At 41.6% G+C, this 44,650-nt stretch carries 44 protein-coding genes, 3 tRNA genes and 3 pseudogenes; 17 read left to right on the top strand and 33 right to left on the bottom strand.

What is annotated here, in order from left to right; all coding sequences use genetic code 11:
- Window positions 1-165: 165 nt before the first annotated feature.
- From V7K98_RS04335 to V7K98_RS04310, 7 genes and pseudogenes are all read right to left on the bottom strand, one after another.
- Window positions 166-402: a hypothetical protein gene (locus V7K98_RS04335; RefSeq protein WP_335019594.1), complete on the bottom strand. Its 237-nt coding sequence runs from the start codon at window positions 400-402 to the stop codon at window positions 166-168.
- 176 nt (window positions 403-578) lie between these two features.
- Window positions 579-1,067 carry a DUF2243 domain-containing protein gene (locus tag V7K98_RS04330; RefSeq protein WP_335019598.1) on the bottom strand — a complete coding sequence of 163 codons (489 nt, stop codon included), beginning with the start codon at window positions 1,065-1,067 and terminating at the stop codon, window positions 579-581.
- Between the two features lie 113 nt (window positions 1,068-1,180).
- Window positions 1,181-1,414: pseudogene (locus tag V7K98_RS04325) on the bottom strand (pentapeptide repeat-containing protein); the annotation flags it as partial.
- A 38-nt stretch (window positions 1,415-1,452) separates the two neighbouring features.
- Window positions 1,453-1,587: pseudogene (locus tag V7K98_RS28860) on the bottom strand (ISAzo13-like element transposase-related protein); the annotation flags it as partial.
- A gap of 45 nt (window positions 1,588-1,632) precedes the next feature.
- Window positions 1,633-1,917 (bottom strand): annotated as a pseudogene (locus V7K98_RS04320) (ISAzo13 family transposase); the annotation flags it as partial.
- 48 nt (window positions 1,918-1,965) lie between these two features.
- Window positions 1,966-2,403, bottom strand: a complete 438-nt coding sequence (locus V7K98_RS04315; protein ID WP_322644070.1) for an RrF2 family transcriptional regulator — start codon at window positions 2,401-2,403, stop codon at window positions 1,966-1,968.
- A 515-nt stretch (window positions 2,404-2,918) separates the two neighbouring features.
- A complete protein-coding gene (locus V7K98_RS04310; RefSeq protein ID WP_335019597.1) occupies window positions 2,919-3,140 on the bottom strand; it encodes a hypothetical protein in 222 nt (73 codons plus the stop codon).
- A gap of 326 nt (window positions 3,141-3,466) precedes the next feature.
- On the opposite strand from V7K98_RS04310, the gene gatB reads away from it, so the two are divergent.
- The 3 genes from gatB (at window position 3,467) to argJ (ending at window position 6,866) form a co-directional block, all read left to right on the top strand.
- A complete protein-coding gene (gene gatB / locus V7K98_RS04305; RefSeq protein WP_335019593.1) occupies window positions 3,467-4,945 on the top strand; it encodes an Asp-tRNA(Asn)/Glu-tRNA(Gln) amidotransferase subunit GatB in 1,479 nt (492 codons plus the stop codon).
- 85 nt (window positions 4,946-5,030) lie between these two features.
- Window positions 5,031-5,159, top strand: a complete 129-nt coding sequence (locus V7K98_RS04300) for a hypothetical protein (RefSeq protein WP_335019592.1) — start codon at window positions 5,031-5,033, stop codon at window positions 5,157-5,159.
- 465 nt (window positions 5,160-5,624) lie between these two features.
- Window positions 5,625-6,866, top strand: a complete 1,242-nt coding sequence (gene argJ / locus V7K98_RS04295) for a bifunctional ornithine acetyltransferase/N-acetylglutamate synthase (RefSeq protein ID WP_335019591.1) — start codon at window positions 5,625-5,627, stop codon at window positions 6,864-6,866.
- 329 nt (window positions 6,867-7,195) lie between these two features.
- On the opposite strand, the gene V7K98_RS04290 is transcribed toward argJ, so the two are convergent.
- Window positions 7,196-7,504 (bottom strand): hypothetical protein, encoded by a 309-nt coding sequence (locus V7K98_RS04290; protein ID WP_335019590.1) that lies wholly within the window; start codon window positions 7,502-7,504, stop codon window positions 7,196-7,198.
- Between the two features lie 406 nt (window positions 7,505-7,910).
- On the opposite strand from V7K98_RS04290, the gene aroA reads away from it, so the two are divergent.
- The 3 genes from aroA (at window position 7,911) to V7K98_RS04275 (ending at window position 12,090) form a co-directional block, all read left to right on the top strand.
- Entirely contained in the window at window positions 7,911-9,191 is a 1,281-nt protein-coding gene (gene aroA / locus V7K98_RS04285) for a 3-phosphoshikimate 1-carboxyvinyltransferase (protein ID WP_335019589.1), read from the top strand.
- Between the two features lie 531 nt (window positions 9,192-9,722).
- Complete coding sequence (locus tag V7K98_RS04280; RefSeq protein ID WP_335019588.1) at window positions 9,723-10,271, top strand: PEP-CTERM sorting domain-containing protein; 549 nt, start codon at window positions 9,723-9,725, stop codon at window positions 10,269-10,271.
- A gap of 226 nt (window positions 10,272-10,497) precedes the next feature.
- Window positions 10,498-12,090, top strand: a complete 1,593-nt coding sequence (locus tag V7K98_RS04275; RefSeq protein WP_335019587.1) for an alkaline phosphatase D family protein — start codon at window positions 10,498-10,500, stop codon at window positions 12,088-12,090.
- Between the two features lie 434 nt (window positions 12,091-12,524).
- Here the strand turns inward: V7K98_RS04275 and V7K98_RS04270 are convergent, their stop codons facing one another.
- The 5 genes from V7K98_RS04270 to V7K98_RS04250 form a co-directional block, all read right to left on the bottom strand.
- A complete protein-coding gene (locus tag V7K98_RS04270; protein WP_335019586.1) occupies window positions 12,525-12,914 on the bottom strand; it encodes a type II toxin-antitoxin system VapC family toxin in 390 nt (129 codons plus the stop codon).
- A complete protein-coding gene (locus tag V7K98_RS04265) occupies window positions 12,911-13,153 on the bottom strand; it encodes a hypothetical protein (RefSeq protein WP_335019585.1) in 243 nt (80 codons plus the stop codon). The genes V7K98_RS04270 and V7K98_RS04265 overlap by 4 nt, the downstream gene beginning before the upstream one ends.
- Before the next feature lie 126 nt (window positions 13,154-13,279).
- Complete coding sequence (locus tag V7K98_RS04260) at window positions 13,280-13,753, bottom strand: HNH endonuclease (RefSeq protein ID WP_335019584.1); 474 nt, start codon at window positions 13,751-13,753, stop codon at window positions 13,280-13,282.
- Between the two features lie 11 nt (window positions 13,754-13,764).
- Window positions 13,765-14,205, bottom strand: coding sequence for a hypothetical protein (locus V7K98_RS04255; protein WP_335019583.1), 441 nt, complete (start codon window positions 14,203-14,205; stop codon window positions 13,765-13,767).
- Between the two features lie 12 nt (window positions 14,206-14,217).
- Window positions 14,218-14,751 carry a hypothetical protein gene (locus V7K98_RS04250; protein WP_335019582.1) on the bottom strand — a complete coding sequence of 178 codons (534 nt, stop codon included), beginning with the start codon at window positions 14,749-14,751 and terminating at the stop codon, window positions 14,218-14,220.
- Between the two features lie 319 nt (window positions 14,752-15,070).
- On the opposite strand from V7K98_RS04250, the gene V7K98_RS04245 reads away from it, so the two are divergent.
- Both V7K98_RS04245 and V7K98_RS04240 read left to right on the top strand, forming a co-directional pair.
- Window positions 15,071-15,250 (top strand): high light inducible protein, encoded by a 180-nt coding sequence (locus tag V7K98_RS04245; protein ID WP_335019581.1) that lies wholly within the window; start codon window positions 15,071-15,073, stop codon window positions 15,248-15,250.
- A gap of 195 nt (window positions 15,251-15,445) precedes the next feature.
- Window positions 15,446-17,722, top strand: a complete 2,277-nt coding sequence (locus V7K98_RS04240; RefSeq protein ID WP_335019580.1) for an FUSC family protein — start codon at window positions 15,446-15,448, stop codon at window positions 17,720-17,722.
- Between the two features lie 301 nt (window positions 17,723-18,023).
- Here the strand turns inward: V7K98_RS04240 and V7K98_RS04235 are convergent, their stop codons facing one another.
- The gene (locus V7K98_RS04235; RefSeq protein WP_335019579.1) at window positions 18,024-18,428 is read right to left on the bottom strand and encodes a peptidoglycan-binding domain-containing protein; all 405 of its coding nucleotides are present in this window, start codon (window positions 18,426-18,428) and stop codon (window positions 18,024-18,026) included.
- A gap of 257 nt (window positions 18,429-18,685) precedes the next feature.
- Complete coding sequence (locus tag V7K98_RS04230; RefSeq protein WP_335019578.1) at window positions 18,686-20,203, bottom strand: DUF3131 domain-containing protein; 1,518 nt, start codon at window positions 20,201-20,203, stop codon at window positions 18,686-18,688.
- Window positions 20,204-20,352: 149 nt separating this feature from the next.
- Here V7K98_RS04230 and V7K98_RS04225 point away from each other — a divergent pair, with 149 nt between their 5' ends.
- Window positions 20,353-20,928 carry a TIGR04376 family protein gene (locus V7K98_RS04225; RefSeq protein ID WP_335019577.1) on the top strand — a complete coding sequence of 192 codons (576 nt, stop codon included), beginning with the start codon at window positions 20,353-20,355 and terminating at the stop codon, window positions 20,926-20,928.
- Between the two features lie 220 nt (window positions 20,929-21,148).
- On the opposite strand, the gene V7K98_RS04220 is transcribed toward V7K98_RS04225, so the two are convergent.
- The 5 genes from V7K98_RS04220 to V7K98_RS04200 all read right to left on the bottom strand — a co-directional run bounded on the left by V7K98_RS04220 (window position 21,149) and on the right by V7K98_RS04200 (window position 29,509).
- On the bottom strand, window positions 21,149-22,888 hold the full coding sequence (locus V7K98_RS04220; RefSeq protein WP_335019576.1) for an ABC transporter permease: 1,740 nt from the start codon (window positions 22,886-22,888) through the stop codon (window positions 21,149-21,151).
- 58 nt (window positions 22,889-22,946) lie between these two features.
- Window positions 22,947-24,272 carry an ABC transporter ATP-binding protein gene (locus tag V7K98_RS04215; protein ID WP_335019575.1) on the bottom strand — a complete coding sequence of 442 codons (1,326 nt, stop codon included), beginning with the start codon at window positions 24,270-24,272 and terminating at the stop codon, window positions 22,947-22,949.
- A gap of 690 nt (window positions 24,273-24,962) precedes the next feature.
- The gene (locus V7K98_RS04210; RefSeq protein ID WP_335019574.1) at window positions 24,963-25,658 is read right to left on the bottom strand and encodes an SAM-dependent methyltransferase; all 696 of its coding nucleotides are present in this window, start codon (window positions 25,656-25,658) and stop codon (window positions 24,963-24,965) included.
- 52 nt (window positions 25,659-25,710) lie between these two features.
- On the bottom strand, window positions 25,711-27,972 hold the full coding sequence (locus V7K98_RS04205; protein ID WP_335019596.1) for an FdhF/YdeP family oxidoreductase: 2,262 nt from the start codon (window positions 27,970-27,972) through the stop codon (window positions 25,711-25,713).
- Window positions 27,973-28,447: 475 nt separating this feature from the next.
- Entirely contained in the window at window positions 28,448-29,509 is a 1,062-nt protein-coding gene (locus V7K98_RS04200) for a sulfonate ABC transporter substrate-binding protein (protein ID WP_335019573.1), read from the bottom strand.
- Window positions 29,510-29,710: 201 nt separating this feature from the next.
- On the opposite strand from V7K98_RS04200, the gene V7K98_RS04195 reads away from it, so the two are divergent.
- Both V7K98_RS04195 and V7K98_RS04190 read left to right on the top strand, forming a co-directional pair.
- On the top strand, window positions 29,711-29,923 hold the full coding sequence (locus tag V7K98_RS04195; protein WP_335019572.1) for a hypothetical protein: 213 nt from the start codon (window positions 29,711-29,713) through the stop codon (window positions 29,921-29,923).
- Between the two features lie 350 nt (window positions 29,924-30,273).
- Window positions 30,274-30,633 carry a VOC family protein gene (locus V7K98_RS04190; RefSeq protein ID WP_335019571.1) on the top strand — a complete coding sequence of 120 codons (360 nt, stop codon included), beginning with the start codon at window positions 30,274-30,276 and terminating at the stop codon, window positions 30,631-30,633.
- A 194-nt stretch (window positions 30,634-30,827) separates the two neighbouring features.
- On the opposite strand, the gene V7K98_RS04185 is transcribed toward V7K98_RS04190, so the two are convergent.
- On the bottom strand, window positions 30,828-32,117 hold the full coding sequence (locus tag V7K98_RS04185) for a hypothetical protein (protein WP_335019570.1): 1,290 nt from the start codon (window positions 32,115-32,117) through the stop codon (window positions 30,828-30,830).
- 80 nt (window positions 32,118-32,197) lie between these two features.
- On the opposite strand from V7K98_RS04185, the gene V7K98_RS04180 reads away from it, so the two are divergent.
- Both V7K98_RS04180 and V7K98_RS04175 read left to right on the top strand, forming a co-directional pair.
- Entirely contained in the window at window positions 32,198-32,383 is a 186-nt protein-coding gene (locus V7K98_RS04180) for a hypothetical protein (RefSeq protein ID WP_335019569.1), read from the top strand.
- Between the two features lie 79 nt (window positions 32,384-32,462).
- Entirely contained in the window at window positions 32,463-32,942 is a 480-nt protein-coding gene (locus V7K98_RS04175; protein ID WP_335019568.1) for a hypothetical protein, read from the top strand.
- A 90-nt stretch (window positions 32,943-33,032) separates the two neighbouring features.
- Here V7K98_RS04175 and V7K98_RS04170 read toward each other — a convergent pair.
- From V7K98_RS04170 to murA, 9 genes are all read right to left on the bottom strand, one after another.
- Window positions 33,033-33,104, bottom strand: a tRNA-Gln gene (locus V7K98_RS04170).
- 167 nt (window positions 33,105-33,271) lie between these two features.
- Window positions 33,272-34,069 carry a WecB/TagA/CpsF family glycosyltransferase gene (locus V7K98_RS04165; protein WP_335019567.1) on the bottom strand — a complete coding sequence of 266 codons (798 nt, stop codon included), beginning with the start codon at window positions 34,067-34,069 and terminating at the stop codon, window positions 33,272-33,274.
- Complete coding sequence (locus V7K98_RS04160; protein ID WP_335019566.1) at window positions 34,041-34,181, bottom strand: hypothetical protein; 141 nt, start codon at window positions 34,179-34,181, stop codon at window positions 34,041-34,043. The genes V7K98_RS04165 and V7K98_RS04160 overlap by 29 nt, the downstream gene beginning before the upstream one ends.
- Window positions 34,182-34,422: 241 nt before the next feature.
- Window positions 34,423-34,692 carry a hypothetical protein gene (locus V7K98_RS04155; protein WP_335019565.1) on the bottom strand — a complete coding sequence of 90 codons (270 nt, stop codon included), beginning with the start codon at window positions 34,690-34,692 and terminating at the stop codon, window positions 34,423-34,425.
- 34 nt (window positions 34,693-34,726) lie between these two features.
- Window positions 34,727-34,810 (bottom strand) — tRNA-Leu (locus V7K98_RS04150).
- A gap of 99 nt (window positions 34,811-34,909) precedes the next feature.
- Complete coding sequence (locus V7K98_RS04145) at window positions 34,910-36,031, bottom strand: alpha-hydroxy acid oxidase (RefSeq protein WP_335019564.1); 1,122 nt, start codon at window positions 36,029-36,031, stop codon at window positions 34,910-34,912.
- 72 nt (window positions 36,032-36,103) lie between these two features.
- Window positions 36,104-37,036, bottom strand: a complete 933-nt coding sequence (locus tag V7K98_RS04140) for a hypothetical protein (RefSeq protein WP_335019563.1) — start codon at window positions 37,034-37,036, stop codon at window positions 36,104-36,106.
- Window positions 37,037-37,252: 216 nt separating this feature from the next.
- Complete coding sequence (locus V7K98_RS04135; RefSeq protein WP_335019562.1) at window positions 37,253-38,131, bottom strand: M48 family metallopeptidase; 879 nt, start codon at window positions 38,129-38,131, stop codon at window positions 37,253-37,255.
- 180 nt (window positions 38,132-38,311) lie between these two features.
- Window positions 38,312-39,679 carry a UDP-N-acetylglucosamine 1-carboxyvinyltransferase gene (murA, locus tag V7K98_RS04130; protein ID WP_335019595.1) on the bottom strand — a complete coding sequence of 456 codons (1,368 nt, stop codon included), beginning with the start codon at window positions 39,677-39,679 and terminating at the stop codon, window positions 38,312-38,314.
- A gap of 410 nt (window positions 39,680-40,089) precedes the next feature.
- On the opposite strand from murA, the gene V7K98_RS04125 reads away from it, so the two are divergent.
- Window positions 40,090-40,170, top strand: a tRNA-Leu gene (locus V7K98_RS04125).
- An 86-nt stretch (window positions 40,171-40,256) separates the two neighbouring features.
- Window positions 40,257-41,039 (top strand): TrmH family RNA methyltransferase, encoded by a 783-nt coding sequence (locus V7K98_RS04120; protein ID WP_335019561.1) that lies wholly within the window; start codon window positions 40,257-40,259, stop codon window positions 41,037-41,039.
- A gap of 24 nt (window positions 41,040-41,063) precedes the next feature.
- Here V7K98_RS04120 and V7K98_RS04115 read toward each other — a convergent pair whose 3' ends face one another.
- A complete protein-coding gene (locus V7K98_RS04115; RefSeq protein WP_335019560.1) occupies window positions 41,064-41,324 on the bottom strand; it encodes a hypothetical protein in 261 nt (86 codons plus the stop codon).
- Window positions 41,325-41,506: 182 nt separating this feature from the next.
- A complete protein-coding gene (locus tag V7K98_RS04110; protein ID WP_335019559.1) occupies window positions 41,507-41,932 on the bottom strand; it encodes an acyl-CoA thioesterase in 426 nt (141 codons plus the stop codon).
- A gap of 15 nt (window positions 41,933-41,947) precedes the next feature.
- Between V7K98_RS04110 and V7K98_RS04105 the strand changes: the two genes are divergently transcribed.
- A complete protein-coding gene (locus tag V7K98_RS04105; protein ID WP_335019558.1) occupies window positions 41,948-42,109 on the top strand; it encodes a hypothetical protein in 162 nt (53 codons plus the stop codon).
- Here the strand turns inward: V7K98_RS04105 and V7K98_RS04100 are convergent.
- Complete coding sequence (locus V7K98_RS04100; RefSeq protein ID WP_335019557.1) at window positions 42,106-42,840, bottom strand: DUF1995 family protein; 735 nt, start codon at window positions 42,838-42,840, stop codon at window positions 42,106-42,108. The two genes, V7K98_RS04105 and V7K98_RS04100, sit on opposite strands and share 4 nt — an antisense overlap.
- A gap of 290 nt (window positions 42,841-43,130) precedes the next feature.
- Between V7K98_RS04100 and V7K98_RS04095 the strand changes: the two genes are divergently transcribed.
- Window positions 43,131-44,453: a D-alanyl-D-alanine carboxypeptidase gene (locus V7K98_RS04095; RefSeq protein ID WP_335019556.1), complete on the top strand. Its 1,323-nt coding sequence runs from the start codon at window positions 43,131-43,133 to the stop codon at window positions 44,451-44,453.
- Window positions 44,454-44,650: the final 197 nt, after the last annotated feature.

Below are 44,650 nucleotides of genomic sequence, written 5' to 3'. Positions count from 1 at the left end.
TCGGCTTATCCGATAATCCGATAATCCGATCGCAATAGATAGTCCTGTTTCAGATGAATCTGGAGTGGCTACTCTAATCATATTTAGAATGCTGAATGTACCAAGCGGTTGTTTCTCGTTCTAAGGTTTCATGATCTGGAGTTCGCCTATCCAAACATTGTCGAGTCAATGCCGATAGTTCGTTCTCAGTGTCCATCCCTGCCCATTGATATCTATGTTGAGCAGAATTTCAGCGTCCTTGATTTTATACGCTGCGGCTCTGCCCGTTGATACGAGGTCTTGGAGGTTTTGCCGTTCCTTCTGATGACTCAACTGGACAATATAGCGGTTGGGCATGGGAAGTTCCTCAAACCAATGGAGCGGTTGATAGCGAATAGCCTCTCCATTTTTCCATAAACTCACAAATTTAGTTTTGACAGACCACTAGCTTAGTTATTTAATCTTGTATTATACAGTTAAGCTGCTACGGAGCTTAACTGCCAACTCCAGCTAGTTTTTCAAAAGTATCTGTAGGCACAGAGGGAAATGGGGGAGTAGAGGAGTGAAAGACAAGGGGGACAACGGAGAATAACTTATGTTTAATGGCTAATGACTCTTGACTCTTTTTTTGTCGTTATCCAGCCAATAACAATAAGTAATGCACCAAATGCAAGAAATCCTAAATCCCAAGTTAACTGATTTGGGCCTGGTTTGACATGATGAATACCGAGAATTTGGTGGTCAATTAAACCTTCAACTAAATCGAACAATCCAATCCCAATCAATATTGACCCAATAAAAGTCTGTGATGACCAAGGAACATCATCACGCCCTCCAGCACGCCATAGCAACACAAGTCCTATCACGGTGAATACCCAATTCAAGCTATGAAATAACCCATCCCATAGCATGTTCAAATCTATATTCGCCATGCTTGTCAAAGGTCGAATGTTACTGAGCATGTGATGCCACTGGAGGATCTGATGCAGTAAAATTCCATCAATAAACCCTCCAAGACCTACACCAAGAAAAACTCCAGCAGTAATTAGTGGTGCGCGTCGGTTGAGGTTTCCACTTTTTGCCTCCATTGTCAACCTCATAGATAGGCTTTTCCACTAAAGTAAACTCTTTTGGCAGAAATATCTTCTATCTTGAGGCGAGTAAGAGAATTGAAGGAGGCAGGAGGCAGTATTCCTCTCTCTTAAACTGGCTCTATTGTTAATAAATCCTCAAATTTGATCTGCATACCCGCTTTCACTGGGTCGAAATCTTGGGGAAAAAGCAGATTACGATCGTAGTCTGCTTTTTCCAGATTAGGTTGATTGAGATCGGCTTGGCGGAGATTCGCTAACATCAATAATGCTCCGCTAAGATCGGCATCCCTCAGATTAGGTTGATTGAGATCCACGAAACTCAGGTCAGTTCCCCTAAGATTCGCGCCACTTAGGAGTCATGTAAAAATAACTTAAACAATTAAGCAGGAATTCTGGGTTTAATTACATAGTTCCATTCACCACGAAAAGAGTTGCGTTCAATAGCAATAGCATTAAATTCTTGGTGTGTAACTTTGATTCCTATTTTGTAGCGATTTTCATCTAATCTAGCTTCTACTTGTAATCCTTATTGGGTGGTAGTATTGCGAATTAAATTAGTCAGCATTGGATCTTGTTCTTCAAATAGTTTCCGCCCACCACCTACTTCACGGATTCTGAGATTATCATCTGTAGTTTTTGACTTATCCGTTTCTGACAACAAACCTATCCCGGCATGAATTGTAGTACGGGAAAGTCCCGTTGCTATTAAGACCTGACTGATACCTCCCCAACCCAGGCTTTGGGCTTCAATCGCTGCCCAAATACGTCGTGTTTTCTCATTCAAGTAAGGACTCAACCGCTCATACTTTTCTTGAATGCTTTTCACTACCTCGTTACCAGCCATATCACCCTGCAATGCCAATTATCTTATCATTATCTAGCCTATGGGTAATTAAATGTAATACATGAGTTCCTTCTGCTTTCTGAGCGATCTTCGTTCACAAAGGTCTTGGAGTGTATATTTTTCCAAAACGGAATTAGCAGCCTGACGTGCTTCCTGCCAAACTTCCTGAATTAGCTCACCTTCTACTGTGTTGGGAGTCGGCTCAGAATCAGATACAACAATATCTGACCCTTCCATGCAGGTAAAAGCATCTAACACTGTAATCTTTCCAGGATCTCGTGCCAGAACATAGCCACCTTTAGCTCCGCGTATACTCTTAATTAAACCTCCACGTCTTAATGTTGCTAAAAGTTGTTCTAAATAGCGGTTTGGTATGTCTTGTAAGACCGCTATTTCTCGAATTTGCAGCGCTTCACCGTTAGGGTAGCAGGTTGCTAACTCTAACAGAGCTAGAAGTGCGTATTCTGATTTGTTAGAGATGACCACAGGCGTAATATTTTAAACTCACACTTAAATATACAGAGTCCTTAAGTTTGTTTCCCTAAGCTATTGTTAAGAAAAACTTTACAATCAACTAATTGCTGACCGGCTAACTCTACTTTAAAGACCTTTCAGCATAGAAGCAATTACTTTTTTTTTGGAATTCAATAAATAAAAGTGATTCTTTATTGTACAGTCTTTTTCAGTGGGAAGTGACTTAAAAGCTTATTATATCTGGCTTTCAACCTAATTTTATTAGGAATTGTAGCTTGTTAGCCTGAAATTAGGGGGTTTAGACATGCATTGGAAGGCAGCAACGTTGAAAAGCAAGCCCATAATAGATAAAAGCAGCATTAGTGCAAGTCACTCACTATATCCCTCTTCTATCACTTTCCGGGACGGCGATCGCTAGAAGCCTGATGAGACAATCAATACAAGCTATACTATTAGAAAAAAATGGGTCTTGTATTTGTTATTAGAAAAGAATCGCGCAATCTCTTGCTATACAAAGACTCTAAAATTCAGAAATGGCAAATGTTTTCGGAGAGTGACAGAAGAGGGATATATACAAATTTATCAAAAATGGCAGAATGACTGTAAAGATAGTTCCTGTACCGATCGCACTTTCGACAATAATCTTGCCGCCATATAAATAAATCTACAGCCTGATTGACGATGGAGATTCCTAATCCCATTCCTGGGATATTACCTGTATTACTGGCGTGATGGAAGGGTTCAAAGATGAGTTCAGTGTCAGAATGGGGAATGCCAATACCAGACTCAAGACTCTGGTATTTCGGCGCGATCGCCTAGATGAGTCAGTTTTAACCCACATTCCGCACTTCAAATAATGGTATTAAAAAACTACATTTAAATAAAATCCAAAATTGTAATAGCGAAGCGATCGTCATCTTCTTCAGTACAAAAGTTTTTATATGAGGGGTTTAAGTATTTTAAATTTTGTGACAATGTTTTGTGAAGTTAACAGCTAATTAGTTAATTTACAGCGCAAGTCAATACGCCGCTACAATAGTACCCTAAGAAGGATTATGCCGAAATTAGTGATATTATGACGACTGCTACAACTGTAAAAACTGAGTATGAAGCGATTATTGGTCTAGAAACTCATTGTCAGTTGAGTACCAAGACCAAGATTTTCTCTAATAGCTCTACTGCATTTGGTGCTGACCCAAATACTAACATTGACCCGGTTTGTATGGGTTTACCTGGGGTGTTGCCTGTACTGAATGAAAAAGTATTAGAATACGCTGTCAAAGCTGGTTTGGCACTGAATTGTCAAATTGCTAGATATAGCAAGTTTGACCGAAAACAATATTTTTATCCTGACTTACCTAAAAATTACCAAATTTCTCAATACGATTTACCGATCGCAGAACATGGTTGGTTAGAAATAGAATTAGTAGATGCTGAGGGAAATCCGACTCGCAAACGCATTGGTGTCACACGTCTGCACATGGAAGAAGATGCAGGAAAATTGGTACATGCAGGTAGTGATCGCCTTTCTGGTTCTTCCTATTCTCTGGTAGACTACAATCGCGCAGGTATACCATTAGTCGAAATTGTCTCGGAACCTGATTTACGTTCTGGATTGGAAGCTGCTGAATATGCTGAAGAGATACGCCGGATTGTCCGGTATCTCGGTGTGAGTGATGGCAATATGCAAGAAGGATCTCTGCGCTGCGATGTCAACATTTCTGTGCGTCCGGTGGGACGAAAGGAATTTGGCACCAAGGTAGAAATTAAAAACATGAACTCCTTCAGCGCCATCCAACGGGCGATTGACTACGAAATTGAGCGCCAAATTGCCGCAATCGAAGCGGGCGATCGCATCATTCAAGAAACTCGGCTGTGGGAAGAAGGCGCTCAACGCACAAGTAGTATGCGGATTAAAGAAGGTTCTAGCGATTACCGTTACTTCCCCGAACCAGATTTAGCACCAATTGAGGTGACAGACGCTCAATTAGAGCAATGGCGTAGCGAATTACCAGAATTACCAGCCCAAAAACGTCATCATTATGAAAATGAGTTGGGGCTTTCAGTTTATGATGCACGAGTGTTGACAGAAGATCGTCCAGTTACAGAATATTTTGAAACTGCGATCGCATCTGGAGCAAATCCCAAAGCTGCTGCAAACTGGATTACTCAAGATATCGCCGCCTACCTTAATAAGCAAAAACTCAGTATTACTCAAATCGGGCTGACTCCCACCAATTTAGCTGAGATCATTACCCGCATTGAAACGGGCAAAATTAGCAATGCTCAAGCTAAAGAAAAGTTGCCAGATTTACTCAATGGGATTTCTCCTGAAAAAGCCTTTACAGGTCTTGAGTTAATCACCGATCTCAGTGTACTAGAACCCATCGTTGATGAAGTCATAGCTGCTAATCCGAAAGAACTAGAAAAGTATCGCAACGGTAACATCAACCTTAAAGGCTTCTTTGTCGGACAAGTTCTGAAAAAGACAGCCAAACGTGCCGATCCTAAGCTGACTAACGAATTGGTGGAGAAAAAACTGAACGCCTCGTAATTCGTAATTACTGTTCAGTAAGGGTTTTAGACATTATTGGGTGAAGGGCAGAGGAAAGTTACAGTAAATCTTTCCCCAATGCCCAATGCCCAATTCCCAATTTCCAATTCCCAATTTCCAATGCCCAATTTCCAATGCCCAATTTCCAATGCCCAATTCCCAAGTAAGTATTTTCCCGTATTCCTTCACCAAATCTTTATATAAAACCTGGTGACAACCCCCATACCTAAAATGCTATGCTGTGCTAAGTAGATGCACCCTGATGATCTGGAGAGCTGCCTAAGTAGCTCTCTTTTTTATCTTGTTTTGTGGTATCTACGGAAAAACTTCGTCGAAATTTTATAAACAATCTTAATAAATAAGTATTAACCCTTAGATTATAAAATAGATACTGTAAGTAAAAGATGCACCGTAATAATCTGGAGAGCGACTCAAGTTGCTCTCTTTTTTCATATTTGTCTTTCGTCATAAGAAAGGTAAAAACAATTATGCTAATCGCCAACTGGTGCATTATTATTGCCATCAGCAAATAAACTCACAATGATGGGAATTGGGAATTGGCGGAAACTCCCACCTTTTGTACAGACGCGATTAATCGCGTCTGTATGCCTAACTCAACACTTCACACTTTTTTAAAGCACAAATTGATTTATCTAACCTGATAGTTGTAAGGAAGAAAATGGCAGATTGGCAAAAAATCACAGGTGGCATCACAGCACCAAGGGGGTATCAGGCGGCGGGAATTACCGCAGGGTTGAAACCTTCGGGGTTGCCGGATTTAGCTTTGATATTCTCGGAGGTGGAAGCGATCGCAGCTGGTGTATTTACCACCAGTCAAGTTAAAGCTGCTTGTGTAGAATATTGTCGCCAACGCTTGCAAGGCAAACATAGCGCTCGTGCCATCCTCTGCAATGCTGGACAAGCAAATGCCGCTACAGGTAATCAAGGCTACCTTGATACCCTAGAATCTGCTTTGGCAATAGCCCAAGCGCTGAACATCTCCTCTGAATCTGTCTTATTAGCTTCTACTGGGGTGATTGGTCAAAGAATTAAGATGGATGCTTTGCGAACTGGGATTCCCAAGGTAGTAGCAGCGCTATCAGCAACAGGTTCAGATGCCGCAGCCGGAGCAATTATCACTACAGACTTGGTAACAAAATCCATTGCCCTAGAGACAACTATAAACGAGCGTCCAGTCAGAATTGGCGGCATCGCCAAAGGTTCGGGTATGATCCATCCCAACATGGCAACCATGTTGGCATTTGTAACTTGTGATGCTGTGGTTTCGCCAGCCCTTTGGCAACAAATGTTAGCAAGGGCGGCTGATAGAAGCTTTAATTCCATCACTGTGGATGGCGATACCAGTACTAACGACAGCTTAATCGCCTTGGCAAACGGTCAATCTCGCACCCCAGCAATTATAGAATGGGGCGCAGAAGCAGAGAAATTAGAGGCGATGTTAACAGCAGTTTGTCAGCATTTAGCAAAAGCGATCGCTCGTGATGGTGAAGGCGCAACTTGTCTAATAGAAGTGGAAGTAACAGGGGCCCATGATGAAATCTCAGCCCGACAAATAGCCAAAACCATTGCTGGCTCATCTCTCGTTAAATCTGCAATCTTTGGACGAGATCCCAACTGGGGACGCATCGCCGCCGCCGCCGGACGTGCAGGTATACCTTTTGAACAAGAAAACCTGCAAATTAAGCTGGGGAATTTTTTAATGTTAGAAAATGGGCAACCCTTAACTTTTGATCGTGCAGCAGCGAGTGCTTATTTAAAAAAAGCAGCGACAAGTGCTTATCTCCAAGAAGATACGGTGTTAATCTCCGTTAACGTTGGCAATGGTTATGGTGTGGGTAAAGCTTGGGGTTGTGATTTAAGTTACGACTATGTGAGGATTAACGCCGAATATACTACTTGACACTTTTATATCAAGTCTGGGTAATTAGTTATGACTTTCATAGTCATTGCACGCATATTCCAACACTGTACTGGTTCCCCTTAATTCCCTCCTCGATCGAGTAGCATATTCCCTTATCTCCAATAGACATCTCCAGAAATCAATTAAGACCCCTCTCCAAACCTCTCCCCGTTGGTGTCAGCCTGCCGTTAGGAAAGCGGAGAGAGGCTTAATTTCCGTGATATTTGTATGTAAATTTAAGGTAACTAAATCTTTTCTGGAGATGTCAAATGTACTAAAAATCCCTGCCACAGTAGACAGGGATATAGTTTTTAGCTAAAACTTATTTGCTAGCTGCTAACAAAATCTTTGTGTGCAGCAACAAGCATTTGAGCTTGTCTTAAAACGTTTCCGAATAAATAAAAAGGAATCTGCCAAGCTGCAACGGTAACTTCTTTGACTATATCCTGTACACTAATTGCGATTAATTCATGCTCTGGCGGCTCTCCTTCAACTGCGCCAGACCAAGTAAAAGCTAATAGAAAATCATCGTCTCCAGGTAAGGATGCAATCAAACATTCTTCTGGTGTTGGCTGGCAAATAATCCCATATTCATTTGCAAGTTCTACTAGTCTTTGAAAGTTATTTACGTTCGTCATTTCTCTTTCGGATGTAATTGAATCTCAGTTTGACAAGGAATTATATTTTGTATACCCAAAAGTAAAATTATTTACTCTCTATCATTAATTACAAATTATTAAGTATTTGTTAGAGTTAGTTCTGACTTAAGTCCAAAATCTTACCGCGATCGCTTAGTTAGATCGGCAACAATTGTTACTATTTGAAAAAAAGCTGAATTACCTACTTTTTCGGTTGAACTTATAAATATCACCTTGTCTCGCATTAAATCAGGCGAGATGGAGTTATATTGCAATTGGGAATTGGGAATTGGGAATTGATTATTTTTGACTGCTGCTGTGATGAAATCTCAAATTTTAAATCTAAATTGCTTGACAATATGGCAATATATAAAGTTGTAGCTAACCGCCTACTTGGAGGTTTAACGTGGATACCATTGCAATTCCTGCTCTAGATCGGCCAGTGGATGCCACGGTAGAAATTCCCGGTTCTAAAAGTCTTACCAATCGGGCATTGCTTGTCGCGGCTTTGGCGCAAGGTGACTCAATTTTAGAAAATGCCTTATTTAGTGAAGACAGCGAATATTTTGTCAAATGCGTAGAGCAATTAGGCATTCCCATTACTTTGAATCCTCATCAAGCACAAATCCAAGTGGCGGGAAGAGGAGGTGAGATTCCAGCTAAACAGGCAGATTTATTTGTCGGTTTGGCAGGTACAGCAGCACGGTTTATTTCGGCGTTGGTGGCACTGGGTAACGGTGAATATCGTCTAGATGGCGTTCCCAGGATGCGAGAACGACCGATGGGTGATATGTTGACGGTACTGCAAACAGGGGGAGCAAGCCTTGATTTTGAGGGAAACTCCGGGTTTATGCCCTACACCGTTTCTAGCCGGGGATTCGCTGGAGGAAATTTTAGTTTGAAAGCGAACCAAACAAGTCAGCAACTTTCGGCATTGCTGATGATTGCGCCTTATGCTCAACAAGATACGAGTATTGAAATTGAAGGAACATTAGTTTCTCAATCTTACGTTAAGATGACCTGTCGTTTAATGGCAGATTTTGGCGTAGAGGTGAATCAAATCGGCGATAATCAATTTCAAATTAAAGCAGGTCAACGTTACCAAGCTCGACATTATATAGTAGAACCCGATGCGTCAAATGCTTCTTACTTTTTTGCCGCCGCCGCCGTCACAGGTGGACGGGTGCGCGTCAAACATTTGACTAAACAATCGTGTCAAGGTGATATTCTCTGGCTGGATGTTTTAGAACAGATGGGTTGCCAAATTAAGGCTGGGGATGATTATACAGAAGTGACGGGGCCGAAGCAATTGCAAGGTATTGATATTGATATGAATGATATATCAGATTTGGTGCAAACATTAGGTGCGATCGCGCCCTTTGCAAGTTCACCAATTACTATTCGTAATGTGGAACATATTCGATATAAGGAAACCGACCGAATTCGGGCTGTGGTGACAGAGTTGCGTCGGCTAGGAGTTCAGGTTGAAGAATTTCCCGATAGACTGAAAATTGAGCCTGGCCCCATTACCCCGGCAGAGATTGAAACCTATCACGATCATCGCATGGCAATGGCTTTTGCTGTCACTGGCTTGAAGGTTCCAGGAATTGTAATTAAAAATCCTGGCTGTACAGCGAAAACTTTTCCAGATTATTTTACTCGATTCTTCAAAATGTTAGAAGAATAAGGGACTGACAAATAAAAAAATATCCAACTATTGATTGTGGGGTGGGCATCTTGACCGCCCGTAATCTATAGGCGGGCAAGATACCCACCCCACAAGATGGGATAATTTATTTATTGGAATTCCCTCAATGTTATAAAGGAAGATTTTCTATTCTTAATTGCATCAAATATAGACCTAACCCCCAGCCCCTTCCCTGCAAGGGAAGGGGAGTAGGATTCAAGCCTTTTTTCTTTTAGGGGGAGAGATCAAAGTCTATTTCATTAAAACGAGAAGCGCTAGATATTCAAAACTGAAATTTGATGTTATTTTACCTCTAATTAAAGTCTGCTTAAACTCACGATTTTAATATAAGGTGTATCAAATTATTTGGAGGCTTATTTCTCTTTATTAAAAAGGGAGAAATCATTGATTTCTATCACTATTCTAATCAGTGATAAATCCTTGTTGGGGAAATAAGCAAGTTAAAGACAAACTATTTCTATACCTTTTAGTGTGCATTGCTTACAAAAGTTTATTGTGAGGAAAATTGAGATGAAAATAGTTTCAAAATTAGCGCTGGCTGCTGCTAGCCTAGCTCTAGGTTTTGCTATTGTAGATGCTAAATCTGTATCTGCTGCAATTATTAATTACGCTTTCACGGTTGATAGTTCTGCGACCAAGGGAAATGGCTTTTTTAGCTTTGATGACTCAATTTTGAGTGGCTTTACTCCCGAAGCTACGATTAAGTCACTGTCTTTCCAATTTGACAATGATTCTAGCGTTTACACAGAACAAGATGATGTCAATTACCCAGACTTTCCTGTTGCATTTCAAACCACATCTTTGACAGGAGAAACATCTTTTGCATTAGATTATCTGTTCAATAATAAATCTAATTCTGCCAGTTATGTCAGTTACGAAATCATCGGTGAAGATTTTACAATTTTCTCTAGAACCTCTTCAGATATTGTACCTATATCAGGTACAGTTTCATATAGACAAGTACCTGAATCTACACCTTTAGTTGGCGCTCTCTTTGCTTGTGGTCTTGGCTTGATGATGAAGCGAAAAGTAGCATCAGTCAAAAAGGTTAAAGTCTAACCTTAATCAAGCTGATACTAACGCTTTATTTGCCAAAAATTAATCTATTACTAGTAGGCTTTTCTGTAGAAACATGACATCTAACACATTGACCCTAAGAGAAAAATTGGGAATTAAAACCTGATTTTGGTAAGGGAATTAATTATTAATTTTGCCTACGATTACCTTGCCTTCTTTGTGTTAGCTGTTGCTGTGCTTTAACTTACCTGTTACTCAGGAGAGGAAAATGGTAGATTACCGGAATTTTGAGCAGTTCCTGCATAGTCGAATGAAACGACGTAACTTAATTATCGGTGCAGGAGCATTGTCTGGTTTAGCGATCGCTAGTCAATTTTCTCATCAAAGAGCGATCGCTACAGGCAGATTTTCTAATTATCCTTTTACCTTGGGTATCGCATCAGGCGATCCCGATTCCACCAGCGTAGTGATTTGGACACGTCTCGCTCCCGAACCCTTAGAGGGAGGTGGAATGCCATCTGTGAATGTACCAATTCGCTGGGAAGTAGCAACTGATTCTGATATGAGGCGTATTGTCTCTAGAGGTACGGTACTTGCAACCCCAGAACTAGCTCACTCAGTACGAGTTGTGGTAGAAGGACTGGAATCTAATACTTTGTACTGGTATCGCTTTCTTGTTGGTCAAGATGCTAGCCCTATTGGTCGCACTCGTACAGCGCCTTTAGCAGGTGGCTACTTGAACAAATTGAACTTTGCCCTTGTTTCTTGCCAACACTATGAGCAGGGGTACTTTACTGCTTACAAATATTTAGCTCAAGATGACCTCGATTTAGTAGTGCATGTTGGCGATTACATCTACGAAGGCGGGATCTCAACCTCAGCCACTAGCCCCAGAAAGCACAACAGTGCAGAAATTTTGACTTTAAAAGATTACCGCAACCGTCACGCCCTTTATAAAACTGATACCAATCTGCAAGCAGCCCATGCAGCATTTCCTTGGATTGTTACCTGGGACGATCATGAAGTAGAAAACAACTACGCCAACGATATTTCAGAAATTGATACTGAACCAGATCAAGATCCGGCAATATTCCTCCTACGGCGGGCTGCTGCTTATCAGGCTTACTACGAACACATGCCACTGCGCCCCTTCTCGCGTCCCGTCGGCCCCGATATGCAACTTTACCGTCGGCTCTCCTTTGGTAACTTAGCCACCTTCCATGTCTTAGATACCCGCCAATATCGCACCGATCAGCCCTGTGGTGATGGTACTAAACAACGTCCTTGTGGAGAAGATCCCAATGGAACCATTACTGGCAAGCGTCAGGAAGATTGGCTATATGATGGTTTAGATCGCTCACAGGCTAAGTGGAACGTTTTGGCACAGCAAGTTGTAGTTGCTCAGATAGACACAAAAGCAGGGTCTGGCGAAACTTACAGCATGGATAAGTGGGATGGTTATGTGGCTTCGCGCGATCGCCTGATGCGTTTCTTAGAACAGCGCAAACCATCTAATCCAGTAGTCTTATCAGGCGATATCCATTCCAACTGGGCAATAAATTTAAAGGCTGACTTTAATAACCCAGAATCTGCTACAGTCGGGAGTGAATTCGTCTGTACCTCAATAACCTCCGGTGGAAATGGGGCAGATACCAGCGCAAGTGTTCAAGCTTACTTACCCGAAAACCCACACATTAAGTTCTTCAACAGTCAACGAGGGTATGTTCGCTGTGGGCTGACTTCCACAACCTGCAAGACAGACTATTTGGTTTTGTCAAATGTGACAACCCCATCTGGCACAATTAGTAAACGAGCTTCATTTGTAGTTGAAGACGGTAATCCAGGAATACAACAAGCCTAATGGTTTAATTCCCAGGTATTGAAACCAGACAATTATAGAAACAGGTAAATCATTAGTGTTTATCTGTTTCTATCTATTAATAATCGCACTTCCAGCCGCCATATTTTTCTCCCTGGCGTTGCTGAAAATTCATTGCAGTCTATGTAAAGTGTGGGGATATCTGCAATGGAGTCTAAGTCTGCATTGGATAAATCAGCGACCAACTGCTTGACAGATAGCGATGAAAATTTCTCGCCGAATGCGATCGCTTAGTGTACCGTAGGTAATCACCTTGCCAAAATCGGCGTAAAGTAGCTCTAGAAGTATGGGCATCTTGCCACTAATCCGCCGTGCTAGTTTTTGTCCAACCTAGACGTTGACGGGATTTGTCTACAATTGCTAATCCTGTTGTTGATGCTTTTAGTGAGTTTGACATACGTCAACTTTACAATTCACTATTTGAGCGTTTGCACATCAGGATAATTAAGAATTTTAGCATCAGCAGTTAATAAAAGACAATTATAAAATCTTGCTGTAGCCACAATCATTTGATCGAATGGGTCGCTATGGAATCCATTTAATTGAGTTGAATCAACTATTATTGGCAAAGACAAATTTAATAGTTGTACTCCCGGATAAGCTAAAGTAGCTTCTAGCCATTTATCAATATCTACAGGCAAAATTAGTCGCTTTTTCTCTACCAATTTCGCTACTTCCCAGCAAGAAAGAATGCTGATTCCTAAACCATCAGATTCGTAATCTTGTAACCATTGTTGCTGTTTTTTAGTCAGTCGTGAATCGTTCTGTACCCACCAAACCCAGATATGAGTATCAAGTACAATCATTGCAAAACTTCCCAATCTTCCAAAGCTACAGGTTCAGTTGGATCTTCATAATGGTATGGCTGTGTATCGTACAAAGGATAAAGATTTATATCCGATTGGGATTTTAGTGCTACTTGGTTATCTGGAGTTTTAGCTTCCAGAATAATCACTTCCACAGCGTCGCCTGCATGAAAAGGTAAACCCTGTAGCGTTAGAGTTCCATCTTCAGTTAACACTATTTCTATCTTATGAGCATTCATATTTCAACTCCTAAATCATTCTCAAACAATTCTAATAAACCAATTTTACCTACAAAAAAAGTATAAATCTCATATTCGATTGCTTGATAATTTTTCGCAGGTGCATAACAAGCGATAATTATTCCTTCAACGAAATGAGCCGAGATTTTTTTCTTCTTTGAGAGACTGAAGCAAGTGACTAGGACGTGCAACTTTTACACCAAGATAAAAATCAGGATAGCGAACAAATATATAATGCTCATACTCATACCAATGCATTTCACCCTTTTGTTTGTTACACATCTGACAAATGACCCAGAAATTATTGAATTCCATTGATAACCAGGGATACTGCGATCTAGGAAGCTTATGATCTATTGTTTTACCAGCCTTTTCATAATACTTGTCCCCACAAATTGGACAGTAATAGTCTGAATTATCTCTCACCCAATTTTTACTTTCTTGTGTTGTACCACACTCATAATCACCATTAACATATCGCCAGTAATCGAATTTTCTATAATTTTCAAAATCTTGATGAGTTAGTTTATGATAGCGCTTGCTACCAATTTTATCTGCAATGTTAAATAATTCATTCAGTTCTTTTTGTTCAAAGCTCACAGTTTCTTGCTCTAATATTTGATAGTTCTGTATGACTTTTGATTATTTTGTTTCCTATATGTCTTTTTTGTTCTATTACTGAAATCGATAAATTCTATTTCTGTATCAGGAAATTGCTTATCTATCTCTTCTGCAATTTCATTTACTTCTTTAGATAGCTTATGATTGGTTTCTTGGATTTCTTGAGTAGTAAGATATTTATTTCCAATTCGCTCTGCTTCTAAAAATAATTCTTCAAGTGTCAAATCCTCAAATTGACATTTATCTAAAAAATCCTTTATTTTATGATATAGAATTATAACGTTATTCCATCCAACATTCTTGTAACCTTCTGTTTTTAGCCAGTGTATATCTTCTTGCTTCAGCTTATTTCTATTCTTTGAGTTAATACGTTGAGTATCGCGGTAACTCATCCCATTGAAAATTGTTTTTTTAATTTTGCGATCGGTCATAGATACAGTTTTTTAACCTAGTGTAGATTTGAATAAATGAATTACTGCTTTCCGAATTTCGCTGTCTTCATACTGGAGAATTTTCTTAGTATTTATAGCTAGTTTCAATCTAATTTCATCAATTAAATTTTTTAAGGTTTTATTGTCTTTCATTAGTTGCTCATTCACAACCATCAAATTCTTATTTTGAGAATTTATAGCTTTGATCCTATCTTCTACAAGATTACTTTTGTCGTATAAACTTTGAATTTCAGCTTCGCGTTTATCCTTTTCCTGTCTTTGATAATTTATCAGTTGATCCATTTTCGCAGCATATTCTTTTTCTTTCCGCTCAAGCTCGTTTGTTTTCTTTGTTACCAAACCTTTCTGAGCAGCTTGAAGACGCTGACGATTTATTAGTTCAGAACCAGCAAAATGCGAAATAGCTCTGCGAATAGTAATTTCATCTGGATTAGTCTTAAAGTCAATTTTCTCTAATGCACGTTCAGCATCTTTTATTGTCCATCCTTCACTTTCAAGTAGCTTAATAGCCTGTGACTTATTCACTGTTATAAGTTGATAGGGTATGCTTAATGTAATTTAGATTACGTGTTTTTAGTATAAAACACTTATGCAGTAACTAGACTGGCAATTTTACCGAAAATCATTATTTACCAGTGAACCTACTACTGAGCATATCTCCAAAAAAAAACCGCCTACGTTAGAGACAGCAAACAAGAGATCGCCAGACTGGATTAACTCAAGTTACATACAATTTTCTTCAGCTTTTCTTTACTCACTTAATGTTGCATTTTTTTAAACATCTGTTACATTACTTTACAGACAGTTACAACTGCTACAAAACTTGAACTTTGGAGTTTTACTTATGACAGGTTTTAAGAATCCTGCGCCTATTGTTTCAGAAGATCCTAATGCCGTGCGTTTTGGCTTCACTCCTCAGAGTGAAAACTGGAATGGTCGTCTTGCAATGATTGGTTTTCTATCTGCGGTTTTGATTGAAGCTTTTTCTGGTCAAGGTTTACTCCATTTCTGGGGCATCCTCTAAGTTAACGTGAAATAGACGGTTAGAAACCGCGTCTATACGAGACTTTACCTGCCTTTGCAGGTTTCAAACAAGGGGATTTTACCCCTTGTTTCTCTGCATTGATGTACCAGTGAACGGGAAAGTTAATATAGATGTGATTTTGTTTAAAATGCTGTAAGAGGCGATCTGCTTTGTTTATACTCGCCAGCTTAAATAATGCAATCTACAGATAAACGTCCTCTCAGTTGGTTATTGCAGCAGTTTCAACTCAAGCCAGGTAAGCCCGCCATTTTATCAGGATTGCGTAGCCTTTTCATCTTGGGTGTACCCATTGGAATTGGCATTATTACTAATCATGCGGCTGAAAGTGCGATCGCTACTCTGGCGGCTTGGTTTGTTGGAATGGTAAATGTTGACGGAGCCTATCGCCAGAGAGCGACTGCTATGATAGCAGCTACGATTGGGGTAACTTTGATGTTCCTAATCGCCAGTTTGGTTAGTAATCATCTCTGGTTAGCGATCCCGACAACTTTCTTAGTAATATTTATCGCAGGTTTAGCAAGTCTTTATGGGAATGTGGCTGCATCTGTCAGCTTGATTACATCGATAATGTTTGTCATCTCCCTTGCTAAATTTGCTTCATTTTCTAATTGGTCTACTCTTATCCTGCACTGTGCGCTATGTCTAGCTGGTGGTGCTTGGACAAGTTTTTTGTTATTAGGGTTATGGGCGGTGCGTCCTGATGTGCCGGCAATGGAGATAGTTGCAAACTGTTATCTCTCGTTGAGCCAATTTGTAAACTTGGCAAGTCAGAGAGGAGTAAACCCAGATGAGCGTCAGGAGTGGACACAGCAATTTTTACAAGCTCAAGATATCGTCATCCAAGATTTGACATCTGCTCGTAGTATCTGGACAACTATTTGGACTAGGCAAAGAGGAGCTACCCTACGGGGAAATCACTTACTCGTGTTAATCGAGGATGTCAATCAACTTGTCAATTCGGTTGTGGCACTGAGCGAACTGTTAGCGATCGCATCCGAACATCAACTATTTTATCGATTGCAGGAAGAAGTTGAGCAAGTGATAGAACAATTGGCAATTGCTCTACAAATGTTATCAGAAGCGATCGCTAAAGAAAAAAACTCAGTTCACTTGGGGGATCTAGATCGGACAGTTGAAGCATTAGAACACCAGTGGGAAGTTCTCCGCGCTCAAATCTTCAATCAAACGATAAATCTTCAAATAGATGAATATCCCGATGTAGTCAACATTAGGAGGATTACAGCCAGCCTGACAAAGTTAGCACAGCAAGTTCATACTGATGCTGATGTTGTAGCAGATTTAATCCAGGGAAAACAGAGCAGTATTACCCAAAGAGATATTTCGCCGCCAGCCCAGTCAGAGCCTACTGCAATTATTGATACATTGCGGCAGAACTTCACTTTTGAGTCAGTCCTCTTTCGTCATGCGTTGCGCCTCGCACTGATTGTAACCTTCGCGGAATTACTTGCCTCAATATTGCCACTACCTAGAGGTTATTGGATAACGCTAACGGCTTTAGTTGCACTCAAACCAAACTTTGGGGGAACGTCTGAGACGACAGTACAAAGAGTTTTTGGGACTATTTTCGGTGGGATTATTGGTATTACTTTGGTTTTACTGCTTAAGAATACATTAGCGATCGCAGTTTGTTTTTTATTACTAGTGTTTGTTGCGATGGCGGTGCGATCGTTAAGTTACAGCATATTTATTATTTTGCTAACTCCTGCCATCATCTTACTACTCAATCTTATTAGGGCAGGTGGCTGGGAAGTTGGAGTATTGCGGATCGTCGATAGTTTAATTGGGGGAGTCTTAGCACTGCTTGGCAGCTATTTGCTTTTTCCCAGTTGGGAACGACAGCAACTTCCCGCACAACTAGAAAAGACAATTCGAGCCAATCTTGCCTACTTTCAACAGGTTATTGCTAATTATCTGCATCCTCAACCGGATGAATCTATGAATATGCTACGCCATCAAGCGGCACTAGAAAACGTCAACGCTAACGCAGCCGCTCAACGATTGTTCAGCGAACCGCGTCACATTCAGGGAGAAATCGAACCTGTAATGACGGTGATAACATACATTCGTGGCTTTTTCAGTTCGGTTACAACTCTGGCAGAACATAAGCGAGAATTTAGCGGCGAGTACCAATTTACTGAACTCAAGCTACTTACTGATATCATTATCCAAGTTTTGGAAAACTTAGCAGATGCTCTTGGGCAAGGACAGCCACCCCAACCGTTACCAGCGTTAGATAGCTATCTTGAAGTAATTCACAATCAAATTGAGCAGCTACATACCGCTCGATTATCAGAGATTGCCACAAATTCCCAGACTTTAACTTCTACATTACAAGCCGTTCGAGAACAAACTCCTTTATCTATGGAACTGGATCGAATTGTTAATGAAATTAAAGTTATGCACTGTGTAATTGCTCGTTTACAAGAATAAAGAAAGAACTTTTTCTATAGGGTAATACCAATTCTGTATGAAGATGCGCTAAACCATAAGTACAAGAAATAAAAACGAACCACAAAGGAAGAAGTTAAAATGGTTTGGCGCAGCCTCACAAAAAAATGGTATAAGAAGCTTTTATTTTTATTCAAGTTGAAGAATACTTAAAGAGTAATACCATTTCCCTAAATATCCAATAAATAGCCCAAACCTCGATTTTCAGATAGGGGCAATTCATGAATTGCCCCTAACAGGTGTAGTTGTGTGTAAGTGCTAACAATATTAAAATGCTTACGAGTTATTTGAGAGCAGCCAAAGTTCTTTGTCCAACTATTCCGTCTGCTCTTAATCCTTTAGACTTTTGAAATTTCATCACTGCTGAACGTGTTCTGTTATCAAAGACACCATTGACATTTGCAGTATAGAATCCTTGTTGTTTTAAAGCATTCTGAGCAGTTTTGACTGCTTCTCCCCTGCTACCTACTGTGAGAGTGGTACTACGGTTTGCTGTACTATTAGCCTTGCTCTTGGCATTAAGCTTATGGACACCATTAGGCTTTTTCATCATATTGCCTTGCTGAGGCTTTTGTGCAACTTGGGTAGCCGCAATCTGATTGTGGCTTTTATTATTAGTTAAAGAGTAAGCAGGTACAGCAGTAGCTAAAGTCAGAATAGGGATCAAAGCAAGTAGTTTCCAATTCATCTTTTTGTTCCTTTTAAACTATGATTTTGCAATTTTGATTTGAAGATTTATGCTATCGAGGTTTGTACCTGATAACGATTCTCTTCGAGCGATTCTGGTGTGTGGATTTGCTATGGGGCTAGTCTATTTTTTAACCCAGAGCTTTACTATCACACGGCATATTGACAGAGGTATTACAAAACTGTGACAAAACCATGAATAATTTATACTTCTATAGAAGGTAAGCTTTTTCATGGTCTTATAATCCCAACTGTAGCTTACGGTGTTCTAATAGTCATCTGGGTTAACTTCTGACTTTTAACCCCTGCCCAAAGGGTAAGTGGTTGTCCGACCTGTTTATACAGCAAGCTTTCTAAAATCACACCATTATTGTTTGCGGTGAGAGTTTTATTCGGCTGACGTAGGGATTCATAAAAACCGTTGTACCAACCATCTTTAGAGTTAAGATTAGCTTGGACAAAATTAAATAACTCAGTAGTGTAAGTAGTGTTGTAAAGTACATGCCAGCCGATCGCAGCTTTGGCACTGAGAAATCGCAAATCGTTGTGTTTTTGTTGGGTATCTGTGATGGTTGCCCAAGGTTCCCCGTTCACAAACAAGCTGCTGTAAACAAAGTATGGCGGACGATCTAAGTTATCTTCGGTGACTGCGGTTAATTGTTTTGTGGCTTCATAACGCCCTACTTGAGCAGCTAAAATCCGATCGGCATAAGCTTTTGGCAAAGCTTGAAATCCAGTTTCGATCCCATCTAGAATGTAGGGTTCGCTGAGAACATAGTTATTAGCTCCAGAGTTTTTAAAGTCGCGGCGATCGTAAGGAATTCCCTGTCCGTAAAGATCGACAAAGGCAGCATTGGACTGATAATCCAATGCTTGTGTAACATTCAAGCCCCAAAGCTTTAAACCATAAGCAGCATAATTCTCATAGCCCAAGCGCCCTTCTTGGTTGTATTGTTCTTTACCGTTAATAACGGCAGTACCGTACATTTGCCCATTTTTGGTAAGACGCTTGACTTGCCAATTTTTCCAAACTGCTTCTGTTTCTAGTCGCATTTCTGGATACTTTGTCCCGACAATTTTCAACCAGATTGCCATCCGCCCTAAATCGATGGCTGACCAACCAATTTCTTCGCGTTTTTCTAGTTGACCATAATTAACGGGTATAAGAGTTTTGGCATTGTAAACCTTGTTGGGTAGTTCACCTTTGTATAAAGGCATTGATGCCAGTGTTTTCAACATTTTGCTCATTTTGGCTTCAAATTCAGTCGCAGGCACGATATTGAGTTCTTTAGCACTAACTAAGGCTGCGATCGCTGCTGTCTGATCCCACATACTGACAGAAGCAAAGCCATCAACGGAATTGACTAACCCAGTTTCATCATTCCAGTTGCGCTGGAAGTATGACCAAGCAATATGTGCAGTTTTCGTTTCTTCTGGAGTCAGTTTTCCCACTCCTGGAGCAATGTATGGAATTATCGCTACTGTGAGTTGGTTTTTCGGAATGGATTGACCTGGCAAAACTACAGATTTAGTATCAAGGCTAGCAACTATTTCAGCCGCTTTATCAGCAGAGATAGGGCTTTCGGGTTTCTTTGGTTGTATCAACTGGCGTGAAGCGGTTTCGGATGTTGAGATTTCAGGTTTTTCTATGGAAGCCTGGGAAAGTTGCTTAGACCAAACATTCAAAATTGCGATCGCAATTACAGCCGTAACTACTCCTCCTACAGTAGCTAGCATGGACAAACTCTTGGGTGGTGGTTGAAAATCAGAACTCATACTGATTAAAGCCTTATTTTATAAGTCAGCGTTGTTTGCGTAGTTTCACTAAATACATTCTTCCCAACTTTGAAATCTAACTAACACCCGAAAGTCCACCTGACTACTACAATAAAATAGTCACGCACCCGATCTCTGGAGTTCTAGCAGTGGGCTTATTTGATGATTTGAGTCGGTTTTTAGAAAACCGTTTAGAAGAATTCTTGCGTAACAATCCACATTTGGAGTTAGAGGCGCTGCTAGAACAGCTGCGTGAGCAAGAAGAAGATACATTAAAGCTGATTGCAGATTTACAATTACAAGAGAAGCGATCGCAAGATGAAATTCTTTCCACCGCTCAAGAAATTCAGCGTTGGCATATCCGCGTTCAAAAGGCCAAAAACGCTAATAGAGAAGATTTAGCAAGTGCGGCAGGTGAGCGAGAAGCAGCCCTGTTACGCGAAGGAAATCAACGCTGGGGACACATGCAAGGGCTAAAAGAACGCATTAACCAATCTCAGGAACTACTGCACAAAATTCAGCAACGCCGACAGGAGGTACAAGCCAAAGCAGCCGAAGCACAAACAGCCCGCGATCAAGCGCAAACTCAGCAGCGTTTTGAAACCAGTGGTTGGTCAAATAAAACTAGTAGTTCTTCTAGTGGGTTTGATGATTTAGAAGAGAAGTTCCGTAGCTGGGAAACCCAAGATGAATTAGAACAAATGAAGCGGAATCTAGGCAAATAAATAGTTGCACGGATCGAGCGGATCGATAACAAATTTTAGCTTTTGGCGTAAATAGCTACATGGCAAAGCCTGTAATTTTGAAAGAGTTAGTTGCAGAAATGCCTAAATATCTCTCGTAACAGGGCAATTACAGCAGATTGCAACAGGCGTGAGGTAGAGATCATCGTAGGGGCACAACATGTTGTGCCCCTACTTATAAATAGAATGGCACGCTGTAAAACTAAACCAATAATTGATATTTCTCTTGAGCCAGATTGTAAAGTGGTCGCCAAATCAAACGATTGGTTAACACTACTAACAAAGACATTACTACAGTTGAAGCTAACAGCAGAGAAAAATTACCTGTCGCCGTAGCATGAGAAATCGTCGCCCCCAAGCCGGGAGTAGTAATTACTCGCCCTTGAAATGTAACGTACTCGCTGACAATGCTGGCATTCCAAGCGCCACCAACGGCAGTAATAATTCCTGTAATTAGGTAGGGAAAGATTGCGGGTAAAATTAGGGTTCGCCAACGCTGCAAAGTTGAGAGTTTATACACTGAAGCTGCTTCAATGAGGTCTGAGGGAATTGACTGCGCCCCAGCAATGACATTGAACAGGATATACCACATTGTTCCTAGCATCATCAGAGCGATCGCACCAATCTGCAAACCCCCAGCAATGCGCGTTAACCCCAGCAACAACACCGGAAATAAGGCTGTTGCCGGCACAGAAGCGGCAATTTGTACCAATGGTTGCAATACTTGAGCCAACCGCCGATTGCGACCAATTGCTACGCCTACGGGTACTGTCCACAACAGTGATAATATCAAAGCAATTATCACCCGCAACGCCGTTAACATAGCGCCCTTGATTACCTGTTGCCAATCATCCCAGCCCAAAGTTCTTAAAAGTAGCACGGCTTCCCAAGTACCCCACAAAACAATTAAGGTGAAGCCGCTCACAAATACCCAATTTACAAAACTCGGTAAATTTAGGCTTCCTTTGGCATTTACAGGCACAGAACGCACGGGAAACGAACGAATTAAACTGTCATCTATGACTGTTTGTAGTGGTTGAAAAACGCGATCGCCAATTGCCTGTAAAGTTGGCGATCGCCTGAAAATATCTAACACCCACGATTGGGGTGCATTTTCAGTTTCAATCATCTCAAACTTAAATCTTTCTGCCCAAGCAATTAGGGGTCGCCACACAAAAAAATCAGTTACCACAATGATCCCAATCAGCACCGCCAAGCCCCAAAATATAGCTTTAAAGTCTCCTTTGTTGGCTGCTGTGCCTAAAAAAGAGCCTAATCCTGGTAAACGAAAATCTTTATTTCCCAAAGTAAATGACTCAATAGCAATTAAGAAAAACCAACCTCCAGCTACCGACATTACACTATTCCACACCAAACCAATTACACCAGATGGTAACTCTAATGTCCAAAAGCGTTGCCAAGGATTAAGCCGATAAACCCGCGCTGCTTCTAGCAATTCTTGCGGTATACTTTGGAGAGATTGGTAAAAACTAAAAGTCATATTCCAAGTCATCCCAGTAAAAATTAGCAAAATTGCTGCTAGTTCTACACCAATTCTCTGACCTGGAAAAAGAGAAATTAAAGCTAGTACCACACCTGGCAAAAAAGACAATACTGGAATCGATTGCAGAATATCCAACATCGGAATTAAAATCCGTTCTGCCATTCGAGAACGATAAGCAGTCGAGGCATACAATAGGGTGAAAATTAGGGATAAAAAGTAAGCCAGTCCCATGCGAATCAAGGTTTGGGCTGAATATCCTGGCAAAGCATTGATGTTTGTAGAAATTGTGAGTTCAGGTTCAAAAGTACCGCTAAATTTAGAAGCAGTTCTAATAATTGCCACAATGAAAGATAAAATTACCATGATTAGCAATCCATCTTGCCAAGTCCAATTATTACGTCCCAGAGTTTTATTAGCGGGAGTGAGGGGTCGGGTCATAAGAGTGGGGAGATGAGGGAGTTGGGGGAGATGAGGGAGAATAACTAATGAAAAGTGACTAATTACTAATAGCAACTTGCTCTAAAAATATTTGTCCCGATGGCTCATCGTAGCCGTATATCTCGGCATAACGACCCCAATCAACGACAGTTTTTAATTGTCGTTCGGCTTCTTGTGGACTAAAGTGACTTTCTAGGATATCTAAAACCAGTTCTTCGGGAATGCGTTGATTATTTTTCGCTTCCAGAAGACGATAAATTTGTTGTACCAAGCGAATATTAGCTAAGAGTTGCGATCGCATGATTTGTTTGCGATCGTCAATACCACCATTAATAAATTGTTGTCCGACTGCTTTCAGGTTAATGTCACCTTCTGCCAGTTCTACAAAATCCATTAATTTAGCAGCTTCTACAATTGGTAAAATCTCATCTACTTCTAGCTGTAACTCTTGAGCAAGCCGATATAAATCTTTTTCTTTACGATCTTCTAAAAGTTCCAAAAGACCGGCAATAGAACCAATTCTTACAGATGGTAAAGACTGATATTTTACTGGTGGGGGTGTAGGTTCTATAGAGGTAGTGGTTGGTAGGGCAATTTTTTCTAATTCGGGGTTGGTGATGATTGTATAAACCTGATCTACTAGGGCTTGAAAACTTGGGTGTTTGCGATCGCGGTAATGGGGTAAAGTCACAGATAAGTCAGCCCGAATTCTTCCCGGATTGCGTCCCAGAACAATAATTCGATCCGCCATAATTACTGCTTCTTCAATCCCGTGGGTGACAATGAGAATGGCTTGGGTGGGTATGCGACGTTCTAACCACAAATCTAATAACTCAAACCGCAAGTTTTCTGCCGTTAGTACATCTAATGCGGAAAACGGTTCATCCATACATAACAGTTCTGGTTCTACGGCCAAAGCCCTCGCAAATCCAACTCGCTGACGCATTCCCCCAGAAAGTTCTTTGGGATAAGCATTTTCAAACCCGTCCAAACCAATAATATCAATCATCCGTAGCGCCTTTTGCCGTCGAGGATCTGGCGCTTCTCCTTTTGCTTTTAAACCTAGTTCCACATTCTCAAGTACAGTTAACCAAGGATAAAGGGCAAAACTTTGAAAAACAATTGCTACCCCAGGATTTAAACCAACTAGGGGACGATTATGATATATGACTTCGCCTTCACTGGGGGGAATTAACCCAGCCACTATCCGCATTAAAGTAGATTTGCCGGAACCGGAAGGCCCTAGCAATGCAACAATCTCGCCTGGACGCAGTTCAAGATTGATATTTTCCAAAATTACTATTTGCTGTCCATTCGGTTGCTGATAAGATTTTGTGACACTTTTCAGGACAATTAGCTGTTCGGTTGGTTTGTTAAATACCATAATTTTTCTCATAACGAAATATTTAAATAGAATCTCATGTTGAGGTTATTTTTTAGTCAAAGTTGACTAAATTAATCTCATCAATAGTTCTAATGGCTGCGGCAGGCTGTGGCAATGCGCTTAAAGGATGTTTGAAAAGTATAATGTGAAATATAATAGTCATCAAAGACCTAACCTTCTGACACCTTTCCCGACGCGAGAATGGGCAATTCAAAGCCTGTCAAGCTTTCGAGGAGAGAAATGGAAGCGGGATTTGATAATATACTTAACGACTTTCCTGAGAGCAAAGATTTAACACAATTACCAATGACGTTATACCATTTATTTGTGAGGCTGCGCCAAACCATTTTGACTTCTTTCTTTGTGTTCTTCTCTACGAGACGCTACGCGAATGCCTCCTACTCTGCGGTTACTCCGTTGGAAAACTTGTAGAGTAGCCGCTTTGCATCTATGCAGTCCGTTTTTCTTTCTTGTACTTATGGTTTAGCGCATCTTCATACAGAATTGGTATTAGCGACATCAGAAAGGAGTTCGCCAACATAATTAAATATTATGAATAAGTAGAGCGGCGTAAATAATTAAAGGTTTGTAGTGAGGACTTTAGTCCTAAAATGAGGGCTGAAGCCCTCACTACAAACTAATCTCAAGATTTTTACATTACTTAATCTAGTTTTATTTATTCTCGTCTACTTACTTATTATCAATATCTCTTGTTATCTTCAACATCTTATTTCCACCAGGTTGTAGTTCATAATCAACCTTTTCAATATCTATCTTGTAACCTCTGGAAGTGTAGTATTTAACTATTTCGTCTAAATGTTGTGAATGTTTCCACATTAAAGTTATCAGGGGAAATATTCTGATTTCTTTAGCTATACGTAGCATTTCCTCTAGCGAATTCAGGTGAAAATCGTAATCGAGATGATCTGAATATAAAAACAATAAATGTGAACAAAGAGCTATGTCAAACTCTTGATTTTTAAATGCAAATTTTGGCAGTTCACCCACTGTATATCTGTTGCTTTTTTTGCCAGCTTCGTAATCAGATAGAAATTCTTGAATAACTTTGACGCGATTGTGTCGTAAATCGTCTGGAGATTTATGATAGCTCCATACCCAATCATTCGATGTAGCCCTAACTTGGTTAATGATGTTATCTACAACTTCATTAAATCTTTGCAATATTTCATCACCGGAAAATTGGTATAGGGGATCAACAGAAACTACACTTTTACCTTGATGGGTCATTTCTGCATTAAAGCTTGCTGGCCCGTCCCCAATCCCAATAATTTTTTTATTTAAATCTGCGTCTGTTAAGTTGAATATTTTTATATATTCATCCATTGACCTTCCAAAAGGAACTACTTTATCTAGAACCATTGCCATAGAATTTACCTTGTAAATAGACTGACTAAATAGGATAAGGTAGAAGGTATCGCTACTTTGCATACACTAGCACCGGAACCCGTTTGTAAGCAGGTGTACCGGAGCGTTTTTCCGTTCTGGCTTTAAAAATGACATTCACTTCTGGATAAAACATCAACGCCGCACCTTCCCGCACAGCACCGTAAATCAGTTCCACGTTATCTAGTTTGTCGGCATCGCCCTGGACTGTGACGCGATCGTGTTCTGCTAACCCAATCTTTTCTGCATCTATGCGGTTCATCAAAATGCAGTGGCGATGCGGCATTCCCCGGTACTGATCGCCAATTTTGTAAACTACCGTGTTGTGTTGGGAATAGCTGCGTCCCGTCATTAATGCCAGTACAAGACTGTTTGCAGGTTCATCAATGCCAAAATCTTTAATTTCAGGTAGAGTCAGATTCGGCAGTGGTGTAGGAAACATTTTTGCCTTACCTGACGACGTTTTGAAGTGGGGTTCGGTGACGATGCGCCCGGAGATGGTGAACTCTTCCTTGGTGTCGTCAATCGTCGCAATTTTTTCATAGCCGGGAATGGTTTGGGCAATCAGTTGCCGCACGTAGCGAGTATCTTGCAGTTTGCGCCATTCGATGGGATAGTTGCCCAGCAACCGATGCGCCAGTTCAGTCAAAAACTCAACTTCGGAAATTATATCTGCATCTTTCAGGTGAGTTTCACCTTCATCATTGAGGCGCACAAAGTTGTTACCTGATTCAACGGTGGTTTTGTGGGGATTTTCAAATCGGTTGAGGACGGGAATGATGATTGTGTTTGTTTTTGCTAATCCGTTAAAGTGGCCAATGTTGGGTTTAGTAGCGAGATAGATGATGGTATCGATGTTACCCAATGCCCGTTTTGCTTGTGTCGAGTCGGGATTAGCACCATAGAGATTGCCGCCGACACACATCAAACTATCCACTTTACCCGCTTCTGCCGCTTCGATCAGGTCACGAGTATGATAACCCTTGGGTAGATTTAGCGATCGCCCCAATAACTTCTCCAACGACTGCTTAATCTCTTCTTTTAGCTTCACGGTTACACCCATTGAGCCAAAGCCCTGCACGTTAGAATGTCCCCGCACGGGCATGACTCCGGCCCCCATTTTGGCAATTTGACCGCAAATCAATGCTGTATTGGCGATGCTGTAGACGTTATCGACACCATTTGTCTGTTGCGTAATTCCCATTGCCCAACCAAAAACCACACCTTTTGATGTACCGATGATGGTTGCTGCTGCTTCAATTTCTGGTTTGGACACGCCGCAGGTAGTAGTGATGGTTTCCCAAGGGAGCGATCGCGCCTCTTCCAATATGGCTTCCCACCCTTCTGTGTGTGCTTGCAAAAAGTCGTGGTTTACAAACCCCTGTTCAATTAATGCTTTCTGGATGCCAACGAACAGCGCCACATCACTACCAGGAATTGGCTGAAGATATAATGAAGCAATGTCAGAACCGGGAATCAGAGATTTGATCGGGAATGCAGGAGAGCCAAACTTAACCAATCCAATTTCCATCACGGGATTGATAACAATCACTTTGCCACCCTTGTCTCGCAGTTTGATCAACTCATTCATCAAACGCGGATGGTTGGAAGAACAATTTGCGCCTGCTAACACCACACAATCCGCCTGCTTCAAGCTTTCCAGGCTGACGATTGACGTGTTTGTGCCAAACATCTCTTTGAGTGCAACTGTCGAAGGGGCGTGACACAGATCCGAACAGTCTGCCAGATTATTGGAACCAAGGGTTCGCAGTTGTAGTTGCAATAAAAATGCTGCTTCGTTAGAGCCGCGCCCGGAACTGTAGGATGCAACTCGCTCTGGTGGTTTCTGAAAAGCCGCCGTAGCGATCGCATAAATTTCGTCCCAGGAAATGCGCTGATAATGGTCACTACCTGCCCGTCGAATCACCGGGAAACTGAGTCTTCCCAAGCGATCCGCTTCCATAGACGATAGCTGTTGTAACTCAGTAATCGTGTGCGAATCAAAGAAGTGAACAGGAACGGGAGGTTGGATTTCGGCTGAAATTGCTTCCACACTTTTCATGCAGCGTTGCAGTTTCTCACCAGTTTCATTTGTGAATCCACCTTTTTGTCCACCAGTGCCCCAAGAACAGGACAAGCAAGCACTGTTGTGGAGCAGGGTTTTCCAGAGCTTTGTACCTTCTGGCGACAGCGTGTGCTTCGCCCAATACTCAATTACAGGCAATCCACCGCCAATTTTTGGGGTTTGATCGTTGGTTTCGTGGAAGGGTGGTTGGGATTGGGAGTTAGTATCCATGTAGCTACGGCGACAAATTGCTTCATCTTGTACAACGTAGCGTAGTTTCAAATTCTTGTCAGCTTTTAAGGGACTTCCAAATAAAAAAATATCCCAAATTTTCTTGTGGGATGGGCATCTTGCCCATCCCACAAATGGATAATTTATTTCTTGGAAAGCCCTAAGTAAGTGGATCAAATTAAATATAAAACCTCACCCTACCTCCGGCTTCCCTCTCCTTAGAAGGCTACAGTGTACACACAAGTCATCGAATTACCCAAAACCAAAGATAAAACCTCACCCCGTCCTCTCCTTAATCCCTCTCCTTAATAAGGAGAGGGACAGATTTTGCACAGCAAAATCAGGGTGAGGTGTCTCCAGGGCTGCGCGATAAATCTTAAAACGCCGTCAAAAACTACTTGTGTGTACACCGTAGCCTTAGTAAGGAGAGGGATTGAGGGTGAGGTTTGATCTTATATTTAATTACGCCTACCTATTACGAATTATTAACTTTGCCTCGCCAAACAATTTCCTTAACTTTGATTTCTTTCGGGATCAATTTAATTTTATAAAAAGTATCTGCAACCTCTTGTTGCTTACTAATCACTTCATCTGTGAGCGGAAGTACATCATAATCACGTCGCTTTTCTGCTATTTCCAACACAGGAGCGTCTATACCCAAAGCAGGGGAAAGAAATTTAGCAACTTCACTAGGATTATTCTTTGCCCAGTCACTAACTTTCTTTACCTGATCTAAAACTATTTTCAAGGCATCTGTCTGAGCATCAACAAAAGACTTTGCAGCCAAATAGTAACCCCGATTAGGGGCTAATCCCGTCGCGTCTGTTAAAGTCCGTGCGCCTGTTGCTGCTTCTGCTGCGGCTAAGTAAGGATCCCAAATTGCCCAAGCATCAACGTTTTTTCTTTCAAAAACAGCACGAGCATCGGCGGGAGTGAGAGTTACTCGTTGGAAGTCATTATACTTTACCCCTGCCTTCTCCAATGCTTTCACCAGTAGGTAGTTAGCATTAGAACCTTTAGCAAAAGCAATTTTTTTACCCTTGAGTTCAGCCACACTTTTAATAGGTGAATCCTTCGGCACTAGAATGGCTTCAGCCTTCGGACTCCAAGGATCGTAGGCAACATAAACCAAAGGAACACCCCCAGCTTGGGCAAATATCGGTGGTGATTCTCCGGTATAGCCAAAGTCGATGCTGCCTGCATTCAATGCCTCTAGCAGTGGGGGGCCTGCCGGAAATTCCGACCAAGTTACGGAAGATCCTGAAGCTGCAAAGGCTTTCTCCAATTCCCCTCTCGCTTTTAGCGCATAGAGGACAGTTGATGCTTTCTGGTAGCCTATGCGAATTGTAGTGCCGCTAGCTGTCTGAGTTTTTCCAGAGTTGTTACTTGTGCTTGGAGAACAAGCAGAGACAGCTAAAGTTAAGCCAAGTCCTACTGCAAATAATAGGGAAAAGGCACGGATCTTTTGCTGTTTAAACTTTTGGAAACAGGTAAAAACCATACCAAAAAATTGACTTGAAGAGAACTTAGTTAACATGTTCACTCTGCTTTCAGGGGTAAAGAAATATCCGATTTCAGCAAACTTACGGCAATCACCGACAACTTTATTGACTTACCGTATGATTATGGAATGATAGAAATATCACATAATTAAAGCTGAAATGCAAGTTTATTCGCTGAAAAAACTGAAAGTCATAGCCACGTCAAATCTAAACTCAATCGGATCGGAAGGGACGCAATGACAGATAATATTCTTCAACAACAGATTGAGTATTATCGCACTAGAGCCAACGAATATGACGAGTGGTTCTATAGGAAAGGACGCTCCGATCGCAGTCCAGAAATAAACCAGCGCTGGTTTAACGAAATAGCCGCGATCGAAAGTACATTACACCAAATTGGCGTAGTGGATGATATTTTAGAGTTAGCATCTGGAACAGGTACGAGCTAAATGCTATGGGAGTATCAGATCATATCTTTTCTTGTAGAGATATCAATTCAAGATGGCATCAGAAAGCCTTATCCTGCTATTTTCTATGACAGACTCCTCAAACTAAGTACTGATGCAAAATTTATGTATATATATTTGTTATAGCTATACAGATGACTGATGTAGGGCTAAAAGAGTAGAAATGAAATGTATTTTGATTAACAGTGAACAAGGTTATCAAGAGCTAGGTGAACAGAGAGTTGAAGACCTTTTTCAAGTTGAAGATAGGCTATTTCTCGATCAATCTTAGTTAAGTATGATTGCCGAGCAAGCAAAATAAAGTACACTAGCTGCCTAATAGACAGTTTGCAATGCAAATTCTTAAAGTATTAACCAGAGTCTATCTTAGTCAGATAGACTTGGATGAGGCGATCGCTTTCTATGAAAATCTCTTTACAGAAAAATGTTGGTTGTGGTTTCAATATTCCGAAGCTGAGTTGGAACTTGCAGGTGTGGGTTCTATTCTTTTAATTGCTGGTTCGCCAGAAGCACTCTCTTCATTCAAGAGTACACATGCAACATTTCTCGTTGACTCACTCAATGATTTTAGAGAAGCACTGACTCAGCAAGGTGCAGTAATTCTAGCTGAACCTAACAAAGTTCCCACTGGAGCCAATATGCGAGCAATGCATCCTGATGGAACCATTATTGAGTATGTTGAATTTGGGTGACTAATCTTACCCTAAAAAGGATCTGCTGCGATCGCTTTACCTAACCCGGTAAGTGTAGCTATCCATAAGACTGTCATCGGTTTTTCCTCCGCGATCCCGGTGGGAATCGAATAGAGATCGCAGAGTTCCTTAAGAGTACTTTTGTACAGCTACAAACAGAGGAATTGCTATTAGACATTTCCAGAAATTAAAGCTTATGACTCGTCTAACCGCCGTTGCCATTCAGCATCAATTTGTGCAGAACGCTCAACTTCTTGGTCGAGTAAGTCAGTTTCGCTAGAATACACTAAATCTTCGTTGCCAATGACTTTTTCGGTGGCAAATTGTTGAGCATAATCGATTTTTTGTTGCAAAGGTGCATCAGGACTTTCCAATACCCTCGATCGGGATAAGCGATCGCGGTTGCGATCGCCTATTTTGCCATTACGCCACCGAATCCAGAAATAACGCAATAATGGTATGGCTAAGAAACCTGCTCCGTAAGCCAATAGCAGCCAATAAATTCCTTGTACAAAAGCTACTAGTCCACCCAATTGGGCAGCAACAGTGCCATCTCTCAACAAACTTCCCAGCACTAAAGCACCAACAAAATTTAGTATACCCAACCCCGCACTCAGCATAATTTGCCCCGAACTTGCGGCACTAAAACGCCAAGCTAACTCCTCTAAGTAAGGCGATATTGAATTACGGCGCTTTTTAACTGCACTCACCTGTAACTCTGGGAAGTAATAAACAATTTGCCCTTCGGGACTTACCGCCGGTTGCCCATTAAATCGTGTTAGAACGGGCAGCATATAATCTTCGTACTCTCTTGTATATCCTTCGCCAATATCATCTAAATATGGGGCAATTTGTTCTGCTACCACTGCGCCACGATTACCTCGAATCACCGTAGCAATTTCTTGCCAGCGACGCTCGTCTAAGTTGGCGTTAGGATTTCCATCACCAAACAAAAACGAAAACACAGCTTCAAAGAAATTCAGATTGCTTTCTTCTCGGCTACCACGTCGCCGTTCCTGGTAGTGAGTGTCATAATTTGGGCTAAAATACCAGAATAAATTTGGAAAATAGAAGAAACCTCCACCGCCAGAATTACTGCCCCGATTATCGCCATCGCGATCGGAATTGCTAGAGGTAGTAATAATATAGATGGCAATAATTATCAGGGCGATGGAAACAATTAAGAAAATTAAAAAAGAAGTGCGAATCAGGTAAAACAGAACACTCCAGACCTTTTTCCACCATTCTTGCAATCGTAACCGGAAGTATTTATTACGCAAAATTGCTCGAAAATTTTGTGGGAAAAGGTAAACTATATCACCTGAATCCGCTACCTGCAAATGTCCCCCAGCATCAGATGCCAGGGCTAATAAGCTTTGATTAGCTTCCGCGACGTTCAATCCTGCTTGAGTTGCCACATCACCAACGGTGACACGGTAGCCCAGTTTTTCCACAGCTTGCATGATGGTGGGATTAGGAGCCATTGCTCTCCCCTCCTTTTGAAACTTATTTACCCTTTCATTAAGTATAAAGTTTTATTTTGATTGACTTAACAAAGGTAGGAATGAAAAACTCCATTCCCTTGTGGGTGGAGTTTTTGGGCATGGGGAATGAGCAAGAGCCTTTAATGCCCAATGCCCAATGTCCAAAGTGGCGGGGCGGCTATCCCTCTACAGACACCTGGGGATGGAGTTTACCGCCGCTTTCAATGAAATTATGGAAATTACACAACGAAAACCGAAACAGATAAACCAAGAAATAATCTGACACACAACATGTTATAATAGTTTGCTTCAGTTTGGTCAACCAGCAAATTTTCTGCTTCAAATATGGTGCAATATACTCTCGCTCAAAGCCCAGAAATTATCCTTACTGTTTCTGGAAAAGATTCAGCCAAAGCCCGTGATAAAGCAATGGATCAGCTGATGGAACTGATGGATGCAGGTAAGCTACCCACGGAACTAGAAGAAGGGTTTGGCCCTCAACAATTAATTGAGGTTAAAGAGTCAACTATTGATACTGCTAGCGGTGAGGATACTATTACACAAGCTGTCCAGGTTTTAAGTAACCTGGCCACACTCAAGCTGAAAGTTCAAGAGTCACGAGATGAAGCGCTAGAAATTCGCAAAGCGCTCGATGTTCTGTTCACTGACGATTCGGTGACTGAAGAGGAAATTACTCGACTTAAGGAAGGTTTTAAAGTTCTCAAAAACTTCGCCCAAGCTAACTTGCGTTATCAAGATGCCCGATCTAAAGCAGAACAGGCTCGGCAAACTCTCGATCAAGCTCTCAAATCGCCTGATAAGTAACATTTATAGAATTAGATGCATTGAGACGCATCTTAAGCATATAACTAAAAAATCTAGAAGACAGGTATAAAACCCTGTCTTCTAGATTTACTGGGGCGCTAGGATTCGAACCCAGGGATGGCGAGACCAAAACCCGCTGCCTTACCACTTGGCGACGCCCCAACGAACTTACTCTAGTTAGTATAGCAGTTAATCCTGGGTTTGTGTCAAGTACTTTTATGGTTTATTTCAGATAATGGATTTTTACTATAAAATTTAAGCTCAAAAAGCTGCCCCTAGCTTTGAATATCAAAGCTAGGGGTAACTAGATTATTTATTTTCACTTTTTTCTAATCTCCAGTCTCGTGAAGGAAGACTGCTGCAATCCGACTTGATGATAGTAGTTGCTTCATAGCCAGCCATATAAATAGTGGAATAGTCTTAGCATAGCGGCCGCAAAGTCGGCGCGGTTCTTGAATCCATCGATACAACCATTCAAGTCCTAAGTCTCGAACTATGCGGGGCGCACGTTTATGAATTCCTGCATAAACTGGGAAAACTCCACCCAGTCCAATCATTACAGCTTGTATCTTACCTTTATGTTGAGCGATCCAATTTTCTTGTTTAGGGCATCCTAGTGACACTAAGACGGCACTAGCACCACTAGAATTAATCTTTTGAACTAAAGCTTCGTCTTCAACTTGAGTCAGGGGACGAAATGGTAGAGGCTCCATCGCCGCAATCTTTATCTGGGGGAATTCCTGCTCTAACCTTTTTTGCATTTTAGAGAGAATTTCTGTTTGGGAACCGACAAAGAAAATACTAAGACTTTCTGTTTGACTTAGCTGACACAATTCTAGAAAGATATCCATTCCTGCTACACGGTCTTGGGAAGACGCTCCCATTTTTCGCATCATCCATACAAGAGGCATACCATCAGGAGTAACTATATCTGCATTTCGCAATACGGCGGCAAATTCTGGATGCCAATGAGCTTCAATGAGCATGTGTACGTTGGCTACATACACGCTTTTACTCTCACGCCTACTCGCCCACTCCAGTATTTTTTCTATCTGATGGTCAAAGCGTAAAGCAGTAATAGGAAAATCAAGCACTTTTTTAGTCGGTAGAGGCACTCTTACCACCATTAATAACTCCTGTCTCCAAGAAAAAAATCCATAGATTATCTAAACCAATACGAATATTGAATAATTCCCATTGGATAACTCCTGACTTTTTTTTATAGGCTTGTGTCATCATTGGAAGTTAACACGTGGAGGTGCAATTGCCTTCTTAGTAAACTTTTGGCTTAATCGGTAATAGTCATAGTTACTTACTGTTGTGTCCTAGCTTACTGTTTTAAACTAAGAATTTATGACGCTGGTTGACAAAATTCATACTCTCTTCATAATTAATTTTTGATTGGTTCATGCAAGCATTACAATTACGAGAAATTTTTATATAAATTTTATGATCGAGTAAGATTTATGATGTAATTATTTTATACGGAGAAGTAAGACAATAGGCACTCAGTATGGCGATTTTGATATGTAAGTATGCGTTTAAGAGATAAAAGCCCAAAAAATAAGGGGAAGATAAGCTTATCTTCCCCTGTTCTATTATTTTTATTGTTGTCTGGTTTGTTAGCTTCTTTGAGTTTTTGAAGTAACATTTGCCGTTGCTTTTTGAGTTGACGCTTCCTAGCAGAACCACCTCTACCTTTGTCATTCCTACCTTCTTTACGGGGAGATTCCCATCTTTTCAGGCGCATAAATTCTTAACCTCTCTATTTAGTTGTTTGATAGTGGGCAGGAGGAGAATCGAACTCCTATGACCGCAAGGCCGCCACATTTTGAGTGTGGTGCGTCTACCAATTCCGCCACCCGCCCGTTACATCTAACTTAACTATTCTACTCTAGTTGAGGGATTTTGTAACAAGTTTGAAAATTAATTCTCAAACTTTTTCTGGAATAAATTATGTATAAGGCTTAAAAGCGTGGCAATTTCAATAAACTAGGGTTAATATCCTGTAGGTTGGCACAGCCGCTAAGTGCCATTCCCACATTTAACTCATCTTGTAGTAGTGAGATGACGTGAGATACACCCACTTGTCCTGCTACTGCTAGTCCCCACAAAATTGGTCTTCCTATTAGTACTGCTTTTGCTCCTAAAGCTAGAGCTTTGAGAATGTCTGTCCCCCTGCGAATGCCTCCATCCAGCAGCACTTCTACTTTACCATCCACTGCTGCTACTATTTCAACTAGGGCTTCTATTGAAGCGATCGCACCATCGAGTTGTCTGCCACCATGATTGGAAACAACAATTGCTTTAGCCCCATATTCTACAGCCCGCACAGCATCATCTCCCCGTAAAATTCCTTTGATAACTAAAGGTAGTGGAGATAAAGATTGCAACCATTCCAAATCATCCCAAGTTACTGCTGGGTTTAGCTGTTGGGCAAAATAGGTAAATAACCCAGATTCGCCTTTTTCATGGGAAATATCTAGCCCTGATATGGCGGCGAGATTAGCCAGATGTAAATCTGTGGGTAAGGCAAACTCGTTACGTCTATCTCTTTCGCGTTGTCCGAGAACAGGTGCATCTACAGTTAGACAGAGTGCTTTGTAGCCTGCTTTATAGGCTTTTTCTACTAAAGCACGAGTTAATCCTCGGTCTTTATGGATGTAAAGCTGGAACCATCGCAGAGAATCGGGAAGTTTATCACACGCAGTTGCTACTTCTTCAATGCTCTTTGTGGCCATTGTACTTAATACCATGCCCACACCGGCTGATGCGGCAGCTAGAGCCGTGGCGACTTCTCCGTCTGGATGGGCTAGACATTGAAAGGCCATTGGTGCAATTAACAAAGGTAGTTGCAGGGGTTGTCCTAAGATGGAGGTAGTTAGATTGCGATCGCTAACATCGACTAATATCCGAGGTCTTAACTTAACTCGCTCAAAGGCAGCACGATTATCTCGTAATGTGATTTCGTCCCAAGCACCACTGCTATAGTAATCAAGGGTCATTTGAGACAGATGCTCTTTTGCTAGCTTTTCGTACTCAAAGAGATTTATGGGTTGAAAGCGATGGTCGTTAGATACAACTGTCATGGTAGAGGCTGTGGGTTAAGCAATGGGATGTTTTTTTATCCGATTGAACGATTTATTGGTAACTGAGTTCTTTTAAAGGAACCTATCTAATAATTCTTCTCTAGATAGTTGCAGCAATAAAGGAGTAAATTCTTCTGGTGTTAATGCCAATAAAGCTTCAGTAATTACTCTTAGTTCTGCATCTAACGAACCAAAGCGAACTCGTAACAAATTCTCTATAACATTCCGACGTTCTGCTTGGATTCCTTCTTGAATTCCTTCTTGAATTCCTTCTTGGATTCCTTCTTGGATTCCTTCTTGTTTAACTTCTGCTAATTTTTGCTCGTAAATAGGTGATAAACGCATAATTAAATTTCTATCCTCTTCATCTATATTCTGATTGAATTCCAAGGTAGTCTTTAAATTCAATAATAAATCAATTGCTTTGGAACGTAAGGGATTATTTTGGGGAAGTGCTTCTAGTTCGTCTATCGCTTGTTGCTGGACTCTTCCCTTACCTAAAATTCTCAACCATAGTGTTTCTTCTGTACGCGGTAATTGGTGAATTACCACAATTGCTGTTCTCAAGTAATCGCCTAAAAAATGTACTCCTATTCCCCAATTTTCCTCATCTAAATTAGCTCTAAAACCATTTACTACAGATTCAGAAGCTGTGGGTGACAAAATCCACAAACGTGGTAAATCTAATTCTGCAAGCCGATTTTTTTCACCTTTGGCTTGACGCTTTAGTTCAGCAAAGATATCAAATAACTTATTCATGCAACTGCGGATTTCCGCAATTGTTGCCGCATTTCTAAATGGTTCAAGTAATGCCGGTTCAGCCGCAAATTTTCCTAACAGCCCTAATTCTATTGTATTCTTTGCCGATTGGGGTGGAGGTACGAAATAAACATCAATTTCTCGGATTTGGGCTGGAACTTTCCGACTAGTTTCCACTTCTCCCAATGGTTGTAGCAATTCTTTAAGATAGTCTTTGGCGAATTGGTCGTAAGGAAACCTAGTCAAGTCGCTTCGCTCCAATTAAAAATTAAAAATTATTAATTAAAAATTCCAAGATCCTTTAGGATGAGCCAGCGCTGCGGTATCAGTAGGGGCTTGTACCTAAAATTAATTAAAAATTATTCTTCTTGATTAATTTTTAACTTTTAATTAAAAAAGGTCATTAGTAGATTTTTGGGCTGAACCAGTATTTTACATCACAGTGCGATCGCATTAATAACTCTACCAGTTTCGCCAGCCACCTTTGGGTGCAACTTCATTAGTTGTAGACTTCAATCCATGAGTTTGGATTAAAGATTGATATTCTGTGCTGCTTGCCCAACGATCAATTTCTCGCGCCCGCAGCACTGGCACTGGATGGGTTAATTGGGCTGTGCGGGCAGTTTTGACCATTTCGCCTAATTCGGTCTTGCTAATGTCATCATAAGCGCGGGCTTGGGCAACAAAGGCATCAAGATTCAGTTGTGGCGCTAAGGTTGGGGAACCACCCGCTAGTTTCATTAACACTGACATGACAACTTTGGGGTCTTGGGTTGCTAGTAATGCGGCGCGATCGCAGGTAAACTCAGCACAACGTACCCATTCTAAAAGCTGTGCCTGTATCGCTTGAGCAACGAAGGTTCCGACACTGGGCACAATTGCCGCAGCTAATATCAATAAATTTACAGGGGTTAAGTAAACGCTATGGTCACACTTGAGATGTCCCAACTCGTGAGCAATTACTGCCTGGATTTCCTCTGGGGTGAGGATATCAATTAGGGATGTGTGTATCACCACAAAGGGCTGCTTACCCCGCACAGCAAAAGTATAGGCGTTGGGAGCCGGATGTTGCCTGACATACAACTGGGGAGGTTCTATATCCAGGATTTCGCAAGCGTCTAGCAATAACTTGTATAAATCAGGTAGTTGTTTTTCACCCACCAGAATGCTGGAAGCAATATTTTCTACATAGAAAACCTGTTCTGCCATTGGCCCGAGCCAATTTCGCACCAACATATCAATTCCTGGTATTTGCTTGAGCGTTTTAGTAGCTTCCAGGTCTAATGGATGACGAAATGAGTCAGCTTTTAAACCAATTAGAGGGGTTTTGAAGAATGACATAGTGCAGCAAGCTATAAAAAATACAACTGTGGGTGGCTGTTTATTTAACCAGCCACCCACAGTTAGTATAACGATTTAACAAGGGTGGGTAGGGAGATGGGGGAAATGAGGAAGCGAGTGAATTATTATTCTCCCTCATCCTCCTCATTCCCTTTGCGCGTCAGTCTCAACCTATCAATTTCAACTTGAAAGGCTACTGATGCTAGGAGCAATTTCGGCATCTGCTGATGTTTCACTCACACGGAGGATTTTAGCTCCCAATTGCTGCAACTTCACATCAAGTCGATCGTAGCCGCGATCGAGGTGCTGTAATCCTTGAATTGTGGTTTTTCCTTCTGCCGCTAACCCTGCAATAACTAGCGCAGCTGATGCTCGTAAGTCTGTGCCTAGTACTGGTGCGCCAGATAATTTTGGTACTCCCCGAACAAAAGCAGCGTTACCTTTAACACGAATATCTGCCCCCAAGCGATTCAACTCTGACGCATGACGCAAGCGATTTTCAAAGACGGATTCGTTAATCACGCTGTCGCCTTCGGCTAATGTGAGCAAAGCCATGAATGGCGCTTGCATATCTGTAGGGAAACCCGGATGGTATTGAGTTTCAATATCCGTTGCCTTAAGAGTTTCTGCTGGCAGAATGTGTAATTGGTCAGGCTTTTCTTCAATTATTGTCACCCCAATATCCCGGAGTTTAGCAATTACTGGGATAAGATGTTCTGGAGCCACCGGTGAGAGGGTAAGTTCTGAGCGGGTAATTGCTGCTGACAGTAAAAATGTCCCCGCTTCAATGCGATCGGGAATGATACTGTAATCAACAGAATGCAATTTGGGGACTCCCTCGACAATAATCCTGCTAGTACCCGCCCCCTTGATTTTCGCTCCCATCGCGTTACAGAAGTTAGCTAAATCAACTACTTCCGGTTCTCTGGCAGCATTTTCGATGATGGTTTCGCCCTCTGCTAGGGTAGCAGCCATCATCAAGTTTTCTGTTGCTCCAACGCTGGCGATATCTAAGTAAATCTTCGCACCTTTTAATCTCCGGCTGCTGCCAGGGACGTAGGCATTACAAATGCCATGCTCAATCTGTACCTCAGCCCCCATTGCTTGCAGTCCTCGCACATGCAAGTCAACTGGTCTTGCCCCAATAGCACAACCGCCTGGTAAGGGCATCTGTGCTACTCCCAATCTGGCAAGAATGGCTCCAATGGCGAAGAAACTCGCCCTCAGTTGGGTAACTAGTTCGTAGGGAGCTTTTGATGTTTTAATTTCGCTGGCGTTGATGTCTAAAATATCGCCTTGCCGGGTTAAATTTACACCCAAAGCCAATAATACCTGAGCCATCCGCTCTACGTCCGCTAACAAGGGGACATTGCGGATGCGACAATCGCCCGGACACAGCAAGGCTCCAGCCATGATTACCAATGCTGCATTTTTTGCCCCACTAATTTTTACATGACCTCGCAAAGGATGCCCGCCCCAAATTTGCAAGACTGAGGAGTCTGCATCTGGAGCAATTTTGGCATCTGGTAAGCTGGTAGAAGAATTGATAAGCCTACCTCCAAAAGTAATACGTATTTTATATGTTTGAAGTTGGTTTCGATTCTACAGTAAAGATTCAAATTATCCACGTTTTAGGGCAATTTATTGTATTAAAAAATTGCTTTTTTGGAAAAAAAAAGGGCTAAAAGCAAGCTATAGCAAGCTTTTTGGGGGTTTTAAAAATTGAACAAAAAACAATGATTGAATACTAGTTTTAAGCAAAATTAAATACTCAGTAAAATGACTTAAGTATTCTCTACGAATCAATGCTGTACTGTTCAGCTAATATTTTGATTCGATCTAATTTCCCGAAAGACTCGTTACAAACCTGAGAGTTTTAATGGTTGTTTTGTTTTCTCTTGACAAAGATAGGAGTTTATGCAATAATCATGAAATTGTCGATAAGTAAAAATACCAATGCGGAACTGGCGGAATGGCAGACGCGCTAGATTCAGGTTCTAGTGCCGCAAGGCTTCCGGGTTCAAGTCCCGGGTTCCGCATATCAATTTTGGATTTTAGATTGCCGATAGCGTTACGGAGTCCACCAGCGTCTTTTGAATTAATCTAAAATCCAAAATCTAAAATCGTGTTGACCAGTTTACAAAATTCCCTAATTAAGCAGATTCGCAAACTCCACTCCACCAAGGAGCGGCATAAGCAGCAGTTATTTTTACTCGAAGGGACGCACCTGTTGGAAGAAGCTTGTGCGGTGAATTACCCGCTAGAAACAGTGTGTTGTACTCCAGATTGGCAAGTAGCCCACTCGTCACTTTGGGAAAAAGCTTGTAGTAAAAGCGATCGCACCGAAGTTGTCAGCGAGGAAGTCTTAAATGCGATCGCTACTACAGTCCAACCAGATGGTGTGGTAGCAACGGCAAAACGAAGGGATAGCCAAGCTCAACTACCATTCACTGGTTTAGTTCTAGCTTTAGAAACAGTGCAAGATCCGGGAAACCTGGGTACGATGATTCGCACTGCGGCGGCGGTGGGAGCATCAGGTTTGTGGGTAAGTGGAGATAGTGTAGATTTAGACAGTCCAAAAGTTCTCCGGGCTTCCGCAGGGCAATGGTTTCGCCTAGCAACGGCTGTAACCGAAGATTTAAAAGTTACAGTTGAACAAAGTCAACAAGCAGGAATGCAGGTAGTGGCAACCTTACCTAGTGCGACTTTGACTTATTGGGATGTGGACTGGCGCAAACCCAGTCTGATTTTACTGGGCAATGAGGGGGCTGGATTGTCGGCAGATTTAGCAGCGATCGCAGATAAACAAGTCAGAATTCCTTTGAGTCCTGGGGTAGAATCTTTAAATGTAGCGATCGCAGCCGCTTTAATGTTGTACGAGGCTCGGCGGCAAATGAGACGCGATTAATCGCGCCTGTGCAAGAATTAAAACTCATAACTTTTCTTGGGTTTTTGTCTTTTCTTCGAGATATTGTTCGATATCAGCAACTGCGTCCTCAAGGGCTGCTAAATCAATAGCGATGGAATCTGGATCGACTTCGACTTCATTGAAATTAGTAGAATGCAGTTGAGCGAGTTGTGGAATTTCTTCTTCCTCAATTGAAATTTCTTGTAAGATATCCTCCAACTGATCGAGGGATTGCTCAAACACTTGATCGGCGACGCGGCGCTGTTGTGGCTGAATTGGCTCCATAATATTGACTTGAAAATCCTGATTTACTGACCTAATTTTGATTGCAGCTTCTACAGATTTAAATTTGCACTGATAACATCATAGTTGTGTATTCTTGCTCGTCAGCATTATTGGAAAAAATAAATCATTTATTTTTCATTAGAATAATTAAGATTCATTAAATGGCGAATAACAAACCATTTTTAGGTTGTAACACCTGGGTTTTGGATTTGCAAAAATTTGTCTAACATGATACTGGGAATTGGTCGTGGGCGCATTGTCTGTGCATCCACCCAAACCCACAGCACCTCTGCCGTTACTAACAAATTATCTTGGTTTTGTTTACGAATCTCGTAGCATCGGAAGGCACGAGTCCCGCGCATTTCCTTCAACCAAGTAGTGATTTCTAGGGTATCGCCTGCTACTGCTGGACGTAAATAGTCAATTTCTACCCGCCGCATCACAAATACGCCACCGACTTCCCGATATACATCCAAAGTTAAGCCCAGGTATTCTGAATGCTCAATAGCTGCTTGTTCTAGATAATTTTGGTAGACGGCGTTATTTACATGTCCAAGGGCATCCATTTCATAGTGTCGGACACGTAGCAGGGTTTTGAACGGTTGCATAGGTTAATTGGTACTATGGCACTGTTTTTTACACTTCAGCATAACCAATGCGATCGCGCGTTAGGTTCCTGTCTAATTGATTGGCAATGCCGGACAATATACAGTGTTTTCAGCATAAAAACTCAAAATGAGGCAGCAGACAATCCAGTTCCTCCTGCTACCTCTAGTTTGTACTAACTACTCAAAGCCTTTAAAAAGCGTTGCAAACTCTTAAACACATTGGGCTTTTTCGCAGGTGCAGTGTCCGTTGTTGTTTGCGGTTGTCCTTTTAAAAAGATCAGATCCAACTCATCACCCGATGGTTTTGTAGGTAATTCGGCAATTCTTTGATATTCGCCGCCAGTTTCTAGCCAAACTTCCCACTGTCCTGGGTAGGAGCGAGATAAGGCACTTTGATCGTCTATGGGGCGTAGATAATAACAGCATTCAATGGTATTGGTGAAACGTAGGCGAGTTTGCCTTGCTGCATAACCAATGCCCACAATTCCAGAATCTTCTAGACGGGGATTTAAAAATACTACAGGGCGATCGCCTATTACTTGACACAACTTTTCCACCTGCGGTACTTCTACGGAAGTGGGGGCAATGAATAAGAAAATTTCATCCTCTGGCTGAATTTTTGTTTCCAAGGAAGCAGTCCTTCCCGTACCGATATCTAAAATTTGAAATGGTGCGTCAGCCCAATTGCGGCGGGCTAGGGCGGCAGCACCAGCGTCAGCAAAGAAAATCTTCAAACGGGAATCATAATCTGTAAACACGGGCAAAAATTGTTCCGCCACGGGCATAAACTTGAGTTCTGGGAACAGGAACTCAACCTGCAAGCGAGTACAACCATCTGCAAGGGCAGCTTGGACAGCTACACGAGATTGGGCGATCGCATCTTCAAGACTGTTAGGAAGTTCACTCATAGTTTATGATGTCGCTTTAGCATTATTCCTATTGTTTCAGTATTGGCTCTGATTGAGTAGCCAGACGATGACGATTAACCAAATATAGGTAGATGTAGGGGCAATTCATGAATTGCCCCTACCGCGTGTAGTTTTGCCTCAGTCCTACAGAATTCATAATCAAGATGACAAAAAGGGCTATTTCCAGATGGCAAAGACACCAGTTATTATGGCTCAGTACTGATTATCGTAAAAAGCCTTGTAGATTAGCACAGTAAACAACTGATCATATCCTTACAGAGGAATAAAATATGCTGGAATTATTGGGTTCAGGTTTGGTGTCACTTTGGCTGGAAATGGCCGGGGTGCAAATCAAGCCTCTAGATGCCTTAGATGCTTTGACTTGGCAAGGTAGTCCTGGTTTGGTTCTTGCCCCCGATCCCAATCCAACTGGGGCAACCACGGTGCAGGAATATCTGAAAAAGCTGATTGCATCAAAAGTGGTGGGGCAAAATCTGGCTGAGAGTCAAGGAATTTGGATGCAGTCAGGGCCGATGCTGATGGCAAATCACCAAGGTACGACACCTCTGCCGGCTGCTTCTTTAACCAAAATTGCTACTTCGTTAGTTGCTTTGAAAACTTGGGGGCCAGATTACCAATTTGATACTTTGGTAAGTGTTACTGGGCCAGTGGTAAATGGAGTTGTGCAAGGCGATTTGGTGATTACAGGTGGTGGCGATCCAATGTTTGTTTGGGAAGAAGCGATCGCTCTTGGTAATACTCTGAATAAAATGGGCATCAAGCAGGTAAAGGGAAATTTAATTATTAATGGCAGATTTCCCATGAATTTCCAACGACAGCCGATGCTGGCGGGTATGATGCTCAAGCAAACACTAAATCGTGCAACTTGGGGCCGCCCTGCTATTTACACACACTCAATCATGCCCAAGGGAACGCCCAAACCTCAAGTTGTGATTGCGGGTACGGTGAAAGTTGAGGCGCAACCGAACCTTCAACAAACTTTGTTACTGCGTCATCGTTCGTTACCCTTAAGGCAACTGCTTAAGGAAATGAATATTTATAGTAACAACGATATGGCAGAAATGCTAGCAGAGTCAGTGGGAGGAGCAACTGTAGTCGAATCCACTGCTGCTAACCTTGCGAGGGTTCCACAAGTCGAAATTCAGTTAATCAATGGTTCTGGACTAGGCCCGGAAAACCGCATTTCTCCCAGGGCTGTTTGTGCGATGTTGATGGCTATTCAAGGAGAGGCATCTGCCCATCAGCTAAATCTGGCTGACTTGTTCCCGATGTCTGGGTTTGATCACCGAGGAACCCTACACTCTCGACACATTCCTCTTTCTACTGTAATCAAAACTGGCACTCTCAGAGATGTGAGCGCTTTAGCTGGAGTCATGCCTACACGCGATCGCGGTTTGGTTTGGTTTGCTATTATCAACCGTGGAGCAAATGTTTGGGGTTTACGAAATGAACAAGACCAACTCCTGCAAAGTGTTGTGAAACAATTACAATTACCTCTAACGGTTCCTACTGCCCTCACTCCTCACTCAGCCATCAACTCTTTACCGCAGTTAGGTGCAACCAGTCGGAATGAAATTTTATTCAAAAGTTAGTTCATGTAAAATAAAGGAATAATTGGTAACTACCCTGAGAGTTGTAGTATTGTTAGCAATCGAAAAATTTTATTTATGGGTAAAAACCGAACTTGTAAAGGGTGTGCGATTCGTTGTGAGTGAATCTCGGTATCCAGCCCGTTAATAACCTCACCAACCCCTGCGGGTTGAACTCTCAGATAGATGTAGGTGAAAGT

The sequence above is a fragment of the Nostoc sp. genome (genome assembly GCF_036917435.1).
GTDB lineage: Bacteria > Cyanobacteriota > Cyanobacteriia > Cyanobacteriales > Nostocaceae > Nostoc.
The sequence above is the reverse complement of the archived record's forward strand: the minus strand, read 5'-3'. Positions and strand labels throughout refer to the sequence as shown.

Excerpts from the sequence above, each read along its gene's own strand:
- V7K98_RS04155 (WP_335019565.1), bottom strand. The coding sequence starts at position 34,692 with ATGCGCCTGAAAAGATGGGAATCTCCCCGTAAAGAAGGTAGGAATGAC.
- V7K98_RS04100 (WP_335019557.1), bottom strand. The coding sequence starts at position 42,840 with ATGAGTGAACTTCCTAACAGTCTTGAAGATGCGATCGCCCAATCTCGT.
- V7K98_RS04205 (WP_335019596.1), bottom strand. The coding sequence starts at position 27,972 with ATGGATACTAACTCCCAATCCCAACCACCCTTCCACGAAACCAACGAT.
- V7K98_RS04300 (WP_335019592.1), top strand. The coding sequence starts at position 5,031 with ATGCCCAATTCCCAATTTCCAATTCCCAATTTCCAATGCCCAATTTCC.
- V7K98_RS04210 (WP_335019574.1), bottom strand. The coding sequence starts at position 25,658 with ATGGCAATGGTTCTAGATAAAGTAGTTCCTTTTGGAAGGTCAATGGAT.
- V7K98_RS04240 (WP_335019580.1), top strand. The coding sequence starts at position 15,446 with ATGCAATCTACAGATAAACGTCCTCTCAGTTGGTTATTGCAGCAGTTT.
- V7K98_RS04235 (WP_335019579.1), bottom strand. The coding sequence starts at position 18,428 with ATGAATTGGAAACTACTTGCTTTGATCCCTATTCTGACTTTAGCTACT.
- V7K98_RS04275 (WP_335019587.1), top strand. The coding sequence starts at position 10,498 with ATGGTAGATTACCGGAATTTTGAGCAGTTCCTGCATAGTCGAATGAAA.
- V7K98_RS04165 (WP_335019567.1), bottom strand. The coding sequence starts at position 34,069 with ATGGTGGTAAGAGTGCCTCTACCGACTAAAAAAGTGCTTGATTTTCCT.
- V7K98_RS04110 (WP_335019559.1), bottom strand. The coding sequence starts at position 41,932 with ATGCAACCGTTCAAAACCCTGCTACGTGTCCGACACTATGAAATGGAT.
- V7K98_RS04280 (WP_335019588.1), top strand. The coding sequence starts at position 9,723 with ATGAAAATAGTTTCAAAATTAGCGCTGGCTGCTGCTAGCCTAGCTCTA.
- V7K98_RS04215 (WP_335019575.1), bottom strand. The coding sequence starts at position 24,272 with ATGGTATTTAACAAACCAACCGAACAGCTAATTGTCCTGAAAAGTGTC.
- V7K98_RS04265 (WP_335019585.1), bottom strand. The coding sequence starts at position 13,153 with ATGAATGCTCATAAGATAGAAATAGTGTTAACTGAAGATGGAACTCTA.
- V7K98_RS04160 (WP_335019566.1), bottom strand. The coding sequence starts at position 34,181 with ATGATGACACAAGCCTATAAAAAAAAGTCAGGAGTTATCCAATGGGAA.
- V7K98_RS04135 (WP_335019562.1), bottom strand. The coding sequence starts at position 38,131 with ATGTCATTCTTCAAAACCCCTCTAATTGGTTTAAAAGCTGACTCATTT.
- V7K98_RS04220 (WP_335019576.1), bottom strand. The coding sequence starts at position 22,888 with ATGACCCGACCCCTCACTCCCGCTAATAAAACTCTGGGACGTAATAAT.
- V7K98_RS04245 (WP_335019581.1), top strand. The coding sequence starts at position 15,071 with ATGACAGGTTTTAAGAATCCTGCGCCTATTGTTTCAGAAGATCCTAAT.
- argJ (WP_335019591.1), top strand. The coding sequence starts at position 5,625 with ATGGCAGATTGGCAAAAAATCACAGGTGGCATCACAGCACCAAGGGGG.
- V7K98_RS04195 (WP_335019572.1), top strand. The coding sequence starts at position 29,711 with ATGACAGATAATATTCTTCAACAACAGATTGAGTATTATCGCACTAGA.
- V7K98_RS04185 (WP_335019570.1), bottom strand. The coding sequence starts at position 32,117 with ATGGCTCCTAATCCCACCATCATGCAAGCTGTGGAAAAACTGGGCTAC.
- V7K98_RS04180 (WP_335019569.1), top strand. The coding sequence starts at position 32,198 with ATGAAAAACTCCATTCCCTTGTGGGTGGAGTTTTTGGGCATGGGGAAT.
- V7K98_RS04330 (WP_335019598.1), bottom strand. The coding sequence starts at position 1,067 with ATGGAGGCAAAAAGTGGAAACCTCAACCGACGCGCACCACTAATTACT.
- gatB (WP_335019593.1), top strand. The coding sequence starts at position 3,467 with ATGACGACTGCTACAACTGTAAAAACTGAGTATGAAGCGATTATTGGT.
- V7K98_RS04255 (WP_335019583.1), bottom strand. The coding sequence starts at position 14,205 with ATGACCGATCGCAAAATTAAAAAAACAATTTTCAATGGGATGAGTTAC.
- V7K98_RS04095 (WP_335019556.1), top strand. The coding sequence starts at position 43,131 with ATGCTGGAATTATTGGGTTCAGGTTTGGTGTCACTTTGGCTGGAAATG.
- V7K98_RS04200 (WP_335019573.1), bottom strand. The coding sequence starts at position 29,509 with ATGTTAACTAAGTTCTCTTCAAGTCAATTTTTTGGTATGGTTTTTACC.
- V7K98_RS04115 (WP_335019560.1), bottom strand. The coding sequence starts at position 41,324 with ATGGAGCCAATTCAGCCACAACAGCGCCGCGTCGCCGATCAAGTGTTT.
- V7K98_RS04145 (WP_335019564.1), bottom strand. The coding sequence starts at position 36,031 with ATGACAGTTGTATCTAACGACCATCGCTTTCAACCCATAAATCTCTTT.
- V7K98_RS04290 (WP_335019590.1), bottom strand. The coding sequence starts at position 7,504 with ATGACGAACGTAAATAACTTTCAAAGACTAGTAGAACTTGCAAATGAA.
- V7K98_RS04105 (WP_335019558.1), top strand. The coding sequence starts at position 41,948 with ATGGCACTGTTTTTTACACTTCAGCATAACCAATGCGATCGCGCGTTA.
- V7K98_RS04270 (WP_335019586.1), bottom strand. The coding sequence starts at position 12,914 with ATGATTGTACTTGATACTCATATCTGGGTTTGGTGGGTACAGAACGAT.
- V7K98_RS04230 (WP_335019578.1), bottom strand. The coding sequence starts at position 20,203 with ATGAGTTCTGATTTTCAACCACCACCCAAGAGTTTGTCCATGCTAGCT.
- V7K98_RS04190 (WP_335019571.1), top strand. The coding sequence starts at position 30,274 with ATGCAAATTCTTAAAGTATTAACCAGAGTCTATCTTAGTCAGATAGAC.
- V7K98_RS04175 (WP_335019568.1), top strand. The coding sequence starts at position 32,463 with ATGGTGCAATATACTCTCGCTCAAAGCCCAGAAATTATCCTTACTGTT.